55 protein-coding genes are annotated in these 53,533 nt (G+C 64.7%); 36 read left to right on the forward strand and 19 right to left on the reverse strand.

The window, feature by feature from the left end:
* The first annotated feature begins 346 nt into the window (after window positions 1-346).
* Together AAG813_RS16480 and AAG813_RS16485 are read left to right on the forward strand one after the other, a co-directional pair.
* On the forward strand, window positions 347-1,015 hold the full coding sequence (locus AAG813_RS16480; protein ID WP_341916783.1) for a cysteine hydrolase: 669 nt from the start codon (window positions 347-349) through the stop codon (window positions 1,013-1,015).
* A 9-nt stretch (window positions 1,016-1,024) separates the two neighbouring features.
* Complete coding sequence (locus tag AAG813_RS16485; protein WP_341916784.1) at window positions 1,025-1,753, forward strand: GntR family transcriptional regulator; 729 nt, start codon at window positions 1,025-1,027, stop codon at window positions 1,751-1,753.
* A gap of 64 nt (window positions 1,754-1,817) precedes the next feature.
* Here the strand turns inward: AAG813_RS16485 and AAG813_RS16490 are convergent, their stop codons facing one another.
* The 5 genes from AAG813_RS16490 to AAG813_RS16510 all read right to left on the reverse strand — a co-directional run bounded on the left by AAG813_RS16490 (window position 1,818) and on the right by AAG813_RS16510 (window position 5,699).
* Window positions 1,818-3,635, reverse strand: coding sequence for an ABC transporter ATP-binding protein (locus tag AAG813_RS16490; RefSeq protein ID WP_341916785.1), 1,818 nt, complete (start codon window positions 3,633-3,635; stop codon window positions 1,818-1,820).
* 109 nt (window positions 3,636-3,744) lie between these two features.
* Window positions 3,745-3,909, reverse strand: a complete 165-nt coding sequence (locus tag AAG813_RS16495; protein WP_341916786.1) for a rubredoxin — start codon at window positions 3,907-3,909, stop codon at window positions 3,745-3,747.
* A 42-nt stretch (window positions 3,910-3,951) separates the two neighbouring features.
* Complete coding sequence (locus AAG813_RS16500; protein WP_341916787.1) at window positions 3,952-4,707, reverse strand: cytochrome b/b6 domain-containing protein; 756 nt, start codon at window positions 4,705-4,707, stop codon at window positions 3,952-3,954.
* Window positions 4,708-4,734: 27 nt separating this feature from the next.
* Complete coding sequence (locus AAG813_RS16505) at window positions 4,735-5,253, reverse strand: diheme cytochrome c (protein WP_341916788.1); 519 nt, start codon at window positions 5,251-5,253, stop codon at window positions 4,735-4,737.
* Window positions 5,254-5,279: 26 nt separating this feature from the next.
* Window positions 5,280-5,699, reverse strand: a complete 420-nt coding sequence (locus AAG813_RS16510) for a DUF1924 domain-containing protein (RefSeq protein ID WP_341916790.1) — start codon at window positions 5,697-5,699, stop codon at window positions 5,280-5,282.
* Window positions 5,700-5,830: 131 nt separating this feature from the next.
* On the opposite strand from AAG813_RS16510, the gene AAG813_RS16515 reads away from it, so the two are divergent.
* Genes AAG813_RS16515 through AAG813_RS16525 form a run of 3 tightly spaced genes read left to right on the forward strand, consistent with a single transcriptional unit; the run spans window position 5,831 to window position 8,348 of the window.
* Entirely contained in the window at window positions 5,831-6,226 is a 396-nt protein-coding gene (locus AAG813_RS16515; RefSeq protein WP_341916792.1) for a PepSY domain-containing protein, read from the forward strand.
* 17 nt (window positions 6,227-6,243) lie between these two features.
* Window positions 6,244-6,906 carry a response regulator transcription factor gene (locus AAG813_RS16520; RefSeq protein WP_341916793.1) on the forward strand — a complete coding sequence of 221 codons (663 nt, stop codon included), beginning with the start codon at window positions 6,244-6,246 and terminating at the stop codon, window positions 6,904-6,906.
* Complete coding sequence (locus tag AAG813_RS16525; protein WP_341916794.1) at window positions 6,903-8,348, forward strand: sensor histidine kinase; 1,446 nt, start codon at window positions 6,903-6,905, stop codon at window positions 8,346-8,348. Before AAG813_RS16520 ends, AAG813_RS16525 begins: the two co-directional genes overlap by 4 nt.
* Here the strand turns inward: AAG813_RS16525 and AAG813_RS16530 are convergent.
* Window positions 8,330-9,208: an exodeoxyribonuclease III gene (locus AAG813_RS16530; protein WP_341916796.1), complete on the reverse strand. Its 879-nt coding sequence runs from the start codon at window positions 9,206-9,208 to the stop codon at window positions 8,330-8,332. The two genes, AAG813_RS16525 and AAG813_RS16530, sit on opposite strands and share 19 nt — an antisense overlap.
* 10 nt (window positions 9,209-9,218) lie before the next feature.
* On the opposite strand from AAG813_RS16530, the gene pyrE reads away from it, so the two are divergent.
* A complete protein-coding gene (gene pyrE / locus AAG813_RS16535) occupies window positions 9,219-9,983 on the forward strand; it encodes an orotate phosphoribosyltransferase (protein ID WP_341916798.1) in 765 nt (254 codons plus the stop codon).
* A gap of 14 nt (window positions 9,984-9,997) precedes the next feature.
* Window positions 9,998-10,693 (forward strand): DUF4124 domain-containing protein, encoded by a 696-nt coding sequence (locus tag AAG813_RS16540; RefSeq protein ID WP_341916800.1) that lies wholly within the window; start codon window positions 9,998-10,000, stop codon window positions 10,691-10,693.
* A gap of 83 nt (window positions 10,694-10,776) precedes the next feature.
* Here the strand turns inward: AAG813_RS16540 and gatB are convergent, their stop codons facing one another.
* Genes gatB through gatC form a run of 3 tightly spaced genes read right to left on the reverse strand, consistent with a single transcriptional unit; the run spans window position 10,777 to window position 14,112 of the window.
* Window positions 10,777-12,255, reverse strand: a complete 1,479-nt coding sequence (gene gatB / locus AAG813_RS16545) for an Asp-tRNA(Asn)/Glu-tRNA(Gln) amidotransferase subunit GatB (protein WP_341916857.1) — start codon at window positions 12,253-12,255, stop codon at window positions 10,777-10,779.
* A gap of 51 nt (window positions 12,256-12,306) precedes the next feature.
* Window positions 12,307-13,809: an Asp-tRNA(Asn)/Glu-tRNA(Gln) amidotransferase subunit GatA gene (gene gatA, locus AAG813_RS16550; protein WP_341916802.1), complete on the reverse strand. Its 1,503-nt coding sequence runs from the start codon at window positions 13,807-13,809 to the stop codon at window positions 12,307-12,309.
* Window positions 13,810-13,812: 3 nt separating this feature from the next.
* On the reverse strand, window positions 13,813-14,112 hold the full coding sequence (gatC, locus tag AAG813_RS16555) for an Asp-tRNA(Asn)/Glu-tRNA(Gln) amidotransferase subunit GatC (protein WP_341916804.1): 300 nt from the start codon (window positions 14,110-14,112) through the stop codon (window positions 13,813-13,815).
* A 260-nt stretch (window positions 14,113-14,372) separates the two neighbouring features.
* Between gatC and AAG813_RS16560 the strand changes: the two genes are divergently transcribed.
* From AAG813_RS16560 to mrdA, 4 genes are all read left to right on the forward strand, one after another.
* Window positions 14,373-15,416: a rod shape-determining protein gene (locus AAG813_RS16560; RefSeq protein WP_077592290.1), complete on the forward strand. Its 1,044-nt coding sequence runs from the start codon at window positions 14,373-14,375 to the stop codon at window positions 15,414-15,416.
* 78 nt (window positions 15,417-15,494) lie between these two features.
* Window positions 15,495-16,415 carry a rod shape-determining protein MreC gene (mreC, locus tag AAG813_RS16565; protein WP_341916808.1) on the forward strand — a complete coding sequence of 307 codons (921 nt, stop codon included), beginning with the start codon at window positions 15,495-15,497 and terminating at the stop codon, window positions 16,413-16,415.
* Window positions 16,412-16,930: a rod shape-determining protein MreD gene (mreD, locus tag AAG813_RS16570; RefSeq protein WP_341916809.1), complete on the forward strand. Its 519-nt coding sequence runs from the start codon at window positions 16,412-16,414 to the stop codon at window positions 16,928-16,930. The genes mreC and mreD overlap by 4 nt, the downstream gene beginning before the upstream one ends.
* A 57-nt stretch (window positions 16,931-16,987) precedes the next feature.
* A complete protein-coding gene (gene mrdA, locus AAG813_RS16575; protein ID WP_341916810.1) occupies window positions 16,988-19,021 on the forward strand; it encodes a penicillin-binding protein 2 in 2,034 nt (677 codons plus the stop codon).
* A gap of 13 nt (window positions 19,022-19,034) precedes the next feature.
* On the opposite strand, the gene AAG813_RS16580 is transcribed toward mrdA, so the two are convergent.
* A complete protein-coding gene (locus AAG813_RS16580; RefSeq protein ID WP_341916811.1) occupies window positions 19,035-19,793 on the reverse strand; it encodes a TSUP family transporter in 759 nt (252 codons plus the stop codon).
* Window positions 19,794-20,451: 658 nt separating this feature from the next.
* Between AAG813_RS16580 and AAG813_RS16585 the strand changes: the two genes are divergently transcribed.
* The 3 genes from AAG813_RS16585 to AAG813_RS16595 all read left to right on the forward strand — a co-directional run bounded on the left by AAG813_RS16585 (window position 20,452) and on the right by AAG813_RS16595 (window position 23,151).
* Window positions 20,452-21,651 (forward strand): ammonium transporter, encoded by a 1,200-nt coding sequence (locus AAG813_RS16585; protein ID WP_096699310.1) that lies wholly within the window; start codon window positions 20,452-20,454, stop codon window positions 21,649-21,651.
* Window positions 21,652-21,665: 14 nt separating this feature from the next.
* Window positions 21,666-22,130 (forward strand): hypothetical protein, encoded by a 465-nt coding sequence (locus AAG813_RS16590; RefSeq protein ID WP_341916862.1) that lies wholly within the window; start codon window positions 21,666-21,668, stop codon window positions 22,128-22,130.
* A 193-nt stretch (window positions 22,131-22,323) separates the two neighbouring features.
* Window positions 22,324-23,151: a PhnD/SsuA/transferrin family substrate-binding protein gene (locus AAG813_RS16595; RefSeq protein WP_341916812.1), complete on the forward strand. Its 828-nt coding sequence runs from the start codon at window positions 22,324-22,326 to the stop codon at window positions 23,149-23,151.
* Window positions 23,152-23,220: 69 nt separating this feature from the next.
* Here the strand turns inward: AAG813_RS16595 and AAG813_RS16600 are convergent, their stop codons facing one another.
* Window positions 23,221-25,521 (reverse strand): response regulator, encoded by a 2,301-nt coding sequence (locus AAG813_RS16600; protein ID WP_341916814.1) that lies wholly within the window; start codon window positions 25,519-25,521, stop codon window positions 23,221-23,223.
* A 276-nt stretch (window positions 25,522-25,797) separates the two neighbouring features.
* Between AAG813_RS16600 and AAG813_RS16605 the strand changes: the two genes are divergently transcribed.
* Together AAG813_RS16605 and AAG813_RS16610 are read left to right on the forward strand one after the other, a co-directional pair.
* Entirely contained in the window at window positions 25,798-26,253 is a 456-nt protein-coding gene (locus tag AAG813_RS16605) for a TIGR02281 family clan AA aspartic protease (protein ID WP_341916815.1), read from the forward strand.
* A 193-nt stretch (window positions 26,254-26,446) separates the two neighbouring features.
* On the forward strand, window positions 26,447-27,223 hold the full coding sequence (locus tag AAG813_RS16610) for a hypothetical protein (protein ID WP_341916816.1): 777 nt from the start codon (window positions 26,447-26,449) through the stop codon (window positions 27,221-27,223).
* 21 nt (window positions 27,224-27,244) lie between these two features.
* Here the strand turns inward: AAG813_RS16610 and AAG813_RS16615 are convergent, their stop codons facing one another.
* The 3 genes from AAG813_RS16615 to AAG813_RS16625 are packed head-to-tail and all read right to left on the reverse strand — an operon-like array spanning window position 27,245 to window position 30,839.
* Window positions 27,245-29,005: a GMC family oxidoreductase N-terminal domain-containing protein gene (locus AAG813_RS16615; protein ID WP_341916818.1), complete on the reverse strand. Its 1,761-nt coding sequence runs from the start codon at window positions 29,003-29,005 to the stop codon at window positions 27,245-27,247.
* 38 nt (window positions 29,006-29,043) lie between these two features.
* Window positions 29,044-29,319 (reverse strand): hypothetical protein, encoded by a 276-nt coding sequence (locus AAG813_RS16620; protein WP_341916819.1) that lies wholly within the window; start codon window positions 29,317-29,319, stop codon window positions 29,044-29,046.
* A gap of 2 nt (window positions 29,320-29,321) precedes the next feature.
* Window positions 29,322-30,839: a CoA-acylating methylmalonate-semialdehyde dehydrogenase gene (locus AAG813_RS16625; RefSeq protein WP_341916820.1), complete on the reverse strand. Its 1,518-nt coding sequence runs from the start codon at window positions 30,837-30,839 to the stop codon at window positions 29,322-29,324.
* A 129-nt stretch (window positions 30,840-30,968) separates the two neighbouring features.
* On the opposite strand from AAG813_RS16625, the gene AAG813_RS16630 reads away from it, so the two are divergent.
* From AAG813_RS16630 to AAG813_RS16660, 7 genes are all read left to right on the forward strand, one after another.
* Window positions 30,969-31,955 (forward strand): LysR family transcriptional regulator, encoded by a 987-nt coding sequence (locus AAG813_RS16630; RefSeq protein ID WP_341916822.1) that lies wholly within the window; start codon window positions 30,969-30,971, stop codon window positions 31,953-31,955.
* Between the two features lie 190 nt (window positions 31,956-32,145).
* Window positions 32,146-33,300, forward strand: coding sequence for an ABC transporter permease (locus AAG813_RS16635; RefSeq protein WP_341916823.1), 1,155 nt, complete (start codon window positions 32,146-32,148; stop codon window positions 33,298-33,300).
* Window positions 33,297-34,085 (forward strand): ATP-binding cassette domain-containing protein, encoded by a 789-nt coding sequence (locus AAG813_RS16640; RefSeq protein ID WP_341916824.1) that lies wholly within the window; start codon window positions 33,297-33,299, stop codon window positions 34,083-34,085. Before AAG813_RS16635 ends, AAG813_RS16640 begins: the two co-directional genes overlap by 4 nt.
* Window positions 34,086-34,119: 34 nt before the next feature.
* A complete protein-coding gene (locus AAG813_RS16645) occupies window positions 34,120-35,073 on the forward strand; it encodes an MlaD family protein (protein ID WP_341916825.1) in 954 nt (317 codons plus the stop codon).
* Window positions 35,070-35,765, forward strand: coding sequence for an ABC-type transport auxiliary lipoprotein family protein (locus AAG813_RS16650; protein WP_341916827.1), 696 nt, complete (start codon window positions 35,070-35,072; stop codon window positions 35,763-35,765). The genes AAG813_RS16645 and AAG813_RS16650 overlap by 4 nt, the downstream gene beginning before the upstream one ends.
* Window positions 35,744-36,379: a cyclic nucleotide-binding domain-containing protein gene (locus AAG813_RS16655; protein ID WP_341916828.1), complete on the forward strand. Its 636-nt coding sequence runs from the start codon at window positions 35,744-35,746 to the stop codon at window positions 36,377-36,379. The genes AAG813_RS16650 and AAG813_RS16655 overlap by 22 nt, the downstream gene beginning before the upstream one ends.
* Window positions 36,380-36,441: 62 nt before the next feature.
* Window positions 36,442-37,482, forward strand: coding sequence for a DMT family transporter (locus AAG813_RS16660; RefSeq protein WP_341916830.1), 1,041 nt, complete (start codon window positions 36,442-36,444; stop codon window positions 37,480-37,482).
* An 85-nt stretch (window positions 37,483-37,567) separates the two neighbouring features.
* Here the strand turns inward: AAG813_RS16660 and AAG813_RS16665 are convergent, their stop codons facing one another.
* Together AAG813_RS16665 and AAG813_RS16670 are read right to left on the reverse strand one after the other, a co-directional pair.
* The gene (locus tag AAG813_RS16665; RefSeq protein ID WP_341916832.1) at window positions 37,568-38,206 is read right to left on the reverse strand and encodes a MarC family protein; all 639 of its coding nucleotides are present in this window, start codon (window positions 38,204-38,206) and stop codon (window positions 37,568-37,570) included.
* Window positions 38,206-38,952 (reverse strand): SDR family oxidoreductase, encoded by a 747-nt coding sequence (locus AAG813_RS16670; RefSeq protein WP_341916834.1) that lies wholly within the window; start codon window positions 38,950-38,952, stop codon window positions 38,206-38,208. The genes AAG813_RS16665 and AAG813_RS16670 overlap by 1 nt, the downstream gene beginning before the upstream one ends.
* A 109-nt stretch (window positions 38,953-39,061) precedes the next feature.
* Between AAG813_RS16670 and AAG813_RS16675 the strand changes: the two genes are divergently transcribed.
* The 4 genes from AAG813_RS16675 (at window position 39,062) to AAG813_RS16690 (ending at window position 41,982) form a co-directional block, all read left to right on the forward strand.
* Window positions 39,062-39,664 (forward strand): 2-hydroxychromene-2-carboxylate isomerase, encoded by a 603-nt coding sequence (locus AAG813_RS16675; protein WP_341916836.1) that lies wholly within the window; start codon window positions 39,062-39,064, stop codon window positions 39,662-39,664.
* 54 nt (window positions 39,665-39,718) lie between these two features.
* Window positions 39,719-40,411 carry a dienelactone hydrolase family protein gene (locus AAG813_RS16680; protein WP_341916837.1) on the forward strand — a complete coding sequence of 231 codons (693 nt, stop codon included), beginning with the start codon at window positions 39,719-39,721 and terminating at the stop codon, window positions 40,409-40,411.
* 66 nt (window positions 40,412-40,477) lie between these two features.
* The gene (locus tag AAG813_RS16685; RefSeq protein WP_341916860.1) at window positions 40,478-41,335 is read left to right on the forward strand and encodes an amidohydrolase family protein; all 858 of its coding nucleotides are present in this window, start codon (window positions 40,478-40,480) and stop codon (window positions 41,333-41,335) included.
* Window positions 41,332-41,982, forward strand: coding sequence for a glutathione S-transferase family protein (locus tag AAG813_RS16690; protein ID WP_341916838.1), 651 nt, complete (start codon window positions 41,332-41,334; stop codon window positions 41,980-41,982). The genes AAG813_RS16685 and AAG813_RS16690 overlap by 4 nt, the downstream gene beginning before the upstream one ends.
* Here AAG813_RS16690 and AAG813_RS16695 read toward each other — a convergent pair.
* The 3 genes from AAG813_RS16695 to hemB are packed head-to-tail and all read right to left on the reverse strand — an operon-like array spanning window position 41,979 to window position 44,952.
* Window positions 41,979-42,707, reverse strand: coding sequence for a DUF72 domain-containing protein (locus AAG813_RS16695; RefSeq protein ID WP_341916839.1), 729 nt, complete (start codon window positions 42,705-42,707; stop codon window positions 41,979-41,981). The two genes, AAG813_RS16690 and AAG813_RS16695, sit on opposite strands and share 4 nt — an antisense overlap.
* 10 nt (window positions 42,708-42,717) lie before the next feature.
* The gene (locus AAG813_RS16700) at window positions 42,718-43,872 is read right to left on the reverse strand and encodes a magnesium transporter CorA family protein (protein ID WP_341916840.1); all 1,155 of its coding nucleotides are present in this window, start codon (window positions 43,870-43,872) and stop codon (window positions 42,718-42,720) included.
* A gap of 60 nt (window positions 43,873-43,932) precedes the next feature.
* Window positions 43,933-44,952: a porphobilinogen synthase gene (gene hemB / locus AAG813_RS16705; RefSeq protein ID WP_341916842.1), complete on the reverse strand. Its 1,020-nt coding sequence runs from the start codon at window positions 44,950-44,952 to the stop codon at window positions 43,933-43,935.
* Between the two features lie 426 nt (window positions 44,953-45,378).
* Here hemB and AAG813_RS16710 point away from each other — a divergent pair, with 426 nt between their 5' ends.
* The 9 genes from AAG813_RS16710 to AAG813_RS16750 form a co-directional block, all read left to right on the forward strand.
* Window positions 45,379-45,807 carry a CopD family protein gene (locus AAG813_RS16710; RefSeq protein ID WP_341916844.1) on the forward strand — a complete coding sequence of 143 codons (429 nt, stop codon included), beginning with the start codon at window positions 45,379-45,381 and terminating at the stop codon, window positions 45,805-45,807.
* 198 nt (window positions 45,808-46,005) lie between these two features.
* A complete protein-coding gene (locus tag AAG813_RS16715) occupies window positions 46,006-47,121 on the forward strand; it encodes a VanZ family protein (RefSeq protein WP_341916846.1) in 1,116 nt (371 codons plus the stop codon).
* Window positions 47,118-47,468: a (2Fe-2S) ferredoxin domain-containing protein gene (locus tag AAG813_RS16720; RefSeq protein ID WP_341916848.1), complete on the forward strand. Its 351-nt coding sequence runs from the start codon at window positions 47,118-47,120 to the stop codon at window positions 47,466-47,468. Before AAG813_RS16715 ends, AAG813_RS16720 begins: the two co-directional genes overlap by 4 nt.
* Window positions 47,469-47,586: 118 nt before the next feature.
* A complete protein-coding gene (locus AAG813_RS16725) occupies window positions 47,587-48,207 on the forward strand; it encodes a CocE/NonD family hydrolase (RefSeq protein WP_341916850.1) in 621 nt (206 codons plus the stop codon).
* 67 nt (window positions 48,208-48,274) lie between these two features.
* The gene (locus tag AAG813_RS16730) at window positions 48,275-49,474 is read left to right on the forward strand and encodes a D-alanyl-D-alanine carboxypeptidase family protein (protein ID WP_341916852.1); all 1,200 of its coding nucleotides are present in this window, start codon (window positions 48,275-48,277) and stop codon (window positions 49,472-49,474) included.
* Between the two features lie 185 nt (window positions 49,475-49,659).
* Window positions 49,660-50,037, forward strand: a complete 378-nt coding sequence (rpsL, locus tag AAG813_RS16735; protein ID WP_293595927.1) for a 30S ribosomal protein S12 — start codon at window positions 49,660-49,662, stop codon at window positions 50,035-50,037.
* A gap of 201 nt (window positions 50,038-50,238) precedes the next feature.
* Window positions 50,239-50,712, forward strand: a complete 474-nt coding sequence (rpsG, locus tag AAG813_RS16740; RefSeq protein ID WP_077592325.1) for a 30S ribosomal protein S7 — start codon at window positions 50,239-50,241, stop codon at window positions 50,710-50,712.
* Between the two features lie 209 nt (window positions 50,713-50,921).
* Entirely contained in the window at window positions 50,922-53,024 is a 2,103-nt protein-coding gene (gene fusA / locus AAG813_RS16745) for an elongation factor G (protein ID WP_341916856.1), read from the forward strand.
* Window positions 53,025-53,171: 147 nt separating this feature from the next.
* The coding region (locus AAG813_RS16750; protein ID WP_341915980.1) for a GTP-binding protein at window positions 53,172-53,533 on the forward strand (362 nt) is incomplete at its 3' end.

Below are 53,533 nucleotides of genomic sequence, written 5' to 3' on the forward strand. Positions count from 1 at the left end.
CGTCCTCGCCGGAGCCCGACCGCGTACCCGAATCCGATTCCGAACCCGCTCCTGACCTCACCCCCCTTCTGGCTGCGCCGAGGAGCGCAGGGCCAGACGGATCAGGACGGGCGATTGTCTGAGCCGAAGGCGAGTTCGAGCCCGGCCCCGGCTGGACCGAGCACCGCAGGTTGCCCCGGAGCGCAGCGCAGGGGACGCAGACAGCAGGGTCGCCTTTTCTTTGCTTACTTTCTTTTGGCGAGACAAAAGAAAGTGAGTAGCCGCCGGGCTACCCCCGGCTTGCCCGAAGCACCTCAGGCGCCTGCACTGGCGCAGGCTTTCGCATGAAACCAATAACAGCACCGTCATGCAACTAGACCAAGCCCAACCCTTCCCCTACAACTTCGAGCTGAAGTCCACCGCCCTCGTCATCATCGACATGCAGCGCGATTTCATCGAGCCCGGTGGTTTTGGCGAGACGCTGGGCAACGATGTCGCTCTGCTACAGGCCATCGTGCCGGCCTGTCAGGCGGTGCTCGAAGCCTGGCGCGGCGCCGGCGGCCTCGTGGTGCACACCCGGGAAGCGCACCGGGCCGACCTGGCCGATTGCCCGCCTGCCAAGCGCAACCGCGGCAATCCTTCGCTGCGCATCGGCGACATGGGGACGATGGGCCGCATCCTGATCGCCGGCGAGCCCGGCAACCAGATCATTGCCGCGCTGGCGCCGCTGCCGGGCGAGATCGTCATCGACAAGCCGGGCAAGGGCGCGTTCTACGCCACGCCGCTGCACGAGCTGCTGCAGCAGGAAGGCATCACGCACCTGCTGTTCATGGGGGTCACCACCGAGGTCTGCGTGCAGACCTCCATGCGCGAAGCCAACGACCGCGGCTACGACTGCCTGCTGCTGGAAGACTGCACCGAGAGTTACTTCCCGGCGTTCAAGGCGGCGGCGGTGGAGATGATGCGGGCGCAGGGCGCCATCGTCGGCTGGACCGCTGCGAGCGGCCAGCTGCTGCCCTTGCTGCAAGACTGCTAGAGTTCCGCCATGCACACCGCTACCCGCTCTTTGCCTGCCCTTGCCGAGGCGCCTGCCCACCGCTCGCGCGCCGACGAGGTGTACGAACAGCTCAAGCGCGATGTTTCCGAGTTCAAGCTGGTGCCGGGCGACCGCTTCACCGAAACCGAAATCAGCGAACGCCTGGGTGTGTCACGCACGCCAGTGCGGCAGGCGCTGTTCCGGCTGCAGCATGAAGGTTTTGTCGAGGTGTTGTTTCGCAGCGGCTGGCGTGTGTTGCCCTTTGACTTCAACCAGTTCGAGGAGCTCTATGACCTGCGCATGGTGCTGGAAACCACCGCGGCGCACCGCCTGTGTGAAGACGTGCTGAAGGTCAACCCGGCGCTGCTGGACGACCTGGCCGCGATCTGGCTGGTCAGCCCCGAGCAGCGCAGCAGCGATACGGTGCAGGTCGCGCAGTGGGATGAGGCCTTTCACTGCGCGCTGGTGGCGGCGGCCGGCAATGCCGAGATGGCCCGTGTGCACCGTGACGTGACCGAACGCATCCGCGTCATCCGCCGGCTCGACTTCACCAAGCAGCCGCGCATCGATGCGACCTATGAGGAACACGCGAAGATCCTCAAGGCGATCCAGCGCAGGCGAGGCGACCAGGCGGCCCTGCTGCTGCGCGCCCACATCCAGGCCAGCCAGGCCGAGGTGCGCAAGATCACCTTGCACCAGGTGCATCTGGCACGCCAGCTGGGCCAGGCGATGCGGTAGGCGCGCTCGCCCGAAAATTCAGATAAAAACCGGCTCCAGCCCCTATGGTTCGGGTGCCATCAGCTCACATATCCATAGCATCCGGAGGCGGCAGCACTTCTTCCTCCTCATCCGGAAACGGCTCCGTGGCGCGGCGCAGATCCGGCCGTTCGCCGATCTGCTGGCGCCACATCGCGTAATACAGGCCCTTGCGCTCCAGCAGCGCGCCATGGTCACCGCTTTCGACGATGCGTCCCTTCTCCAGCACGAAGATGGTGTTGGCATGCATGATGGTCGAGAGCCGGTGGGCGATCAGCAGCGTGATCTGGCTGCTGCGCGCCGACACGCGCCGCACGGTGTCGGTGATCTGCTCTTCGGTGATGGAGTCGAGCGCCGAGGTGGCCTCGTCGAAAATCAGCAGCCGTGGTTGCCGGATCAGTGCGCGCGCAATCGACAGGCGCTGCTTTTCGCCGCCGGACAGCTTGGTGCCCATCTCGCCGATCTGCGTGTCCAGGCCCTCGGGCGACTTGTCCAGCAGGTAGGCGCAGGAGGCCTGCTCCATCGCCGCCACAATCTCCGCATCGGTGGCGTCGGCCTTCACGAACTGCATGTTGTCGCGGATGGTGCCGGCAAACAGGTGTGTCTCCTGCGTCACAAAGCCGATCTGCCGGCGCGCCTCGTTGTAGCGCAGGTCCCGCGTCGAGATGTCGTTGTAGAAGACCTCGCCACTGGCTGGCGTGTACAGGCCCACCAGCAGCTTGACCAGCGTCGACTTGCCCGAGCCGGACGGGCCCACAAACGCAATGGTGTCGCCCAGGCCGGCGGAAAACGAGATGTCCTCCAGCGCGTTGTCGGGCGCGCCCTTGTGCCGGAAGCTGACATTGGCAAAACGCAGGTGGGTGACCGGCCCGATGTCCTGCGGCGACTCCGGCCGCCGCTCGACCGGTTTTTTCATCAGCACGTCGAAGTTCAGCAGCGAGGCCTCGACCTCGCGCCAGGCGACGATCACATTGCCAAGATCCTGCAGCGGCGCAAAAATCGCCACCGAGATGAACTGCATGGCAATCAGCTCGCCGGTGCTCAGCACGTCGCGAAAGATCAGCCACAACAACGCAAACAGGATGCCGAGCTTGAGCAGGCTCAGCGTCGTGCCCTGCAGAAAGGACAGCAGGCGGATGCGTTTGACCTTGCGCATCTCGAGCGCAAACACCTGCAGGGTCTGCGCCTGCAGGCGCCGGATCTCGGTGAAGGTCAGGCCCAGGCTCTTGATCAGCTCGATGTTGCGCAGCGATTCAGCGATGAAACCCGAGTTGCGGTTGGTCTCGCGCACGATGGAGCGTTGCTGCGTCTTGATCTCGCGGCTCAGCAGCCCGGTCAGCCCGCCCATCACCAGCACGCCGACCAGAAACACCGGCACCAGCAGCCAGTGGGTGGTGACGGCGTACCAGCAGAGAAAGCCCATGCCGACCAGCGCGGCAAACACGGTGTTGATGAAGGTGTTGATGAAACGTTCGCAGTCGGCGCGCACTTTCTGCAGCAGCGACAGCGTCTCGCCGCTGCGCAGGTCCTCGAACTCCTGGAACTTCAGGCGCAGCACCTGACGCAGCCCGTCGTTGAAGATCTGCGTGCCGAAGCGCTGCACCACCAGCCGCGTCACATACTCCTGCAGCGCCTTGGCCAGCCGCGACAACACGGCGACCACCACCGCAAGCCCCAGCAGCCAGAGCACGCCCGACACCCGCTTCTCGTCGGACATGCCAGGGTGCCCGACCGCATAACCGTCGATGATCTTGCCGAAAATGATCGGATCGACCAGGGCCAGCACCTGGCTGATGGCCGCCAGCAGCAGCGCCAGCGCCGCCAGCGCGCGGTGCGGACGCAGGTAGGTCCAGAGGATGTGCATGACTTGAGTTTAAAGAAGATCGAACGCACCCTCTTCTTGCTACTTCCCGCTTCTTCTCACCTCTTTTTTGCACAGGGGTGGCGCGACCCGGCTGATGGCTGATGGATATTCAGATCGGCACCATGGTGAAGTCGGCCTTGCCGACACTGCATTCCGGACAGACCCAGCCGGCGGGCACCGCGGCCCAGGGTGTTCCCGGGGCGATGCCGTCTTCGGGGCGGCCGGCCGCCTCGTCATAGATGAAACCGCAGACGACACACATGTAGACGTTCATGAATTCCTCACTGGGATTGACGGGGATGGGGTGCGGGCGCGTTCAGTCGTCATCGTGGGCCTGACCGGCCGTCGGGCTGTTCGAGGCCTTGTTGGAAATCAGGCCGTTCGGTGATTGCTGCCACTCCCAGGCCCCGAAGGCCAGCACGGCGAGCAGCAGCAAGGCGGCCAGCCAGGCGCGGTTTTTCTGCACCAGATCCGGCCCCTTGCCGTCGATCCGGCCGGTCAGCATGGGCAGGGCCTGGTTTTTTCGCCGCAGCAGGCTCAGGCCCGCGATGAGCGCCAGGTGGGCCAGAACGACAAACAGAAACGCCTCGCCGAAAAATTCGTGGACGTCTTCCAGCCAGTCGCCGCCGAGAAAGTCGCCCCAGTCGTTGTAGGTGGCATAACCGCTGAGCGTCAGCGGCACCACCATCAGCAGCAGGGCCACCACGGCCAGCGCCATCAGCAGGTTCTGGCCTTGCCGCCAGTTGATGCTGGCCAGCGACCGGCTTTGCGTGAGCGAGCGCAGCCACGCCGGCGCGCCGGCCAGCTTGCGCCACATCAGGCCCAGGCCCGCCTGGCGCGGGCCGAACAATCCATACAGCACGCGAAACACCAGCAGGCCGGCCATGGTGTAGCCGAGCGTGACATGTAGCAGCCGCCAGCTTTCGCCGTCAGCCGTCACATAGGCGCCCAGAAAACTCAGCGCAAACAGCCAGTGGAACATGCGCGTGGGCGCGTCGGTCACCCGGCGGCTCGGGGTGGCCGCTGCGGGCGCGGCCTGGGCAGTGGTGTGGATGGAGGGGGTGGCATGCATGGTTCTTCTCCTTGGAGTTCCTTGGGGTCAGTCGTTCCAGGCCCGGCGATAACGGGCGTCGAGCCCGGCCGGGAAGCGGATGTTGTCGTCGTTGAAGTCGCCCTTGTCGGCCGCGGTGTGGCAAGCCGCGCAGTTGGCAGCGCTCTTGACGCTGGCGTGTTTCCAGACGGCGGGATCGACCTTGCGGTGTTTGCGTTCAAACCAGGCCGAGCGGGTAATGCGGTCTTGCGGCGGCTCTTCCGCCACGCGTTTGTAGGTGCCCGCGTTGACCTTCAGCCAGCTGCTCAGCTGTTGCACCGTGGCCGCGTCCAGCGAGGCGTCGGTGCCGTAGTGCTTGTCCAGGCCGGTCATGATGCGTTCCCAGGAGCGGACAGGCAACATGCCCGGCGGATAGGCGGTGTGGCAGGCGGCGCACTCCTGGGTGTAGGCCGCAGGCACGTTGCCCGGCAGCAAACGGCTGCTGTCGGCCCGGACCAGGGCGGGCAGCGCAGCGAGGGCGAAGGTGGCTGCGATCAGCAGGGAGCGGACGGTGGGGAGGGTGTTCATGAAGAAACTCCGGTGGGGGAACGGCACTAGGGCTTGAGGCTGTTGAGGTAGGCCAGCAGGTCGGCCTTTTCGCCAGCGCTGCATTCGCGGCTCAGCACATCCTTGCAGTTGCGGCGGAACCACTTGTCCACCTTGGCGGTGTCGGTGAACGCCTTGGGGTTGAACGCCGGGGCCAGCGGGGTTATCGACTTGCCGGTGCTGGCATGTTTGCCCTGCGCCGTGGGTGGCGTGCCGTGGCAGGACGCGCAGGACCATTCGCCGCCGTGTTTGGTGGCAAAAAATACGCGGCCTTTGTCGGCATTGCCCGGGGTTCCGGCCTGGGCGCTCCAGTGGCTGAGCTGCTGCGCCGGCGTGGTGTCGCCTGCCTGGCTGGTGGCGGGCAGCAGCGCACTGGCCAGTGCGGCAAACAGGGCGGCAGGGGGAAAGAAGTTGCGGATCAAGGTCATGCTGGGCTTTCTGCTTTTCGGGTGGGATGGGCTTTTGCAGGAGATGGGAGGTAGTTTTGGCGAAGGCGCTTGAACCTTTCCTGAAGACGCTGTTCATCTGCGGTTCACAATGTGTGCAGGACAATCACGCCATGACCTCCGTCCAGCCCTTTCTCCTGACCGGCCAGCGCCGCCGTTCGTGGGTGGGCGGGCTGTGGATGTTGGCGCTGCTGGTGGGCAGCCTGGGGCTGCAGCCGGCCTGGTCCGGCAGCAAGGACGACCACAATCGTGCGCGCCAGGCGGTGCAGGCCGGCCAGGTGCTGCCGCTGCGCAGCGTGCTGGAACGGCTGGAGCGCGAGCACCCGGGCCAGGTCATGGAAGTCGAACTGGAGCAGGAAGAGGGCCACTGGATCTACGAAGTCAAGCTGCTGCAGCCGCAGGGCCAGCTGGTCAAGCTCAAGCTGGATGCCCGGACCGCCGCCCTGTTGTCCGCCAAGGGCAACAACAAAAGCGACGAGCGTCGCAGTAGCCGTGACGCGCGTCCCTGACACCCCGCTGCCAGCCCATGCGCATCCTCCTGGTTGAAGACGAACCCACGCTACGCGCCCAGCTGCGTGCCGGGCTGCAGGACGCCGGCTACGCGGTGGATGAAGCCGACAACGGCCGCGACGCCCACTTCCTGGGTGATACCGAAATCTTTGATGCCGTGGTGCTAGACCTGGGCCTGCCGGTGCTCGACGGCCTGACCGTGCTCAAGCGCTGGCGTGACGGCGGCCGAACCATGCCGGTGCTGATCCTGACGGCGCGCGACAACTGGCACGAAAAGGTCGCCGGCATCGACGCCGGGGCTGATGACTACCTCACCAAACCCTTTCACATGGAAGAACTGCTGGCACGTGTGCGCGCGCTGATCCGCCGCGCCAGCGGCCTGGCCTCGGCGGTGCTGCAATGCGGCGCGCTGGCGCTGGACACACGCAGCGGCCGCGTCACGCTGGCCGGCCAGCCCGTGAGCCTGACCAGCCATGAGTACAAGGTGCTCGATTACCTGATGCACCGCCCGGGCGCCGTGGTGTCGCGCACCGAACTCACCGAGCACATTTACGCCCAGGATTTCGAGCGTGACTCCAACACCATCGAGGTCTTCGTGGGCCGCCTGCGCCGCAAACTGCCGCCCGAACTGATTGAGACGGTGCGCGGGCTGGGTTACCGGCTGGTGCCCCCGCCATGAGCCTCTGGCGCCGGGCCACGTCACTGCGTTTTCGGCTGCTGGCCGCAACGCTGGTGGCGCTGGCGTTGGCGCTGCTGCTGGCGGGCGTGTTGCTCAGCGGCCTGTTTCGCGACCACGTGATGCGGCAGTTCGAGGCGGCCCTGACGCAGCAGCTCGACCAGCTCACCGCCCGGCTCGAATTCGATGCCGCCGGCCAACCGCTGATCGACCCCCAGGCCCTGTCCGACCCGCGCTGGCAAAAGCCTTATTCGGGGTTGTACTGGCAGCTGGACCGCACCGCTGCCGACGGCCTGGCCCGCGCGGGCGTGCTGCGCTCGCGCTCGCTGTGGGACACCAGCCTGCCGCTGCTCGCCGACGAACTGGCTGATGGCGCGGTGCATGTGCACCAGGGCAAGGGCCCGCTGGACGCCCCGCTGCTGATCCTGGAGCGCAAGGTAAGCATCGCCGAACAGCCCGATGCCCGCTGGCGCATCGTCGTCGCGGCCGACATGCAGGACGTCGCCGGGGCCGTGGCCAGCTTCAACGGCGTGATGGCGGCCTCGCTGGCGGTGCTGCTGGTGCTGCTGGCGCTGGCGGCGCTGGCGCAGGTGGCGGTGGGGCTGTCACCGCTGCGCGCCATGCAGCGCGCGCTGGCCGATGTGCATGAAGGGCGGACGCAGCGCCTGCAGGGGCGTTTTCCCACCGAAGTGCAGCCCCTGATCGACGACTTCAATGACGTGCTCGACCGCAACACCGAGGTGGTGGCGCGCGCCCGCACCCAGGCGGGCAACCTGGCCCATGCGCTCAAGACACCGCTGTCAGTGCTGGACCAGGCTGCGGCCGGGACGCTGGCGGCGGCGCACGACAGCGAATTGGCCCGGCTGGTGAAGGAGCAGGTCGGGCTGTCGCGCCGCCACATCGACTGGCACCTGGCCCGCGCCCGGGTGGCCGCCACCCAGCGCCTGCCGGGGCAGCGCACCGCGGTCGGGCCGGTGCTGGCCGGCCTGGTGCGGGTGATGGAGCGGGTCCATGCCGCAAGAGGGGTGTCCATCACCGTGCTGGCGGCCGATGCGCCGCTGTTTTTCGCCGGCGAGGAGCAGGACTTGCAGGAAATGCTGGGCAATCTGCTGGACAACGCCTGTAAATGGGCCGGCTCAAGCGTGACGGTCCATGCCGAACCCGTCAGGGGCAGTGCGCCGCCCCAAGTGCAGATCCACATCGAGGACGATGGCCCCGGGATTGAGGCCGCACACCTCGCGTCGGTGGGTGCCCGCGGCGTGCGCCTGGACGAGTCGGTGCCCGGCACCGGCCTGGGCCTGGCCATCGTGCAGGACTTGGTCGGCCTGTACGGTGGGGACCTCAGCTTGCAGCCCGCCGCCGGCGGCGGACTGCGTGGGACCTTGCGCCTGCCGGCGGCCTTGGCGGCTGACGCAGGAACAACGGGTCAGAGCGTGAGGGCGTAGTCCACCGTGATAGGCGCGTGGTCGGAAAAGCGCTGGGTTTTGTAAATCGTTTCGCTTTGGGCCAGGGCTGCCACGGCCGGCGTGGCCAGGTGGTAGTCGAGCCGCCAGCCCACGTTCTTCGCATAGGCCTGGCCGCGGTTGCTCCACCAGGTGTAGGCCGCGTCGGTCGCGGTGGGCTGCAGCTTGCGGTAGACATCGACCATGCCGCCGCCGCGTGTGGCTTTCACTGAGGGCTGGCCGGTGCCGCCGGTCATTTCTTCAAGTGCTTCTTCGGCCACCTCCGCATCGCGCAGCAATTCGCTCATCCAGGCGCGCTCCTCGGGCAGAAAGCCGCTGTTCTTTTTGTTGCCCTTGAAGTTTTTCAGGTCGATCTCCTGGTGGGCGATGTTGATGTCGCCGCACAGCACGAAGTCGCGGGTTTCCTTGAGCTTGGCCAGGTAGGGATAGAACTCGGCCAGAAAGCGGAACTTGGCCGCCTGCCGTTCCTCGCCCGAGGAGCCGCTCGGGAAGTAGCAGCTGATGATGGACAGCTTGGGCGCTTGCTTGCGGCCGGGACGGTCGAAGCGCAGCTCCACATAACGGCCTTCGGCATCGAATTCGGTGGAGCCGTAACCGGTGATCACGTCGCTGGGCTCATGGCGGGTGTAGATGGCGACGCCGGAGTAGCCCTTTTTCTCGGCGAAGTGAAAGTGGCCAGTGAGCCCGGCAATTTCCTCGAAACGGCCGGCCACGTCGGCCGCCTGGGCCTTGATCTCCTGCACGCAAATACAATCCGGTTGGGTCTGGGCCACCCATTCGGTCATGCCTTTGGTGGCGGCGGAACGGATGCCGTTGAGATTCAGGCTGGTTAATTTAAACATGGGACTTCCAATGAGCATCACAACGGTCACGCCAGGGCAAAAACAGGACAGCAGCCAAACCGCCGAAGAAGGCCGGCTGGCGCAGGAATTCGTGCAGTTTGCCATCGAGTCTGGCGTGCTGCGTTTTGGCGAGTTCAAGACCAAGGCCGGGCGCCTGAGCCCCTACTTTTTCAATGCGGGGCTGTTCGATGACGGCGCCAAACTGGGCCGGCTTGCGCAATTTTATGCGCGCGGCCTGCTGCTCGAAGAGAAAACGCGCGGCCTCGAGTTCGACATGATTTTCGGCCCGGCCTACAAGGGCATCCCGCTCGCGGCGGCGGTCGCCGTGGAGCTCGCGCGGCTGGGCCGCAACGTGCCTTTTGCCTACAACCGCAAGGAAGCCAAGGACCACGGCGAGGGCGGGACCCTGGTCGGCGCACCGGTCCGGGGGCGGGTGCTGATCATCGACGACGTGATTTCGGCCGGCACCGCCACGCGCGAGTCGATCGCCATCATCCGCGCGGCCGGAGCGACCCCCCACGCGGTGGCGATCGCGCTGGACCGCCAGGAAAAAGCCACCGAAAACGGCGAGGACGTCAACTACAGCGCCGTGCAATATGTTACGAATCAGTTGGGGCTGCACGTTTTCGCGATTGCCCGTTTGACCGACTTGCTGCAGTATCTGTCTGAGGCGAGTCGTGCGCCGCAAGACGCTGCGGAACGGACCACCGGCGATTCGCTTCAGACCCACTACCAGCATGTGCTGGCCTACCGACAGCGCTACGGCGTGGATTAAGGACCTTCCTGGTGATGCAACTGCATGTTCAGACGATGGCCACTGTGGCGTGGGTGGCGCTGGCGGCCTGCCTGTGCAGCATCGCCCAGGCCCAAACCCAGACCCAGACCCAGACCCAGGGCATTTATAGCTGCGTCGATGCTGCGGGCCGGAAAATCACCGCCGACCGGCCGATTGCCGAATGTATCGACCGCCCGCAACGGCAGATCAATCCTTCGGGCACGGTCAAACGTGTCGTCGGGCCCTCGCTGACCGCGCAGGAACGGACCGCACAGGAACAGAAAGACAAGGTGGCCGCCGAAGTGCGGGCACGCGAGGCGGAGGAAAAGCGCCGCGACCGGGCCCTGCTGCTGCGTTACCCGAGCCGGGCCGTGCACGACAAGGAGCGCGCCGAGGCGCTGGACCAGATCGACGCGGTCATCAACGCTGCCAGCAAGCGGACCACCGAGCTGGTCGGCCAGCGCAAGGCCATCGATGCCGATTTCGAGTTTTACAAATCCGATCCGTCCCGGGCACCGGCCTCACTCAAGCGCCGGCTCGAGGAAAACGACAGCAGCGTGGCGGTGCAGAAACGTTTTATCGCCGACCAGGATGCTGAGAAGAAGCGCGTCAACATGCGTTTCGACGAAGAACTGGTCAAGCTCAAGCAGCTGTGGGCGATGGGCGGTGCGGTGTCTGACGCGGCGGCAGCGTCGACTGCCCGGAAGTAGGCGTTAAAAGGGCTTTCAGCCCTTTTTGGCTGTGCGGAGAGTGCTACTGTTTTGGTAGCAACTTGCCGCTTCCCCGCCGCCCTTCAGCCCAGCTTTTTCTTCAGCAGTTCATTGACCTGGGCGGGATTGGCCTTGCCCTTGGTGGCTTTCATGGCTTGGCCGACCAGGGCATTCATGGCCTTGGTGTTGCCGGCTTTCACCTCTTCCACGTTTTTGGCATTGGCGGCCAGAACGTCGTCGATGATTTTTTCGAGCTCGCCGGTGTCGCTCATCTGTTTGAGGCCTTTGGCTTCGATGATGGCGTCCACCTGTTTTTGGGCGTCTCCGCTGAGTTGCTCCCCCAAGGCCAAACCTTCGAATACCTGTCGTCCCGCATTGTTGGAGATCGTTCCATCACCGATACGGTTAACCAGGGCCGCCAGTTGCAGGGGCGTGACGAGCGAGTCGCCAAAAGGTTCGCCTATCAGGTTAAACCTGCGCGACAACTCACCCGATATCCAGTTGCTGGCGAGTTTGTACTCTCGACTGGCTGCGACCACTGCCTCAAAATAGCTCGCTACAGCCTTGCTCTGTGTCAACTGGCCGGCATCGTATTCAGGCAGGCCATAGGTCGCCACAAAACGCGCGGCCATTACCCGTGGCAGCTCCGTCATCTCCGCGCGGGTCTTCTCGACCCAGTCGCGTCCAATCACAAGTGGCGGCAAATCCGGGTCAGGGAAATAGCGGTAGTCCGCCGCGTCTTCCTTGGTGCGCATGGCACGCGTTTCGCCGGTGTCCGGGTCGAACAGCACGGTGGCCTGCTGGATCGCATGGCCGTCCTCGAGCTGCTCGATCTGCCAGCGCACTTCATAGTCGATGGCCTGCTGCATGAACTTGAAGCTGTTCAGGTTCTTGATCTCGCGGCGGGTGCCGAGCTCGGCGCCAGGTTTGCGCACCGACACGTTGGCGTCGCAGCGGAAGCTGCCTTCCTGCATGTTGCCGTCGCAGATGCCGATCCAGGTCACGATCTTGTGCAGCTCTTTGGCGTAAGCCACAGCCTCCGCCGAGGAGCGCATGTCGGGCTCGGTGACGATCTCCAACAGCGGCGTGCCGGCACGGTTCAGGTCGATGCCGCTCATGCCGATGAAATCTTCATGCAGCGACTTGCCCGCGTCTTCCTCCAGGTGGGCGCGCACCAGGCGCACGGATTTTTTCTCTTCGCCCAGGAAAAATTCCACGCTGCCGCCCTGCACCACCGGGATCTCGAACTGACTGATCTGGTAACCCTTGGGCAGGTCGGGGTAGAAATAATTCTTGCGTGCGAACACGCTGCTCTCGGCAATGTGCGCATTGACGGCCAGGCCGAACTCGATGGCGCGTTGCACCGCGCCCTTGTTCATCACCGGCAGCGCGCCGGGCAGTGCAAAGTCCACCGCGGACGCCTGCGTGTTCGGCTCGGCGCCGAACGCGGTCGAGGCCCGGCTGAAAATTTTCGATTTCGTGGTCAGCTGCGTGTGGGTCTCGAAGCCGATGATGACTTCATAACCCTGCACCAGCGGCCCGGTGGGCCGGCCGGCCTGCATCTGGGCGAAGGAGTTCACGGGGGGTGGGGTCTGGCTCATGGTCGCAATCACTCAAATGCCTGTGGGCTGGCGCAGGTGCCAGTCGGTCGCGAGCTGGAACTGGTGCGCCGTGCCCAGCAACTGCGCTTCCTTGAAATAGTTGCCGATCAGCTGCAGGCCGACCGGCATGCCGCCTTCGCCAAAACCGGCCGGCACACTCATGCCCGGCAGGCCCGCCAGGCTGGACGACAGCGTGTAGATGTCGGCCAGGTAGTTGGCGACCGGGTCGTCGGACTTTTCGCCGATTTTCCAGGCCACCGTGGGCGACACCGGGCCGGCAATGATGTCGCACTGCGCAAAGGCCTTCTGGAAGTCTTCGGCGATCAGGCGGCGGATTTTTTGCGCCTTCAGGTAATACGCGTCGTAATAACCGTGCGACAGCACATAGGTGCCGATCATGATGCGTCGTGTCACCTCGTCACCAAAACCTTCGCTACGCGACTTCTTGTACATGTCGGTCAGGTCGGTATAAGCGGCGGCCCGGTGTCCGTATCGCACGCCGTCAAAACGGCTCAGGTTGCTGCTGGCCTCGGCCGGGGCGATCACGTAGTACACCGGAATCGACAGCTCGGTCAGCGGCAGACTCACGTCCACCAGCGTTGCGCCCAGCTTCTCGAACTCGGCCAGCGCGCCGCGCACGGTTTTCAGCACGTCGGCCGAACAGCCGGCGCCGAAAAACTGCGCGGGCAGTCCAATTCTCAAGCCTTTCAGGGGGGTGGCCCCCGTCGCTGCTGCGCCGGAAGCTATCAAATCAGTAGCATAGTCGAGCGCCGGCAGGTCCAGCGAGGTCGAGTCGCGGTCCGGGTCCGGCCCGGCCATGCTGGACAGCAGCAGGGCGCAGTCGAGCGCGCTGCGCGCCATCGGGCCGGCCTGGTCCAGGCTGGAGGCAAACGCCACCATGCCGTAACGCGAGCAGCGGCCATAGGTCGGCTTGATGCCGGTGATGCCGGTCAGCGCGGCCGGCTGGCGGATGGAGCCGCCGGTGTCGGTGCCTGTTGCCGCCGGCACCAGCCGCGCCGCCACGGCCGTGGCCGAGCCGCCCGAGGATCCGCCCGGCACACGGGTGGTGTCCCAGGGGTTTTGCACGGGTTTGTAGGCGCTGTTGTCGTTGCCCGACCCCATGGCGAACTCATCACAGTTGAGCTTGCCCAGGCTCACCATGCCGGCGCCGCAGCTCACACCGAGCCGGGCCACCACGGTGGCGTCAAACGGGCTGCGGTAGTTTTCCAGCATCTTCGAGCCGGCCGTGGTCGGGAAGTCGCGCGTGACAAAAATATCCTTGTGCGCCAGCGGCACGCCCAGCAGGGGTGTGCGCTCACCGGCGTCCAGGCGGGCGTCGGCGGCCCGGGCCTGGGCCAGCGACACCTTGCTGTCGGTCGCCAAGAAGGCGCCCAGGCCGGCATGGGTCTCAATACGGGCCAGGAAGTGTTGCGTCAATTCGACGCTGGACACTTCGCGCGCTGCGAGCTTGGCTGCGAGTTGGGCGACGCTGAGGTCGTGCAGGTCGGTGCTCATCGCTTACTCAATCACTTTGGGGACTAAAAACAGGCCACGTTCGACTGCGGGTGCGCTTTTCTGGCTTTCCTCGCGCTGGTTGGGCTCGGTCACGACGTCGTCGCGCAGCCGGAGGGCCACCTGGCCCAGGACGGCGGCAGGGTGGGCCAGCGGTTCCACGCCCTCGGTGTTGACGGCGTCCATCTGTTCGACGAGGGCAAAAAAACCGTTCAGCTGCCCGAGCGTGTGCTCGGTCTCGTCGGGGCGCAACTCCAGCCTTGCCAGGTTGGCGACGCGGGCGATGTCTTGGGATGTCAGTGCCATGGATAAAACAGGGGCCGAAACCGGGTGTAAAGATGAAATAATGGGCAGCGGGCCGCCCGGTGATTTTCAGGGGATGCGTTATTATCCCGCCTTTGATGTGAAATCAGGGTTGGATGCACGCTTTAGGCGCGGTTTGCGCTCTGGAATCAAGGTGTTGCCCCATTTTCCTGTGGATCTACTCTTTTTGACCACTCACAATAATCACAAACGGCGATAGAGCAACGAAGATTGCTCCATGCCCAAAACCGGACTCCCTCACCATGTTTGAAACATTCCGTCGGTATTTTTCCACCGACCTGGCGATTGACCTCGGTACCGCCAACACCCTGATTTTTGTACGCGACCGCGGCATTGTGCTGGACGAGCCTTCCGTCGTTGCGATCCGCCATGAAGGCGGCCCGCAAGGCAAAAAAACCATCCAGGCCGTCGGCCACGAAGCCAAGGCCATGCTGGGCAAGGTTCCCGGCAACATCGAAGCCATCCGGCCGATGAAAGACGGCGTGATTGCCGACTTCACCGTCACTGAACAGATGCTCAAGCAGTTCATCAAGATGGTGCATCCGCGCAGCTTCTTCAAGCCGAGCCCGCGCATCATCATCTGCGTGCCCTGCGGCTCGACCCAGGTCGAGCGCCGCGCCATCCGCGAAAGCGCCCTGGGTGCCGGCGCCAGCGATGTGTACCTGATTGAAGAGCCGATGGCGGCTGCGATCGGCGCCGGCTTGCCGGTGTCGGAAGCCAGCGGCTCGATGGTGGTCGACATCGGCGGTGGTACCACCGAGGTCGGTGTCATCTCGCTGGGCGGCATGGTCTACAAAGGCAGCGTGCGTGTCGGCGGCGACCGTTTCGACGAGGCGATCATCAGTTACATCCGCCGCAACTACGGCATGCTGATCGGCGAGCCGACGGCCGAAGCCATCAAGAAAAACATCGGGTCGGCCTTCCCCGGCTCCGAAGTCAAGGAGATGGAAGTCAAGGGCCGCAACCTGTCCGAAGGTGTGCCACGCAGCTTCACCATCTCCAGCAACGAGATCCTGGAAGCCCTGACCGACCCGCTCAACAACATCGTCAGCGCCGTGAAAACCGCGCTCGAACACACGCCGCCTGAACTCGGCGCCGACATCGCCGACCGCGGAATGATGCTGACCGGTGGCGGTGCCCTGCTGCGCGACCTGGACCGCCTGCTGGCCGAGGAAACCGGCCTGCCGGTGCTGGTGGCCGAAGACCCGCTGACCTGCGTGGTGCGCGGTTGCGGCATTGCACTGGAGCGCATGGACCGCCTCGGCTCCATCTTCACCTCTGAATGAGTCAGGGCGCCGGGTGCGCATGATCGCCTGCCCTGCGTCGTGCCAGTCCCGGCCCTGCGGCCCGTTTGATACCTCACCATGCCTTTAGGAACCCTGGACCGCACACCGCCCCCGTTTTTCAAACAGGGGCCGTCGGCCTTGTCCAAGCTGATGTTTTTCAGCGCGCTGGCCCTGTTTTTGATGGTGGCCGACCTGCGTTTCAAGATCACCCAGCCCATCCGCGCGGCCGTGGCGACGGTGCTTTACCCCGTGCAGTGGCTGGCCCTGCAGCCGGTTCGTGCGGCGCAGTACGGCGGAGGGTATTTCACTGCCCTGAGCCAGGCCCGCACCAGCGAGGAGGAGGCCCGCCAGAAACTCGCCACCCAGTCGCTGCGCGCCAGCCAGGTCGAGCAGCTCGCCCTCGAAAACTCGCGCTTGCGAAAGCTGCTCGACCTGCGCGAACAGGCGGCCCTCACAGGGCAGGCCGCGCAGGTGCTTTACGACGCACCCGACCTCTACACCCGCAAGGTCATCATCGACAAAGGCATGCTGCAGGGGGTGGCGCTCGGTTCGCCGGTGGTGGACGAGTCCGGTGTGCTGGGCCAGGTCACCCGCGTCCATCCCCTGGTCAGCGAGGTCACGTTGGTGATTGACCGCGACCTGGCCATTCCCGTGCTCAACACCCGGACCGGTGCGCGCAGTGTGGCCTTCGGCGAGCCGACCACCCATGGCGGCGGGCTGGAGCTGCGTTTCATGGGCAGCAATTCGGATGTGCAGCAGGGCGACCTGCTGACCACCAGCGGTGTCGACGGCCTTTATCCGCCGGGGCTGCCGGTCGCGAAAATCGACCGGATAGAGCGTCGTGCCGAATCCGCGTTTGCCCGGATTTACTGCACACCGCTGGCCCAGGTCAACGCGGCTGTCCATGTCATGGTGGTCAAGCCCTTGTCTGGCGAAAAGCTGCCTGCTGCCGCCGCAGACCCCGCGCCCGTGGCTGTCAAAAAAGGAGCCGGCAAATGATCATGCCCTCTGGCCAGCAACTGCTGCTGCCCGCCAACCCGTTGTTCATCTGGACCAGCCTGATCGTGGCCCTGTTGCTGGACATGCTTCCCCTCGGGCGGGTGCCCTGGATGCCGGATTTCCTGGCACTGGTGCTGGTGTTCTGGAACATCCACCAGCCGCAGCGTGTGGGGATCGGTCTGGCCTTCATGTTCGGGCTGGGCATGGACGTGCACCAGTCAGCCCTGCTCGGCCAGCACGCGCTGGCCTACACCGCCCTGAGCTTTTTCGCGACCATGATCCATCGCCGCCTGCTGTGGTTCACGGTGCCCTCCCAGGCGCTGCAGATCCTGCCGCTGTTCGCTGTGGCGCACGGTGTGGAAATCACCATCCGCATGATCAGCGGCGGGGTGTTCCCCGGCTGGCTGATGCTGCTGGCGCCGCTGGCCGAGTCCCTGCTGTGGCCGGTGATCAGCGTGATGCTGCTGGCGCCGCAGCGTCGGGCGCCGAATCCCGACCAGAATCGGCCACTATGACCCCCCGCGCGTTGCGAATGGGGGCACTTTTTCCGTCGGCCTTGAGTCCTACTTGCCATGACTGAACTCAGGAACGTCGAGGCGGACCTTTCGCGTTTCCGCGCCCGGGTGCTGGTGGCCGGGCTGGTCATCCTGTTCGCCTTCATGCTGCTGGCGGCCCGCCTGGTATTCCTGCAGGTGGTGCGGCACGATGACCTCAACGAACAGGCCGAGAGCAACCGAACCGCGGTGGTTCCCATCGTGCCCAACCGCGGCCTGATCCTCGACCGCAACGGCGTTGTGCTGGCTACCAATTATTCGGCGTACACGCTGGAGATCACACCCTCCAGGGTGGCCGATCTGGAGGAAACCATCGAGGCGCTGGGCCGGCTGGTGGAGATCCATCCGCGCGACAAGCGCCGCTTCAAGAAGCTGCGCGAGGAGTCCCGCAACTTCGAGTCGCTGCCGATCCGCACCCGGCTGACGGACGAGGAAGTGGCCCGTTTTGCTGCCCAGCGTTTCCGCTTTCCGGGGGTCGACATCAAGGCGCGCTTGTTCCGCAGCTACCCGTACGGCGAACTGGCCAGCCACGTGGTCGGTTACATCGGGCGCATCAACCGGTCGGAAAAGGAGCGGATCGAGGAGACCGACGAGCAAGGCAACTACCGCGGTACCGACTACATCGGCAAACTCGGCGTCGAGCAGAGCTTTGAAGCCCAGCTGCACGGCAACACCGGCGTCGAGCAGGTGGAAACATCGGCCGGTGGCCGCGCGGTACGCAAGCTGGCCAGCACGGCGGCGGTGCCTGGTGACACGGTGATGCTGTCCATCGACATCAAGCTGCAGAAGCTGGTGGAAGACATGTTTGGCGACAGGCGCGGTGCACTGGTGGCCCTGGACCCGTCCACCGGGCAAGTACTGGCCTTCGTCAGCAAACCGACCTTCGATCCCAACCTGTTTGTCGATGGCATCGACAGCGAAAGCTGGCAGGCGCTCAACGAGTCGATCGACAAACCGCTGCTCAACCGCGCACTGCGCGGAACCTACCCCCCCGGTTCCACCTACAAACCCTTCATGGCGCTGGCGGCGCTGGAGTCCGGCAAGCGGCAACCCGGCAGCATCACCAACGACACCGGGTCCTGGATGTTTGGCGGCCACCAGTTCCGCAGCCACGGGGCGGGGCTCGGCCCGGTGGACATGCACCAGAGCATCGTCAAGTCGAGCAACGTCTACTATTACTCGCTGGCCAATGACCTCGGCGTGGATGCCATGCACGATTTCATGAAGCCGCTCGGCTTCGGGCAGATCACCGGCATCGACATCAATGGTGAAGTGCGCGGCGTGCTGCCCAGCCAGGAGTGGAAGCGCAAGACCTACAAGCGGGCCGACCAGCAGAAATGGTATCCCGGGGAAACCATTTCCCTGGGCATCGGCCAGGGCTACAACGCGTTCACCATGCTGCAGCTCGCGCAGGCCACCGCCACGGTAGCGAACAACGGCGTGCGGCACAAACCGCAGCTGGTGATCGCCACGCAAAACCCGATGACGCGGGCCATCGAACCGATTGCGCCGCAGCCGGCGCAAAACCTGGGCTACAAACCGGAGAACGTGGCGGTGATCCGCAAGGCGCTGGTCGGTGTCACGCAGGAGGGCACGTCGACCCGCGTGTTTGCGGGCGCCGGCTACCTCAGCGGCGGCAAGACCGGCACGGCCCAGGCGGTGGGCGTCGGCCAGAAAGACAAGTACGACGCCCGCAAGCTCGAGGAGCACAAGCGGGACCATGCCCTGTACATGGCCTTTGCGCCGGCAGATCATCCGAAAATTGCGCTGGCGGTGGTGGTGGAAAACGCGGGTTTCGGTGCGGCCCATGCGGCGCCCATTGCCCGGCGCGTGTTTGACTACGTGCTGCTGGGGCAGTATCCCAATGAGGTCGACATGGCCGCCGTGCAGAAGGGGCTGGCGGCCGCACCCATCGGCAAGCCGCGCCTGGCGGCTGAAATGACGGGCGTGCTGGCCGGCACCACGACAGCCGCCAACCCCGCCAAGGCTGCGGCGATTGCCGAAGCCCTCAGCAAGCTGCCGCCGCCGGTGCCCTTGCCCGACGCCGATTAGCGCAGGAACGGCGCTATTTCACGAAGGCGTCGAACCCGGTTTTCAGGATCAGTGCGCTGACCACCACGATAAACACCACACGCACAAAACCGGCGCCATGCTTGAGCGCCAGCCTTGTACCCAGCAGGCTGCCCACCACGTTGGCCAGCGCCATGGTCAGCGCGAAATGCCACCAGACATGGCCCTTGTAGGCGAACAGCAGCAGGGCCGCCAGGTTGGTGGCGGTGTTGAGCAGCTTGGCTGAAGCCGAAGCGGTCAGGAAGTCGTAGCCCAGCCAGCGCACGAACAGGAAGACAAAAAAGCTGCCGGTCCCCGGGCCGAAAAAGCCGTCGTAGAAACCCAGCAGGATACCTATGGTGCAGGCCGCCCAGGTTTCGGCGCGACCGGAAAACCGGGGTGCGTGGGTGCGCCCCAGGTCCTTGCGCACCAGGGTGTAGAGCAGCACGGCCAGCAGTACAAACGGCAGTACCTTGCGCAGAAAGCCCGGGGAAATCACGGTGACCAGCCAGGCGCCGGCGAACGAGCCGGCAAAACCGGCCAGTGCGGCCGGCAACAGGGCGGCCCAACGCATGTCCACACGCCGGGCGTATTGCACGGTGGCCACCGCCGTGCCCCAGACCGACGCGCCCTTGTTCACGCCAAACAAGGTCGCCGGATGGGTGGTGGGAAACACGGCAAACAGGGCGGGCACCAGGATCAGTCCGCCGCCTCCCACGATGGAATCTACAAAACCCGCCAGCAGCGAGGCCAATGACACGATCAGTAATTCCATCGGTGAATTGTCTCATTGGCCTCGCCGGCGGCCGGTGGCCGGCGAGGCCCCGCATGGCGGGTGATATGGATCGGACGGGCAAAAAAAAAGCGCCGGGGTGACCGGCGCTTTGTAAAAAACATCTCTCTGGATGCCAATTCTGTTCTGTTCTGTTGTGCTTGTGCGAGTTTGTCTCCTCGGCCCTCTGCGAGCAGCTAGGCTCGTATGCAGATCACTGAATGTAGTGTGCGCACCCACATAGTGCATCGGGACTTTCCCTTCCCTGTCCCAGGAGTCCTTACTCCGCCGGCCAGCCGCCAGCATGTGTCGGAACAGGGCACCGGCGGCATGGCACGACTTATGCCTGTTACGAGATGTTCGGTCCATTCGGCATCTATCGGAAATCACCATGCACCACAAGCGGTTCGTCACATTGGGTTGGGTTCTCGGGCTGCTGCTGGCCGCCCCATTGGCCGGGGCGCAGACGCCGGCGCCTGCAGAGGCAGCGTCCGCCGTGCCGGCTGCCAGCGCGCCTGCCGAACCGGTGACGCCGGCGCTGACCGCGCAGCCTGCCCCCACTGCGACCCCAGCCCCTGTTCCTGCGGTCCCGGTCCCCGCCCCCCTGACCCGCCCGGGGCTGGTGGCTGCCGATACCCTCAACGGCGCCGACACCGCCTGGATGATGACCTCGACGGCGCTGGTGCTCCTGATGACCTTGCCGGGCATCGCCCTCTTTTACGGCGGCATGGTGCGCAAGAAAAACGTGCTCAACACCATGGCCTGCGTGGTGGCCATTTGCGCTGTCGTCAGCCTGCTGTGGTTTGCCGTCGGTTACTCGCTGGCCTTCACGCCGGGCAGCGGCGCGTTGGGCCATTACATTGGCGGCGGCGAGCGACTCTGGTTTGCCGGTCTGGACTATGTCAAGGACGCGCAGAAAGTGGCGGTTAGCCACATTGCGCCGAACATCCCCGAGTCGGTGTACGCGATGTTCCAGCTGACCTTTGCCATCATCACCGCGGCACTGGTGGTGGGTGCGTTTGTGGAGCGCATGCGGTTTTCCGCGATGCTGTGTTTCATCAGCCTGTGGACGCTCGTGGTCTATGCACCGATTGCGCACTGGGTCTGGGAACCCAATGGCTGGCTGGCCCAACTTGGGGCGCTCGATTTTGCCGGTGGTTCCGTGGTCCACATCAATGCCGGCGTGGCGGGGCTGGTCTGTGCCTACGTGCTCGGCCCGCGCCGCGGCTACGGCCGCGAGGCCTTCACGCCCTTCAACCTCGGGCTCACCATGGCCGGTGCCGGCATGCTCTGGGTCGGCTGGTTCGGCTTCAATGCCGGCTCCGCCGTGGCCTCCGACGGCCGGGCCGGCCTGGCGATGGCGGTGACACACATTGCCGCCGCGGCCGGCGCCCTGTCATGGATGGCCGCCGAGTGGATGGTTCGCAAGCGGCCCACCTTGCTCGGCCTGTGTTCGGGGCTGGTCGCCGGGCTGGTCGCCATCACCCCGGCCGCTGGTTTTGTCTCGCCGCGCGCCGCGCTGGCCATCGGGCTGATTGCCGGCGTCGCCTGCTACTGGGGGGCGACCGGCCTCAAGCGTCTGCTCAATGCCGACGATTCCCTCGATGTGTTCGGCGTGCACGGCGTGGGCGGCATCGTCGGTTCGCTGCTGACCGGCGTGTTTGCCAGCAAAACCATCTCGGGCGTGGAAGGCAGCGTGCTGACCCAGGCCATCGGTGTGGGCGCCGTGCTGTGTTACAGCCTGCTCATGACGGCGGTGGTGCTCTGGATCACGTCGCTGGTCTTCAGCCTGCGGGTCAGTGACAGTTCGGAGTCCGACGGCCTGGACATTGCCCAGCATGCCGAGCGGATGGGCACCTGATGGAGGACCCTGCCATGCCTTCCAGCGAAAAAATCGCGATTGCTGCACACCTGCATGTGTTGCTGCGCAGAAAGACCGGACGGGTGACCGACACCGAGTGGATGGCGACCAATGCGGACTATGCGGCCGAAATCGTCCGCTTCTCGCGCGAGAAGGCGGCCGAGGATGGCCACATCGATCTCGGCGTCTGGGCCGACCGGCTTGAGGAGATCATGGCCTCTCCGGAGGTCAAGCCGCGTGTGCCGCTGGTCAGGATGATGGCCGATGCGGTCAAGGAGCGCAGCGAGGCGCCACCAGCGGCTGCCGCGCCTGTGCCGGACCGGCAGGGTGCCCGCTCGGTCAACACCGAGGAAGAGGTTTATCCCGAGTCGGGTTTCATCGAGTCCACGTTCGGCACCTTCTTTGGCGACAGCGAGAAACGCCGCGAGCGCGAGCCGCGCGATCCGGATGCGCCCCGTTATGTGAAGGGACTGCGCTGAGCGGCTCCTGCTTGTGTTGCCTGTTTCACACGCCTTGCGTCTTGCAAGCAAGCCTATAGTTTGCTTTGGCAATCTGCACTAAGTGAAATGGCTACAGCGCACGTTGCTGAGTGACAACGGGCGCGAATTTGCGGGAGTGGCGGCAGAAAACAGTCGCTAGGATGAGCCCTTTTATTCATCCAAGAGGTTGCTTATGAAGGCTGTCTTGCTGACCTTGATCCTGGGCACTTGCATGACCTGGACCAGTGTGGTCCGGGCTCAGCCCCAGGCCCAGCAACTGGTACTGGGCATCAGTGAGGGCACCTCCGGGGGGCTTGATCATGCCCAGGTAATTACGAAGTACCAGGGCCTGGCCGAGGTGGTGGCGCGCGCCATGAAAGCCAGGGTCAGCGTGGTGTTCGCGCGCGAATTCAAGCAGCTCGAAGAGGGCATGCAGACCGGGCGTTTTGATTTTGTCATGGCCCGGCCCAGTGACTATCCGGCCCGCGGGATGCGCGACTACGGCTACAGCTACATCGCCAGCACCAAGCCCGACGGGCAATGTTTCATCATTGTTCCGAAGGGCTCGACGCTCCAGTCCATTGCCGACGTCAAGGGCAAACGCATTGCGCTGCCGGAACAGGTGGCCTACATGTCGCGGTTTTGCAGCGCAGAGCTGCGCAACCAGGGGATTCATCTGGACAAGGAAAACGTGCAGTTTGTGCGTGAACAGGCGGCCGTCGGGTTTTACCTTGACAACAAGTTTGCCGATGTCGGGGGAGTCGCGTCTTATTCAGGCATCGCCAAAAAGTGGGAAAAAGACGGCAACCGCATCCTGCACAAAAGTGTGGCGCAACCCTATTTCCCGCTGGTTGCCCACAAAAGGATACGGCCGGAGCAGATCAAGGCCATCCAGGCCGAACTGCTTGCCCTGCCCGACAGCGAGTCGGGTCAGGAAGTGCTCAAGCGCATCGGCATCCAGCAGTTCGACACGGGCTCCGAAGCCCGCATGCGCGAGTTGCTCAAGTGGCTCAATATCTGACGCATTTTCCAATGCATCGGCGCCGTGACCTGAAGGGGAGCCGCCGGGATCTGCGCGCCCGGCGCACCACTAAGGTTTGGCGCCGGCCAGGGTGAAATAAAAACAGGCGCCCTGCCCGGGTGCCGAGGTGGCCCAGATACGTCCGCCATGGCGCGTGACAATGCGGCGGGCAGTGGCCAGGCCAATGCCGGCACCGGCAAATTCGCCGGGGGCGTGCAGGCGCTGGAAGGCGGTGAACAGCTTGTCGGCATACGCCATGTCGAACCCGACGCCGTTGTCCCTCACGGAAAAAATCAGCTCGCCATGGGGGCCCGGCTCGGCGTCCACCGTGATCTCGGCGTCCACCCGCGTCGACGTGAACTTCCAGGCATTGCCCAGCAGGATGTTCAGCAGGTGCAGCACCAGCCCGGCGTCGGCCTGCACGGCCGGCAAGGCCTGGATCCGGATCGCCACCTGGCGCTCCGGGTGCTGCTGCTGGAGTGATTTCAACACCGCACCGGCCATGGCGCCCAGGTCCACCTGCTCACGGCGGGACTGCATGCGCGACAGCTGCGCCAGCGCCAACAGGCTGTCGGTCCGTTCGTTCATCTGGCTGACCCCGGCACGGATGCGCTGGAGGTAGTGCCTGCCGCGCTCGCTGATGCCGGCCGCCATTTCCTTTTCCAGCAGCCGGGTCATGCCGTTGATGGCAATGTAGGGCTGGCGCAGGTCATGGGCCAGCGCCTGCGAGAAAGCCTGCAGCTCCACCGTAGCGGCCGTGAGTTCGGCCGTGCGTTTTTCCACGCGGGTTTCGAGTTCCGCGTTGAGCTGCAGGATCTGCTGCTCCGCCAGCTTGCGCTCGGTGATGTCGCGCAGGATCACGCTGACCTGCACGTTGCCTTCGCTGTTCACATGCTGCGACGAGGAGGCCTCGGCCGGAAAACGCGTGCCATCCCCGCGCACACAGACGAGTTCGCCGCGGAACCTGGCGGAGCGGCTGACCTGCATCATCAGCCCGGCCATGCGTGGATCCGTGCCGTCCACCAGACCGGCGATGCCTGCCGCCCTGATGTGTTGTTCGCGCATCCCGAACATGGTGCATGCCGCCTGGTTGGCGGCGAGCACCGTGCCATCGGGCAGGCTTTGCAGAAAGCCGTCCAGGCTGGTTTCGACCACCAGCCGGAAACGCTCCTCGCTGATGCGCAGGGTGTCCTCGGCGGCGAGCAGGCTGCGGTGGCGGCGTGCCCGGCTCTGCGCTGCGGAGACCAGCGTTGCCGGGGAGACCGGCTTGGTGATGAAATCATCCCCGCCCTGCCGAAGCGCCTGGGCCTGCCTGTCCAGGCTGGTTTCGCCGGACAGGAAAATGATGGGCACCCGGACGAACTCGGGCTGCTGCCGGATCAGGGTGGCCAGTTCGATCCCGTTGCATTGCGGCATGTGGATGTCGCAGGTGATCAGGTCGGGCTGGAAATCAACCAGCGGCGCCATGACCTGCCAGGGTTCGGTGACGATGCAGGTCTGCATGCCTGCGGACTGCAACACACCGGCATACAAGGTTGCCAGTGCTTCGTCGTCCTCCACAATCAGTACCCGATAGGGCTGCGTCGGCTCCGCAGAGGTGAGCTGGTCCAGCAGGGCCGTGATGGCCCGCACCTCCAGGGGCTGCGGGAAATAGCCCGCCGCTCCGGCCCGCACGGCGGCCAGGCGGGTCTGGAAGTCAGAGCCGCCGCCCATGAGCAGCAGCGGCGCCCTGCCTTGGGTGGCCGGGCCGGGCGCGGCCAGCACCGCCCGTGCCAACAGGGCGTCTGCGGAAAAAGTGATGTCGGCAAGAATGGCCGCTGGCGCCTCCTGCAGGGCCGCCAGCTCTGCGTCAGCGGGCTGGCCGAACACGCGGATCTGGTAGCCACCGAGGCGCAACTGGTCGGCAAGCTGGCCGGCCGCGACCCGGTCGGGATCGATGAGGTGAAGCAGCCGTGCCGGCCCGGCGGGCTGTGGCACAGCGGCCTCACTGCTGGCGGTGAAGGCCGCCGCCGGAATGTCAGCGGCAGGCTGGTCCGCGCTTGCCGCGGCTTTCAGGGCCTGCAGGCTGGCTTCCAGCGTGAGGCGATCGCCGGCACCGGGAAAACCCGGGACACCGGTGTTGTCCGAGAGAAGTTTCTCGAGCGCTGCTGCCGCTTCGCTGACGGCAGGAAAACCAAAGGTGCCGCCAGAGCCCGCCAGCTTGTGGGCCTGTGCCAGCGCAGACAACGCAGCCTCCTGGCCGTTGATTGTGTCGGTACCGCCACCCAGCTGTCGCAGCGCTGCTTCCAGCGCACTGATCTTTTCCGGCAACCCGGCCGCATACAGCGCGCGCTGGTTCTGCATGTAAAGGGCAAGGCTGGTGGTCGGCATCAAGGCATGGGGGTTGTAAGGGGGGCTGGTCCATTATCGGGCTCGCGGCGGCGTGGGCGGTGTTTTGGCGAGGGCCTGTTAATGCTATTTCTGCATTTGCAAAAATAGCATTAACAGGCCCTGCGCCCGACGTATCATGGGCCCCGGGGCGCAAGGCGTCCCGAGCCCCTCCGTGCAGGCAACCACCAGCCAAGCCAACTTCCCATGAGACATCCGGACAGCAAAAGCACGAAACAGGCCGGCTCGGCCGGTGCGGGCCTTCGGTGGGGGCCACTGATGATCCTGCTTTTCTGGCTGGCGGTCATGGGCGCCCTGTACGCCGTGATGCGCCAGGTGTTGAAGCCGCCGCCGCTGACCGTTTCAGTGAGCGGGGAGCTGGTGATTCCGCGCGCCCGGGACGGCCACTTCTACGCGCGGGGGCAGGTCCATGGCCAGCCTGTCACTTTTCTGGTGGACACCGGCGCCTCGCTGGTGGTGGTCAGCCAGGAGTTTGCGCGGACCGCCGGTTTGGCGCCTGGCGAGGCGACCACCTTCCGGACCGCCAGCGGCGAGCTGCAGGGCCGGATTGTCAAGGGTGTCACGGTGTCGGTCGGGCCGGCCAGCGTCTCAGGCACACGCGTGGGCGTGGGGCTGGTGGGGCCCGATCCCGCGATGGCCCTGCTGGGACAGAGCTTTCTGTCCCGGTTCGAAATCGTGCTGTCCGGGGACAACATGGTGCTGCGCGGCAAATAGTGGGCCCATGGTTTTCATTTTTGCGTTGAACCCGCAGCACCGATAAGTCTCAGGTTTTCTCCCTGGCCGCCACGCTGAAGACCGGACGGTAAATAAGTTACCACCACCCCGGTAATTGATGACTGACAGCGGCGCAATATCGTCCTACGAGGACTTCTGTTCAGCTCTACCGGCTGACCGCAGGAGATCCCCCATGATGCGAGCCATCGTCACCTTTTTGATCAGCGTGTTGGCCTGTGCATGTCTGCCCGCCGCGGCTGCGGATATTCAGGCTTACCAGCGCGGTGTGTTGATCCGGGGGACCATCGAGAAAGGCGACTACGACAGGATCATCGAGTTCGTCCGGCACCCCGACAACTACGGGCGCTTTGCGCGCATGGTTTACCTGGATTCGTCGGGCGGTGATGTGGTGGAGGCCATCAAGATCGCCCATCTGCTGGACAAGAGTTACGCCGCCACCCACGTGGCCAGTGGCGCGCGCTGCTACAGCGCCTGTTTCATCCTGTGGATGAGTGGCGTGACCCGCCATGTGTCCAGCGGTGCCACGCTGGGGGTGCACCGCATCCATGTCCAGCTCAAGGAAGGCAGCATCGACCAGCAGTCGGCCTATGTCAGCCAGATCGCGCGCACGGTGGAAAACTACATGTCGGGGCTGGGCACGCCGCGCGCCATCCTGGACAAGATGAACGCCACCGCGCCGGCAGACCTGTTTGTGATCAGCCCGCGCTGGCTGGCCGAGCAACGGCTGCTGACCGCGGTGTCTTACCGGCTCGGTTTCATCGATGCGGCGCAGGCCCGCTGCGGCCCCGAACCTGTGGCGCAGGCCATGAAGGGCAGGGCGCCGCCGGCCGATGACGAGGCTGAAGGCTGGGTCGCGCAGATCAAGAGCTGGATCACCTGTGCTGACGAGTTGCGTGCCAGTAATCAGAGAGGCGAAGGCTTGACCATCGCCGCGTTGCTCGGGCAATAGCGGCAGGATGGCGGCTGCGCCTTAAAAGCCGTCCCGTATCCATTGCGCGGCTTTTTCCGCAATCATCAATGTCGGTGAATTGGTGTTGCCGCTGGTGATCAGCGGCATCACGCCGGCATCCACCACACGCAGCCCGGTCACCCCGCGCACCCGCAGATGCGAGTCCACCACCGCCATGGGGTCGTTTGCTGTGCCCATTTTGGTGGTGCCCACCGGGTGGAAGATGGTGGTGGCAATGTCGCCGGCCAGCCGCGCCAGGTCTTCATCGCTCTGGAACTGCACGCCGGGACGGAACTCTTCGGGCTGGTAGCCGGCCAGGGCGCTCTGGCTCACAATGCGGCGGGTGACGCGCAGGGAGTCGGCCGCCACCTTCCGGTCCTCGGCGGTGCTGAGGTAGTTGGGCGCGATGGCGGGCGCGTCTTCAAACTTGCCGCTCTTGATCTGAACGGAACCCCGGCTCGTGGGGTTGAGATTGCAGACGCTGGCGGTGAAGGCGTTGAAATTGTGCAACGGCTCGCCAAATGCGTCGAGCGACAGCGGCTGCACGTGGTACTCGATGTTGGGGTAAGGCTGGTCCGGCGAGCTGCGCGTGAAGGCACCGAGCTGCGATGGCGCCATGCTCATCGGGCCGGTCTGTTTAAGCGCGTATTCGAGGCCGATTTTGGCCTTGCCCCAGAACGAGCTGCCCTGGGTGTTGAGCGTGAAGTTTTTTGCCTTGCTGCCTGCGAGAGGGTTGACCTTGTAGACCGAGCGGATCTGCAGGTGGTCCTGCAGGTTGGCGCCCACGCCGGGCAGGTCCACCAGCACCGGGATGCCGTGCTGTTGCAGCAGCGCCGCCGGGCCGATGCCCGAGAGTTGCAGGATTTGCGGCGAGCCTATGCTGCCGGCACTCAGGATGACCTCGCCGAGCTTGCCCTGCGCCCTGCCGGAGTCACGCGTGGCAAAGGCCTGCACCCGTTCGTGGCCGGTCCAGACCTCGACGCCGGTGCAGCGCTTGCTGCCGTCGTCCTGGCGCTCGATGACCAGCTTGCAGACCTGCGCGCCGGTCCACATCTCGAAGTTGGGGCGTGCAAAACAGGTCGGACGCAAAAACGCCTTGGCTGTGTTCCAGCGCCAGCCGCTTTTCTGGTTGACCTCGAAATAACCGACACCTTCGTTGTTGCCGCCGTTGAAGTCGTCGGTGGCCGGGATGCCCGCCTGCTGTGCCGCTGCGGCGAACGCATCCAGGATGTCCCAGCGCAGGCGCTGCTTTTCAACGCGCCACTCACCGCCCATCTTGCGTGCCAGGCCTTCGCTGGTGGCATGCTGGCTCTTGTGGCCATGCAGTCGCCGGAAGTTTTCATTGACCACGACCTCTGCCTTGCCTTTGGGTGCATCGAGTTTGTAGTGGTCCTCGTGTTTGCGAAAACCCGGCAGGACCTGGTCCCAGGCCCAGTCGTCGTCGCCGGTGAGTTCGGCCCAGCGGTCGTAGTCGCGCGCCTGGCCGCGCATGTAAATCATGCCGTTGATGCTGGAGCAGCCGCCCAAGGTCTTGCCGCGCGGGTAACGCAGCGTGCGGCCGTTCAGGCCGGCGTCGGGTTCGGTGTTGTAGAGCCAGTCGGTGCGCGGGTTGCCGATGCAGTACAGGTAACCGACCGGGATGTGGATCCAGTGGTAGTCGTCCTTGCGGCCGGCCTCGATCAGCAACACACGTTTGGACGCGTCCGCGCTCAGGCGGTTGGCCAGCAGGCAGCCGGCGGTGCCGCCCCCGACGATGATGTAGTCAAAGATGTTTTCGTTCATTTTTTATTGTGTTGCGTTGCTTTTCGAAGAACGATTGGTCAGATGAAGTTCAAAGCACGGACGATGAAGACGATGCCGACCAAAATACCCACGAGACCCAGGAGAGGTGTTGCCGCGAACCAACCGCCATATCTAACCCGAGCCGACTCTTTGATCGCCTGGCTCACTTCTTCATTTTTCATTGGCGGCATGCCGATCAATTTGTCCTGTTGATCAGCACGCATGCGATTCCACCAGTCACCCGCGCGCACCATTTCCACACCGATCCAGACAAGGGCCATACCAAGCCCCGCCCAGAACAGGGTCTCGACCATGCTTACTTGGCCGTTGGCATGACAAACTCTGCGCCCTTGCCAATGCTCTCGGGCCAGCGCTGCATGATGGACTTCTGCTTGGTGTAAAAACGCACGCCTTCCTCACCGTAGGCATGCATGTCGCCGAACAGGCTTTTCTTCCAGCCGCCAAAGCCGTGCCAGGCCATGGGCACGGGAATCGGCACGTTGATGCCGACCATGCCGACCTGGATGCGGCGTGAAAATTCACGCGCCACATTGCCGTCGCGCGTGAAGCAGCTCACGCCGTTGCCGAACTCGTGGGCGTTGATCAGGTTCACCGCTTCGGCCAGGTCCTTGACACGCACGCAGCCCAGCACCGGGCCGAAAATTTCTTCCTTGTAGATGCGCATCTCGGGTGTCACATGGTCGAACAGCGTGCCGCCCATCCAGAAGCCCTGGTCGCAACCGGCGCCTGCGCTTTGGCCGGTGAAGCCGCGGCCATCGACCAGCAGCTTCGCACCCTCTTTCACCCCGGTGTCGATGTAGCCGGTGATGCGCTGGTGGGCCGCGGCGGTCACGATGGGGCCCATCTCGGCATCGAGCTCGACCCCGTTCTTGACGACCAGGGTTTTGGCGCGCGCGGCCAGCATGGGCACCAGTTTGTCGGCCACATTGCCGACCAGCACTGCGACCGAAATCGCCATGCAACGCTCGCCGGCCGAGCCGTAACCCGCGCCTATCAGCGCATCGACCGCCTGCTCCAGGTCCGCATCGGGCATGACCACCATGTGGTTCTTCGCGCCGCCGAGCGCCTGCACACGTTTGCCATGGTGCGCGCCGGTTTCATAGATGTAGTTGGCAATCGGCGTGGAGCCGACGAACGACACGGCCTTCACGTCCGGGTGCACCAGCAGGGCGTCGACCGCCTCCTTGTCGCCCTGCACCACGTTGAACACGCCGTCAGGCAGGCCGGCCTGCTTGAGCAACTCGGCCATGTACAGGCTGGCGCTCGGGTCGATCGGGCTGGGCTTGAGGACGAAGCAGTTGCCGGCGGCGATTGCCACCGGGAACATCCACATCGGCACCATCACCGGGAAGTTGAAAGGGGTGATGCCGGCGACCACACCGAGCGGCTGGCGCAGCGTCCAGTTGTCGATGCCGGTGCTCACCTGGTCGGTGAAGTCGCCCTTGAGCAGCTGCGGAATGCCGCAGGCGAACTCGACGATGTCGATGCCGCGCGAGACCTCGCCCTGGGCATCGGTGAAGACCTTGCCGTGTTCGGCGGTGATCATGTGGGCCAGGGTGTCCTTGTTCTGGTTCAGCAGTTCGAGGAACTTGAACATCACCCGCGCGCGGCGGATCGGCGGCGTGTCGGCCCAGGCCGGAAAGGCGGCCTGGGCCGCGCTGACAGCAGCGTCCACCTCGGTTGCATTGGCCAACGCCACGCGGCCGGTCACGGCGCCGGTGGCGGGGTTGAAGACGTCCTGCGCGCGCCCGGAGTGGCCGGGCACGGTGCGACCGTTGATGGCGTGGCCTATGGCCTGGATACTGCTGTTCATATTTGGTTGGCTCATATCATTCATGGGGCGGTCTCCTGCAATTAACCTGTGACTAATCCAACAGATTAGCGGACTGGGCAAGTTTTTGCCACTTTGAATTTCTCAGAAGTGTTATAAATATTTCTAATAATGGACATCCAGACGCTCCGGATTTTTGTGGCGGTGGCCCGCGAGGGCAGCCTGTCGCGCGCTGCGGACAAGCTGGCCCTGACCCAGCCGGCCGTCAGTCTGCAGATTAAAGGCCTGCAAGCTGCCACGGGGCTGACACTGTTCAAGCGCAGCGCGCAGGGCATGAACCTGACGCGCGACGGCGCGGCCCTGCTGCCGCTGGCCGAAAAAGTGCTGGCCGCGCAGAGTGACTTCAGGAACGCCGCGGCCCGCCTGCACAGCCAGGTGCGCGGCCGCCTGCGCATAGGCACCATCCTCGACCCCGAGTTCACCCGGCTCGGGGCTTTCCTGAAGGTGCTGGTGGAAACCGCGCCCCAGGTGGAAACCGAACTGCGCCAGGCCATGAGCGGCGAGGTGCTGGCGCAAATCGACCGGGGTGAGCTCGATGTGGGCTTTTACCTCGGCACGCCGGCCCAGCCGCTCGGCGAGACCCGCGATTTCATGAAGAATCAGGCTGCAGACCTTTCCACACAAGCGTCAGCAGCTATACATTCAGGAGCGGATCAGGCGCCGGACCGGCCGGCGCGGTTTGCCGTCCGGGAGCTGACGCACTTCACCTACCGGGTGCTGGCGCCGGCGGGTTGGGGGCCGCAGGTGCGCGGCAAGGACTGGAAAGCGCTCGCGGCCCTGCCCTGGATTGCCACGCCGCCCGCTTCGGCGCACCACCGGTTGCTGGCCAGTGTGTTCGGCCCGCTGGGCGTCGAGCCGCACCGGGTGGCGCTGGTGGATCAGGAGGCGTCCATGCTGGACCTGGTCAAGTCGGGAGTGGGCCTGAGCCTGGTGCGCGACTCGATCGCGATCCGCGAGTCACATGCCGCCGGCCTGGTGATTGCCGACCAGGTCAGCCTGCAAAGCGTGCTGAGTTTTGTCAGCCTGAGCGCGCAGCGCCAGGCGCCGGTGGTGGCCAGCGCCTGGCAGGCGATCGACGCGGTCTGGGGCACGCAATGATTCCCGCTCTGGCCGCATTCACCGCGCCCTCGCTGTAGGACAGGGCGGGGTATGGATTGGGGACAAATGCTGTAGCGCCTGCGCCGGCCGCTGCCTTAATATGCAGTAAATGGGCGGCTGTCACGCGTGTGGACCGGAGCGTCGCCCTGTTCCGCCCATCGATCCCAAGCCGCTTGCACCTATCGACAACATGCCATCTCCGGAGGACGACGCCTCGCGCGAATCTGCTCCGCACATTGACCCGCAAGACACGCCCGAAGGTGCGTGTTATCTGGTGCTGGGCATGTGGACGGCCGCCGAGCTGACGGCCCAGCCGGCCTGGCAGGCCCTGACGCTCCAGCTGAACGCGCTGGATGCTGCGGCAGCCGGTACGGCCCTGTGGGACTTGCGCCAGATCGGGTCGCTCGACCATCTGGGTGCGCAGGTGTTGTGGGACCACTGGGGCCGCAAGTGGCCTGAGAAGCTGGAGGTCATGCCGCCCCAACGCGCGGTGCTGGACCGTGTGGCCCAGTTCAGCACCGACCGGCCCGAAGCACCGGCGCCAGGTTTCCAGGAAAATTTTCTGTCGCTCGGAAAAGGCGTGCTCACCGTGGTGGACCACGGCGCCGACCTGCTCGCCCTGGTGGGGCGGCTGCTGCTGAACCTGATCAAACTCGTCAAAAATCCGCGCGAAGGTCCCTGGCGCGACCTGTCCGGCCACCTGTACCACATCGGTGCGACGGCCCTGCCGATCACTGCGCTGGTCGGCTTCCTGATCGGGGTGGTGCTGGCCTACCTGATCTCGCAGCAGTTGCGCCAGTTCGGCGCCGACGCCTTCATCGTCAACATCCTGGGCATCTCATTGATCCGCGAGCTCGGGCCGGTGCTTGCCGCCATCCTGATCGCCGGGCGTTCCGGCTCGGCCATCACCGCACAGATCGGCGTGATGCGCGTGACCGAAGAACTCGATGCCATGCGCGTGATGGGCATTGCGCACAGCTACCGGCTGGTCATGCCGCGCGCCATGGCGCTGGCCATCGTGATGCCGCTGATCAGCGTCTGGACCACCATCGCAGCCCTGCTGGGCGGCATGCTCGCCGCCGACCTCGTTATGGGCGTGACGCCGTCCTTCTTCATCGATGCCCTGCCGGAGGCGGTGGACGCCGCCAACCTGACGCTGGCTACCGCCAAGTCGGTGGTGTTCGGTGTGCTGATTGCGCTGATCGGCTGTCATTTCGGCCTGCGTGTCAAACCCAACACCGAAAGCCTGGGTCAGGGCACCACGGCGTCGGTGGTCACCTCGATCACGGTCGTGATCCTGGTGGATGCACTGTTTGCAGTGCTGTTCAAGAGTATCGGCATATGAGCGACGCCATTGTTGACATCCGCGACCTGTGGACCGTGTTCAAAAACGGCAAGAAAGAGGCCGTCATTCACCAGGACCTGAACCTGCGCATCGAGCGCGGCGAGTTCATGTCGCTGGTCGGCGGTTCGGGGTCGGGCAAAACCGTGCTGCTGCGCGAGATGCTGGGGCTGGAGGCGCCGACCCGCGGCGAGATCACCGTGCTGGGCAAGCCGGCCGCCGAGCTGGGCAAACGCGGCGCCGCGCGCCGTGTCGGCATGCTGTTCCAGCAGGGCGCGCTGTTTTCGGCCTTCACCGTGCTGGAAAACATTGCCTTCCCGCTGCGCGAGCTCAAGACCCTGCCGGATGCGCTGATCCGTGAAGCGGCCATGGTCAAGCTGCAGATGGTCGGCCTGGCGCCCGAACATGCGGACAAGATGCCGGCCGACCTGTCCGGCGGCATGGTCAAGCGGGTGTCGCTGGCGCGTGCCCTGATCATGGACCCGCCGCTGCTGCTGCTCGACGAGCCGACCGCCGGCCTGGATCCGGAAAGCTCCGACAGCTTCTGCGCGCTGCTGCGTTCGCTGCACCGCGACATGGAGCTCACGGTGGTGATGGTCACGCACGACCTCGACACGCTGTTCGAGCTCAGCACGCGCATATCCGTGCTGGCCGACAAGCAGGTCATTGTCAGCGGCCCGCCGCGGGACGTGATTGCCTTTCCGCATCCCTTCATCCGCAACTTTTTTCTTGGCGAACGGGGCCAGCGCGCGATGGAGTTGCTGCGCGAATATCCCTTCACCGTCTGATGCATCGCTACAGCTATTAAGAGAGGTTTTCAAAATGGAAAACAAAGCCCATGCCATGGCCGCCGGCGCTTTTGTGCTGGTGGTGGCCGCGCTGCTGGCACTGCTGGCCGTCTGGCTGACACGCGACAACGGCGAGCGCCACCTGTACGAGCTGTCCACGCGCGAGACGCTCTCGGGCCTGCAGCCGCAGGCGCAGGTGCGTTTTCGCGGCGTGCCGGTCGGCAAGGTCGAGTTCATCGGTTTTGACCACAAGACCAAGGGCAATGTGCTGGTGCGCATTTCGGTCGATGTCGGCACGCCGCTGACCCAGTCGACCTTTGCCACCGTGAGCTCGCAGGGCGTCACCGGTCTGGGCTTCATCCAGCTCGAGGACGACGGCCCGTCGACGGTGCTGCTGGTGCCCAACGACGACGACCCGCCGCGCATCCCGCTCAAGCCGGGGCTGCTCGACAAGCTGCTGGGCAAAAGCGAGGTGATCATGGACCAGGTCGAGGCGGCCAGCATCAAGCTCAACAAGCTGCTCGGTGACGGCAACCAGCAGGCGCTGATGAGTGCTGTCCAGCAGTTCGGCCAGGCAGCCGACAACATCAACAAGGTGGTGCTGAAGCTGGACCCGGTGGTGGCGTCGCTGCCCAAGCTGAGCCAGGAGGCCAGCGTCACCATGAAGTCCCTCAAAACCGCGGCCGACGATGTGTCCAAAACCGCGACCGAGGTGGGCACCACGGCCGGGCGCCTCAACGCCAAGGGCGGGCCCCTCGACAAGCTGGCCGAAGGCGGCGCCGCCTTGACGGCGACGGTGGAGACCTTCAGTGCCGCCACCCTGCCGCGGCTGGGTGAGGTGGCCGAGGAAACCGCCCGCGCCATGCGCCAGCTCCGGCGCACCGTCAACGCGGTGGACGACAACCCGCAATCGCTGATTTTCGGCAATGGCCCGCCCACGCCCGGTCCGGGTGAGACCGGCTTTACCGCTCCCGGAGGAAAACCATGAATTCCATGAATGCTATCAAAATTGCAGCTGCTGGCACCCGCCAGTCAAGGGTCGGAGGCCGATTTGGCTTGATGGTTCTGGTGGTGTTGGCACTCGGCGCCTGTTCGGCCCTGCCGGACAAGCCGTTGCGCGCCGCGCTTTACGACTTCGGGCCCGGCCTGTCGAGTACGCAGCCCGCGACGCGGCAGGCGCCGCTGCCGCCGCTGGCGCTCAGCGACATTTCGACACCCGGCGGCGCGCTGGACAACCAGGCGGTGTTGTACCGGCTGGCCTACGCCGATGCGCAGCAATTGCGGCCCTACTCGCAGGCGCGCTGGAGCATGCCGCCCGCGCAGCTGGTGCGCCAGCGCCTGCGCGAAACGCTGGGCCGCGACCGGGCCATCTTCAACGCCGGGGAAGGTCCGGCCCTGAACCGCAGCGCGGCGCTGGGGGCGACGCCGCGCACGTTGCAGCTGCAGCTCGAGGAGTTCAGCCACCTGTTCCAGTCGCCGGCCAGCAGCACCGGCCTGGTGCGGCTGCACGCCACCCTGGTGGAGAACACGCCGAGTGGCGAAAAACTGCTGGCCCAGCGCTACTTCACGGTCCAGCGCCCGGCCACCAGCGCCGACGCGGCCGGCGGCGTGCGCGCGCTGACCGCGGCGACCGACGCCGCCATCGAGGAGATTTCGCAATGGCTGCAACAGACCCCCTGACTCCCGCCACGCCGCCTCCGGGCGCGACCACGCCTGCTCCTGAGGGCGCGGCGGGCACGCCGGCGGCCCGTCCCCTGGAAGACCAGCTGCGGCAGGCCGGGCTGGAGGTGCTGGGCAGCTGCCAGAAGATGTCCGGCCGCGGACCGGCGTTGCTGCAGCACTCGGCCCTGCTGGAAGACTTCACGCTCAAGGAGCTCGACACGCTCGGTGAAGCGATGCTGCTGATCCGCGCGCAGCCCGGGCAGGTGCTGATCGCCGAGGGAGATGCCGGCGACTGGATGCTGTTGCTGCTCAGCGGCACGGTCGACGTGACCAAAACCACGCCGGCCGACGACGACGGCCCGGATGCCGCGGACAGCAAGTCGCGCCTCGGCGTGACCACCGAAGGCGCGGTCCTCGGCGAAATGTCGATGTTCGACCGCGACGTGCGTTACGCCACCTGCACCGCCATCGACGCGGTGGAGGCCGCGGTGCTGAGCCGCGCCGCGATCGGACAGCTGATCCGCCAGCACCCCGGTGTCGGTGCCAAGCTGATGGTCAAGATCACCCAGCTGCTGGCCCAGCGCCTGCGCAACACCAGCAACCGGCTGGTCCGGTTGCTACAAAAAAAATAGCTGTTGGCGCTCGTCGATGCTGGGCTGGAGGCTGATTTGACTGATTCCATGAGGCGACGAACATGAACAGCCCCGCTTTGCGCGGTGGCCTGCTGGCGCTGCTGGCGGCGACGCTTTTTGGTGTCAGTACACCGCTGGTGCAGTCCCTGGGCCGGGGCTTGGGGCCGCTGACCACGGCGGCCCTGCTGTACGCCGGCGCCGCGCTGGCCGGTGCGCTGCTACGGAAAGGCCGCCAGCAGGAGTCCAGTCTGCAGCGCAGCGATGGGTGGCGTTTGCTGGCGGTGGTGCTCTTCGGGGCCGTGATCGGGCCGGTGGCGCTGGCCTGGGGCCTGCAGCGCACCAGCGGTGCCAGTGCCTCCCTGATGCTGACCCTGGAGGCGCTGTTCACCGCGCTGCTGGCCTGGCGGCTTTACCGTGAAACCCTGGGTCCCCGCGTCTGGGTCGCCATGGCGCTGTTGCTCGCCGGCGGGGCCGTGCTGGTGCTGGACCAGGCCCGGCTCGGCGGGGCCCAGCTGGCCGGCCTGCTGGCCGTGCTGGTGGCCACCGCCGCCTGGGGCATGGACAACACCTTGTCACGCGCGCTGGCCGAGCGCGACCCGGGGCAGGTGGTGCTGGTCAAGGCGGCGCTGGGCGCGACGGTCACGGCGCTGCTCGCGCTGGCGTTCGCCGAACCGGCGCCCGCGCTGGCGGCTGCCGCCGGCCTGCTGGCGGTTGGCGCCACCGGCTACGGCCTGAGCCTGCGCTTTTACCTGCTGGCGCAGCGGGCATTCGGCGCGGCGCGCACCGGCTCCGTTTTCGCCTTTGCGCCTTTCATCGGTGCGGTGTTCGCGCTGGCCCTGGGCGACCGCTCTGTCAGCGCCTGGATGGGCGCCGGCGGGTTGCTGATGCTGGGCGGTGTGTTGCTGCACCTGATGGAATCCCACGGCCATGTGCACCGGCACACGGCCATGGACCACGAACATGCACACGACCATGCCGATGGCCACCACACCCACCGCCACGAACCGATGCCCGTGGGGACGCACAGCCATCCGCACCACCACGAGCCGCTGGAGCACGCCCATCCGCATGTGCCCGATGCGCACCACCTGCATCGTCACTGAGCCGGATGAGCCTGGCGGCAGTGCTGTACTGCTATTGAAAAAGTAGCCTGCTGCGCCCGCCCGGTAAGGGCTGACGGCGGATTTCCTACAGGCCGCGGCCGAGGATGGGAAACAGCTTGAGCAGCCCGCCGGTCATCACCTCGATCGCCAGTGCGGCCAGGATCAGGCCCATCAGCCGGGTCATCACGTTGATACCGGTCTTGCCGAGCACGCGCGCAATCGGGTGGGCCAGCGCGAAACACACGGCCGTGGCCAGGCCGATCACCACGCCGTAACCGACCAGCATGCCGAGCTGCAGGAAGTTCTGCGCTTTCTCGGCGTAAATCACCACCGTGGACATGGTGGCCGGGCCGGTGAGCAGGGGAATGGTCAGCGGCACCACGGCGATGCTCGCACCCATGGCGGCTTTTTCTGCGCCGTCTTCCAGCTCGTGCGTGTTCGGCTTGGCTTCGGCCGGCTGCGCGTTGAGCATGTTCATGGAACTGATCAGCAGCAGCATGCCGCCGCCGACCTGGAAGCTGGCCAGCGAGATGCTGAAGAACTCGAGGATCTGCAGGCCCAGCAGCGCGCTGGTGGCAATCACCATGAAGGCGCTGAACGAGGCGATGACGATGGTGCGCCGCCGCTGCTCGGTCGAAAATCCCCGCGTGTAGTGAATGAAAAACGGCACGATGGCCAGCGGGTTGACGATGGCCAGCAGGGTCACCAGGGGTTTGAAATCCATCAACGGCCTCCTGCGATGTCCAGCAGTGCGCCGGTGGTGTAGCTCGACGCCTCGCCGAGCAGCCAGACAATGCTTTGCGCCACTTCGTCGGCGCTGCCCGCCCGCTGCATGGGCACCTGCGGCGCCAGGTCGCGCGCGCGGTCGGGCAGGCCGCCCGAGGCGTGGATGTCGGTGTCAATGATGCCGGGCCGCACCGCGTTGACGCGTATGCCTTCGGCGGCGACCTCCTTGGCCAGCCCGAGGGTGAAAACGTCCACCGCGCCCTTGGCCGCGGCGTAATCCACATATTGGCCGGGTGCGCCCAGGCGCGCGGCCACGCTGGAGACATTGACGATGGCACCGCCCGCGCCACCATAACGCGTGCTCATGCGTTTGACCGCTTCACGCGCGCAGATCATGGTGCCGATCACGTTGATGTCGAACATGCGTTTGAGGCGCGCCACACTCATGCCGTCCACCCGCGCGGTCTGGTCCACCACGCCGGCGTTGTTGACCAGCGCCGTCAGGCGGCCGAGCTTGGCGTCGACTTTCTCAAACATGGCCAGCACCTGGCTTTCCTCGGCCACGTCGGCCTGCACCGTGATCGCCGTGCCGCCGCCCTGGCGTATTCTCCGCACCACCTCGTCGGCGGCGAGCGAGTTGCTGGTGTAGTTGACGGCCACGGCGTAGCCGGCGCGCGCGGCCAGCAATGCGGTGGCCGCGCCAATGCCGCGCGAACCCCCGGTGATCAGAACGATGTTGGACAAAGCCGGTCTCCAGCAAAAAAATGCAATCCCGGTTACAAACCGGGTTGACCCGAATCTACCTCAATCGGCCGCAGCAGCCGCAAATACAGCATCCCCACCGGAGACAACCTTGAGCACCACCATCGACTATTACTTCACGCCGCAAAGCCCGTGGACCTACCTGGGCCACCAGCGTTTTGCGCAGATCGCCAGTGCGGCCGGCGCCACGGTACGGGTGCTGCCGGTGGATTTCGGCAAGATCTTTCCGGTGTCCGGCGGCCTGCCGCTGGGCCAGCGTGCGCCGCAGCGCCAGGCCTACCGGCTGGTGGAGCTGCAGCGTTTCAGCGAGCACCTGCGGCTGCCGATCAACCGCCAGCCCAAATTTTTCCCCGTGGGCGGCGACCCCGCCGCGCGGCTGATCACAGCGGTGGACCAGTCCGACGGCAGCGCCACGGCCATGACCCTGGCCGGCGCGATTTTCAAGGCGGTCTGGGTGGAGGAGCGCAACATTGCCGACGACCAGGTACTCGCGGAGATCCTGCAGGAACGCGGCCTGGATGCCGCACGCCTGACCCAGTCCCACAGCCCGGCCATCCAGCAACTGTATGACACCCGCACCCAGCAGGCCATTGACGCCGGGGTGTTTGGCGCGCCCAGTTACGTGGTTGACGGCGAGATTTTCTGGGGCCAGGACCGGCTCGATCTGCTTGAGAAAAAACTTGCCGCCAGGTAAATTGAAATCGAAAAATTGAAGCCTTAACCAGCAACTGAACAGGAGACTTCCGCCATGGGTAAATTCATCGACCTCACATCCGCCGACGGTTTTGTTTTTCCGGCCTATGTGGCCGAGCCGGCCGGCACGCCGAAAGCCGCCGTGGTGGTGCTGCAGGAAATTTTCGGCGTCAACTCGCACATCCGCTCGGTGGCCGACGGCTACGCGGCGGCCGGGTACTTGGCGGTGGCGCCCGCCACCTTCCACCGTGTGCGGCCGGGTGTGGATATCGGCTACACCGAGGCCGACATGAAAACCGGCATGGAGCTCAAGGCCGCGGTGGAAGCCCTGCCGGCGCCGGGTGTGCTGCAGGATGTGCAGGCGGCCATCGACCACGCGGCGAAAAGCACGGGCGGCAAGAAGGTCGGCATCGTCGGTTACTGCTGGGGCGGCCTGCTGACCTGGCGCGCGGCCGCCACGCTGTCCGGCCTGGCGGCGGCCGTGCCTTATTACGGCGGCGGCATGACGGCGGGAGACGAACCAGCGCGCCGGCCGGCCTGCCCGGTGATGGTTCACTTCGGCGACCAGGACCACTGGATTCCGCTGGACACCGTGGAGGCCTTCAAGAAAGCCCAGCCTGGCGTCGAGGTGCATGTGTACGCGGCCAACCACGGTTTCAACTGCGACCAGCGCGGCTCCTATAACGAGGCCGCGGCCACCCTGGCGAAGCAGCGCACGCTGGCGTTTTTCGCGAGCCACCTGGGCTGAACCATGGGTCGCCAGCGTTTCAAGGGTTTTTGGCCTTTGGCCCCTGACTGGCGGGCGCCAGCAGCTCTGTTTTTCATAGCGTTTTCGGCGACCGTCCAGGCGGCCGACTACAGCGGCCCGCTGTTCGATGCGCACCTGCACTACAACGAGGAGGCCTGGAACGGCAGCGTCGGTCCCCATGGTCCCGCCGATGTGCTGGCGCGCATGCAGCGCAGCGGCGTCAAGGCCATCGTCGCCAACTCGCGGCCCAACGACGGCACCAAGGCGCTGGCGGCCTCGGAGCAGACGGCGCGCGCCGGTGTCACCGTGGTGCCCTTCATCCGCCTGTACCGCAACCGCGCCGACTACGACAACTGGTTTCGCGACGAGACGATTTACGAGATGGTGCAGGCCGAGTTTGCGCGCGGCGTCAGCGGCGCCCAGGCCGGACCGTACAAGGGCATCGGCGAATTCCATCTGTACGACAGCGCCAATGCCAACGGGCCGGTCGCAAAAAAGCTGATGCAGTTCGCCGAGAAGAACAAACTCGCGGTGCTCTCCCATGTGGACGACGTGGCGATCGACCTGCTGATGGCACATGCGCCCAACGCCCGGCTGATCTGGGCGCACACCGGTATCAGCGGCGCCCCGGTGGCGCGGGTGGAGGCGCTGCTGGCCCGCTACCCGACGCTGATGGGCGAGCTGTCCTACCGGCCCGGCCTGACCTGCGACGCCGGCAAGCTGTGCCCCGAGTGGCGCGCCTTGCTGCTCAAGTACCCCACGCGTTTCATGATCGGCTCGGACACCTGGGTCAACCAGCGCTGGCAGTACTACGACGAACTCATGAAGGGCTACCGAACCTGGCTGGGTGATCTGCCGCCCGATGTGGCGCGGAAAATCGGCTGGGACAACGGCGCGACCCTGTTTGGCGTCAAAGTGCCATGACCAGTCTGCACTATTACCCCAGCACCGCGGCCATGGTGCCGCACATCGTGCTTGAAGAAATCGGCGTGCCTTACCAGCGCGTGCTGGTGGACCGGATGCAAAACGCGCACAAGGCGCCGGACTACCTCCGGCTCAATCCGAACGGCCTGATTCCGGTGCTGGTCGATGGCGATGTGGTGCTGTACGAAACCGCGGCGATCTGCCTGTACCTGAGCGACATGTTTCCCGAAGCGGGGCTGGTGCCGCCGCTGGGCACGGCAGCGCGCGCCCACTTCTACAAATGGTTGATGTGGCTGACCAACACCCTGCAGGCCACGCTGATCACCTACTTCTATCCGGAACGTTCGGTAGCGCCCGGCAATGTCGCTGGCGCGGCCGAGGTCAAGGCGCAGGCCGAAGCAAAAATCGGCGGCATGCTGGACCAGCTGGACACCGAACTGGCACGCCACGGCGGCCCCTGGTTTGCCGGTGAGCCCTACAGTGCGCTGGACGCCTATGTGTTCACGCTGTGCCGCTGGACACGCAACTTCCAGTCACCCGCCGCCCGCACGCGTCCACATCTCGGACCCTACCTGCAGCGCATGCTCGCCCGGCCCGCGGTGCAGCGGGTGTTCGCTGTCGAAGAGCTGGCCGAACCTTTTGTCTAGGCCAGCAACCCGCTGAGTTCCAGCGCGTTGTCCACGGCCGCGCCTGCCGCGGTGTTGTCGAAGATGCACCAGACCTCTGCGCCGCCGCCGGCGCTTTCCCGCAGTTTCAGCGCCAGGGCCTGCAGCGTTGCCTTGCCATACGACGAGTAATACATGCGCGGCGAACCGTGCAGCCGCACATACACCAGGCCGGGCCAGCCGCCCGGTGAGGCGCCAGCGGCATGCAGCACCGGGTCGGCCAGCACGCGGCCAATCTTCTGTTCCGTCAGGACGGCATCCACCTCCGGGGTGAACCAACTTGCGTGGCGCGGCTCCAGCGCGACTGCGCCCGGGTGCTGCGCGCGCAAGTCCCTGAAAAACGGCCTGGCCGTGCTGTCCTCAAATGCCAGGCTGGGCGGCAGCTGCACCAGCAGGCAGCCCAGCCGGTCGCACAGGCCGTGCGCCTGGGCCAGGAAGTCGTGCAGCAGCGGGGCGCAGCCTTGCAGGCGCTTTTCGTGGGTGATGGTTTTGGGCAGCTTGACCGAAAAACGGAAGCCGGCAGGTACCGCCGCGGCCCAGCGTTTGTAGGTGGCCGGCTGGTGCGGCCGGTAAAACGACGAGTTGATTTCCACCGCGTTGAAGCGCTGGGCGTAACGCTGCAAATGGGTGCCGGTGTCGGGGAACTGCGGCCAGCTGTCCCGGGGAAGGCTCCAGCCCGCACAACCGACATGCACTTCGGCCGCCATGCCCGGGTGCCTAACGCCTGCTTCGGGCCAGGTAGCGCTTGCGCCAGAAGACCGACACCACCACCACCACCAGCAGCACCATGAAGCCGAAGGTCCACCAGAAGCCGCTGGTCTGGTGAATCAGGGGCATGAACTCGAAGTTCATGCCGAAAAAACCGGTGATCAGGTTCAGCGGCAGGAACACGGCGGTCAGAGCGGTCAGCGTGCGCATGATGTCGTTGGTGCGGTTGCTCTGCGCGCTGAAGTGGATCTGCACCACGGTTTCAGCCGATTGTTCCAGCCGCCGTGCATGGTGCACCACGCGCTGGATGTGTTCAATGACATCGCGCGCCCGTGCCACCATCTGGTCGCGCCGGGTCAGCGCGAGCTGGGCGTCGGCGGCAAAGGACGACATTGGCTGCTCGCGCAAGGAGTCGAGCCACTCCTGCATCGCGTCGTGCTGCTCGTCGCACAGGTCTTCGAGCACGTGCAGCTGACTGCGTGCGCCCATCAGCGAGCCCCAGTTGATGAAACGCGAATTGGGCTTGAGCAATTCGGCCTGCCAGTGTTCGAGCTGCTTGGTGAGTTCCTTGCGTACCTCGAGATAGCTGTCCACCATGGTGTTGACCATGCGCAGCACCAGGTCGGCCGGGCTGGACGGGATGCGGCTGCGCGCGGAGACACTGTCCACGCTGAACTTGGCGTCGCTCAGTGCGCGCTGGATGAAACTTTTGGCGGTGTAGCAGCCGCGCGGGTGCACGCTGATCAGCAGCCGGTCGAACACCACAAAACCCACCGCCCGGGAGCTGATGCGGTTGAAGGCGGGCAGGCCGCCGCGCGGCTTGATGCGCGGCTCGCCGCCTTGGCCGTGGTAGGCCTCGGCCGCTGCTTCGTGTTCGGCCTCGGCCCGGGTTTCGACCTGCGTGGCCAGCCGCCGGAAGATGACGAGGTCGTAGATCGAGGTGTAGTCGTAGTGCGAAGGGTGGGCCGGGTTGCGCAGGTCCTGGCTGTGCAGGTCCAGCAGGGCCGAGCCACCCAACTGCTGCGCCGCCTGCTGCAGCAGGGCCTCGTGGGTCTCGAATTCGTCGCGGTCCAGGAAGACCCAGACAAAACCGTCGGCCGGTGCCTGCGCCGGCAGGGTGTCCGAAAAGCGCAGGCTGTCGGCGGTGAATTCAACAATTTGCACGGTGTCTGTCCGGTTGATGGTCGAATTGGTGTGCAGCCCTTGCCAATCGTGCGCAAATAGCTATGTTTTTTGTAGCAAACGCGCTGCCGCGATGGCGAAGTAGGTGAGGACGCCGTCAGCCCCGGCGCGCTTGAAGGCGAGCAGGCTTTCCATCATCACCGCGTCGTGGTCCAGCCAGCCGTTTTGCGCGGCCGCCTTGAGCATCGCGTATTCGCCGCTGACCTGGTAGGCAAAGGTCGGCACGCCGAACTCATCCTTCACGCGGCGCACCACGTCCAGGTAAGGCATGCCGGGCTTGACCATCACCATGTCGGCGCCCTCGGCAATGTCCATCGCCACCTCCCGCAGCGCTTCGTCGCTGTTGCCCGGGTCCATCTGGTAAACCTTTTTGTCGGCCTTGCCGAGGTTGCCCGAGGAGCCGACCGCATCGCGGAACGGGCCGTAAAACGCGCTCGCGTATTTGGCGCTGTAGGCCATGATGCGGGTGTGGATCAGCTTGCGCGATTCGAGCGCCTGGCGGATCGCGCCAATGCGGCCGTCCATCATGTCGCTGGGCGCGACGATGTCGACGCCTGCCTCGGCCTGGGCCAGCGCCTGCCCGACCAGCAGCTCAATCGTCTCGTCGTTCAGGATGTAGCCGGTCTCCTTGTCGGGCAGGCCGTCCTGGCCGTGGCTGGTGAACGGGTCGAGCGCCACGTCGGTCATCACGCCGAGCTCGGGGAAACGCTTTTTCAGTTCACGCACCACACGCGGCACCAAGCCGTCCGGGTTCAGCGCTTCCTTGCCGTCGTACGTCTTGAGCGAGCCGTCAATCACCGGAAACAGCGCCATCACCGGGATACCGAGTTGTACACACTCTTCGGCCACCGGCAACAGCAAATCCAGGCTGAGCCGTTCCACGCCGGGCATGGAGGCCACCGGTTCGCGGCGCTGGCTGCCATCGGTGACAAACACCGGGTAAATCAGGTCGTGGACGCTCAGCGCGTTTTCGCGCACCAGGTTGCGCGTGAAGCTGTCGCGGCGCAGGCGGCGCGGCCGGCCGAGCGGGTAGGGGGCGAAGTTGGAGGCGTGGAGGGTCATGGGCAAATTGTGCCAAAGCTTTGTCAGGGGCAGAAATTCATCGCCCGAGGCAGGTGTATGTTCGCTATCGAACATAGTCAGTAAAACTATCTTTCAATTTGGTCAAACGGTGCTTGTCTTCGTGTTACAGGCGTGGTTAGAATGCGGCGTGTTGTCATCTTTCTGGTGGCAACATCCCGCTTTTCCTCCCTGAGCGGGCGCCTTCAAGTGTCACAGCAGACAAGGCTTCCAGGCCCGGTTGACTCAGCGTCAACCGGGCATTTTTTTTGCACGGCATCTCCATCAATTCGCTGTTCGGGCGCCTTGCACTTCATCCGGACAACGAAGTTGCAGGGAAGACCAACCTGTACCCGGGTTATGTCGTAACCCATATCGAATTTCTGGAAATGTCGTGAGACGTTTTTGAGCGCGAACTAAACTACCTCGATGCTCTGGATCAAATCACTCCACATCGTTTTTGTTGCCAGCTGGTTTGCGGGCCTGTTTTACCTGCCGCGCATTTTTGTCAACCTGGCGATGGTGCCGCCGGAAAGTCTGGCCGAGCATGAGCGCCTCATCCTGATGGCACGCAAGCTGCTGCGCTTCACCACGATTCTCGCCGTGCCCGCGCTGGTCTTCGGCCTGTGGCTGTGGCTGGGTTACGGCATAGGGCGCGGCCCCGGCAACGGCTGGATGCATGCCAAGCTCGTCATCGTGGTCCTGGCCCTGGGTTACCACCATGCCTGCAGCCGCATGTTGTCGACCTTTGTGGCCCGGCGCAACACCCGCAGCCACGTGTGGTGGCGCTGGTTCAACGAAGTGCCGGTACTTTTGCTGCTCGCAGCCGTGATCCTGGTTGTGGTCAAGCCGTTCTAGCATCACAAGGCTGTCAGCGTGTCCCCCCCGCCTTCACCAGCAGACGCGAGCGATCCGGCTTTGCCGGGCGCCATGCTTCGTCCCCTGCAAGGGGAGGCAGAACGACACGATGTGCCGCATCGTGAGGATGTCAGGGGTGAGCCCGTTTCGAAGCGCAGTGAGAACGATAGGGGTGAGCCAACTCTTAACGATGGGGGTGTGCGAACCGCCAGCTGGCCGCTGGCCCTGGCCACGGTCTGCCTGATTGTTTACGCCAGCCTTTATCCCTTTGCCGAGTGGCGCAACCAGGGCATCTCGCCGCTTAATTTTCTGACCTCACCGCTTCCTCGTTACTGGACCGGTTTCGATGTCGGCGTCAACCTGGTCGGTTACGCGCCGCTCGGTTTCCTGCTGGCCCTGTCGGCCCTGCGCAGCGGCCGTGTGCGCTGGGCGGTCACCGTGGCGGTGGTCAGCGCGGGCCTGCTGTCGCTGGCCATGGAAACGCTGCAGAGCTACCTGCCTTCGCGCGTGCCGTCGAATGTAGATTTCGCGCTCAACACCGCCGGTGCCTGGCTGGGCGCCTGCAGCGCCTGGCTGCTGGAAAAAGCCGGCGCCATCGCCCGCTGGAGCCGCTTTCGCGCGCGCTGGTTTGTCCGCGACGCCCGCGGTGCGCTGGTGTTGCTGGCCCTGTGGCCGGTCGCGCTGCTGTTCCCCGCTTCGGTGCCGCTGGGTCTGGGGCAGGTGCTGGAGCGGCTGGAATACGCGCTCGCCGACATGCTGGCCGACACGCCGTTTCTCGAGTGGCTGCCGGTGCGCGACATCGAGCTGCAGCCGCTGGTGCCTGGCGTCGAGGTGATCTGTGTGGCGCTGGGCGCGCTGATTCCCTGCCTGCTCGGCTACTGCGTGATCCGCACCTTGCTGCAACGCGTTGTCTTCCTGATGCTCACGCTGGCGGCCGGCATCGTGCTGACCGCGCTGTCTGCCGCGCTCAGCTACGGCCCGGACCACGCCTGGGCCTGGCTGGACCTGCCGGTGCGTGTTGGCCTGACGATGGGCGGCGTGCTGGCCGTGCTGCTGCTGCCGGTGCCGCGCCGGGCCACGGCTGCGCTGCTGCTGCTGGCGCTGAGCATTCATTTGTCCTTGCTCAACCAGGCGCCGGTTGGGCCCTATTTTGCCGAGACCCTGCAGATCTGGGAGCAGGGGCGCTTCGTCCGTTTCAACGGCCTGGCGCAGTGGCTGGGCTGGCTCTGGCCCTTTGCGACCGTGCTCTATGTGCTGGTGCGTTTGTCCAGCCGCCGGGTCGCCGACGCTGGCGAAAGTAAAATCGAGACATGACCACCCCCAGCGCACCCCCCGGCTCCTATTACGAGCGGCACATCTTTTTCTGCCTGAACCAGCGCGCCGGCGGTGAAGACAGCTGCGCCAACCACCAGGCCCAGGAAGGGTTTGACCGCTGCAAGGCGCAGGTCAAGGCGGCTGGCCTGGCCGGACCAGGCAAGGTGCGTGTCAACAAGGCTGGCTGTCTGGACCGCTGCGCGGCCGGGCCGGTGGCCGTGGTTTATCCCGAGGCGGTCTGGTACAGCTATGTGGATGCGCAGGACATCGACGAAATTGTCGAGTCGCACCTGAAAAACGGCCAGGTGGTCGAGCGCCTGCGCATACCAGCCCATCTGGGACGCTGATGGGCCGGCAGACTGCCCGCCAGCGTAAGTTATGCGTGTTTTATGGCTTTGGCCCTTATGGGTCGGGCGCTGGCAGCTATTGTTTTCGTAGCGGATGGAGTCCATCGGAATTTTGCCCATGAACGCTCAAACTCAGAAAAGCATGGTGGCCGGCCCGGCCGGCGTCATCGAAACCGCGCTGGACGCCCCCGCCGGCGCGTCGCGTGGCGTCGCCGTGATCGCGCATCCGCATCCACTGTTCGGCGGCACGCTGGACAACAAGGTGGTGCAGACCCTGGCGCGCGCCTTCACCCAGGCCGGCTGGACCGCGGTGCGTTTCAATTTCCGCGGCGTCGGCGCCAGTGAAGGGGTGTACGACGAGGGGCGTGGCGAGATCGACGACATGCTGGCGGTGGTGCAGCAGCTGGCGCCCACCGGTGCGCTGGCTCTGGCCGGTTTTTCCTTTGGCGCGTTCGTGACGTCACACGTTTTTGAGCGCCTCGAGGCCCTGCGTCCCATTGACAAGCTGGTGCTGGTCGGCACCGCCGCCAGCCGCTTTGCAGTGGCGACCATCCCGCAAGCCGCCCACGCGCATACGCTGGTGATCCACGGCGAGCAGGACGACACGGTGCCGCTGCAGGCGGTGCTGGACTGGGCGCGTCCGCAAGTACTGCCTGTTACGGTTATCCCCGGGGGCGGGCACTTCTTTCATGGACAATTGCCGCTTCTGAAAAATCTGGTGATCCGCCACCTGGGCTGACTTTTTCAGGCCGATCCCTGGCTCCCGCCTTTACTTTCTTCTCCTCCACTTCAGGTCTTATCTCCCCATGCACCGTTTCCTGACTGCCTTCCGTGGCGTGGCTTCATCGCTTGTGCTGCTTTCTTCCGTGGTTCTCTTGCCGGTGGCGCAAGCGCAGATGCCGCTGCCGCCCGAAGTGGCCGCCCGCTCCTACCTGCTGCTCGATGTCACGGCCAACCAGATCCTGGCTGCCAAGGACATCGACTCGCCGATCGAGCCGGCTTCGTTGACCAAACTGATGACCGAATACCTGGTGTTTGACGCGCTCAAGTCCAAAAAAATCACCCTCAAGCAGACCTTCAGCGTCAGCGAACGCGCCTGGAAAATGCCGGGTTCGCGCATGTTCATCGACCCCAAGATGCAGGTCCCTGTGGAAGACCTGATCAAGGGCATGATCGTGCAGTCCGGCAACGACGCCACCATGACGCTGGCCGAAGGGGTGGGCGGCAGCGCCGAAAACTTTGTGAAACTCATGAATGAGCAGGCCAAGGCGCTGGGCATGAAATCGACCGCCTACAAGAACCCGGAAGGCCTGACCGAGCCGGGCCACACCACCACGGCGCGAGACCTGAGCATCCTGTCGACCCGCCTGATGCAGGATTTCCCCGACTACATGGGTTTTTCGGCGATCAAGAAATACCGCTACCCCGGCACGCCAGCGGCCAACGATACCAACCGCAACACCCTGCTGTTTCGCGACCCCACGGTTGATGGCCTGAAAACCGGCCACACCGCCGCGGCCGGTTACTGCATGATTGCCACCGCCAAACGCGACTTTCCGAACCTGGGCGCCGCCGGCGCACCCGGCGGCCGGCGTCTGGTGGCCATCGTGCTGGGGACCGCCAGCGACAGCGCCCGTGCCAATGAGTCGCAAAAGCTGCTGAACTGGGGTTACACCGCGTTTGAGGCGGTCAAGCTGTTCGATGCTGGCCAGGCGGTGGTTTCGCCGGCGGTCTGGAAGGGCAAATCCGGCACCGTCAAGCTGGGCCGGCCCGAGGCCATCGTGATTGCCGTTCCCGCCGGAAGCTCCGCCAAGGTTCAGACCCAAGTTGCCCGGCCGGATCCGCTGGTCGCACCTTTCACCCGCGGTCAGGCCCTCGGGACGCTCAAGGTCAACGTGGGCGGCGGCGAGACCATGGTGGATGTGCCGCTGGTGGCGCTGGAGACGGTGGAAGAAGCCGGCATCCTGGGCCGCGCCTGGGACTCGGTCCGGCTCTGGATCAAGTAGGGCGCCATGCCCTGCGGGAGCCCCTGCCGGCAGCTGGGGGGCTCCCCGGCCGGGTAAATTTGCAGATGGCCCCCCGAACTGCTACACTCGAGGGCTTTTCCGGAATTTCCGGGGAGATTCACGTTTTCACGTAAATAGTCACGTATTTAGTCAAGTCAGAAATCAGACGTTTAGGGACGTTTTAAATGCCAACCATCAATCAGCTAGTTCGCCAGGGGCGCGAGGTCGAAAAGATCAAGTCCAAGAGTCCTGCGATGCAGAACTCTCCCCAGCGCCGTGGCGTGTGCACCCGTGTGTACACCACGACGCCCAAGAAGCCAAACTCCGCTCTGCGTAAAGTCGCCAAAGTGCGCCTGACCAACGGGTTTGAAATCATTTCCTACATCGGCGGCGAAGGCCACAACCTGCAGGAACACAGCGTGGTGCTGGTTCGCGGCGGTCGTGTCAAGGACTTGCCCGGTGTGCGTTACCACATCGTTCGTGGTTCGCTCGACCTGCAAGGCGTGAAAGACCGCAAGCAGTCGCGCTCCAAGTACGGTGCGAAGAAGCCAAAGGCCAAATAAGCCAAGCCGGCTCGGGTTTTATGGCCCGCGCCAGAAGAGGTTGTCATGACGTCTTCAAAAACAGGTGTTTGAATCACCCTGGCAGGTGTTTCAAGCGAAGTGACCCAAGTGCAAATTGTTGTGCCGGTCGAGTAAGTGAGGGTTTGATAACTCTCGCGGTGCTGCCCAAGGCAGTGCCAGCTGAAGCAAAGAGGTGAAAAAATGCCACGTCGTCGCGAAGTCCCTAAACGTGAAATTCTCCCTGACCCAAAATTTGGCAACGTTGACCTTGCCAAGTTCATGAACGTCATCATGCAAGGCGGCAAAAAAGCTGTCGCCGAGCGTATCGTCTATGGCGCCCTCGAGCAGATCGAGAAAAAGAACCCCGGCAAAGATCCGCTGGAGGCTTTCCACATGGCCATCGGCAACATCAAGCCCATGGTTGAGGTGAAGTCCCGCCGCGTCGGCGGTGCCAACTACCAGGTGCCGGTTGAAGTGCGTCCGGTCCGCCGCATGGCCCTGGCCATGCGCTGGCTCAAGGAAGCCGCCAAGAAACGTGGCGAAAAGTCCATGTCTCTGCGCCTGGCCAACGAACTGATGGAAGCCACCGAAGGTCGTGGCGGTGCCATGAAAAAACGTGATGAAGTCCACCGCATGGCCGAAGCCAACAAGGCGTTCAGCCACTTCCGCTTCTGATTTTTCGTTCGCAGTATTTGCTGCGCTGATTTGACGGGTTGCCGAGCGGCCTCCAGGTGCCCACCACCTGGACGTCTGGCGGTTCAACCCCAATTTCTGCCAGCTGAGCGCACAACGCACAGCTGGCAGACGCGCAGAAAACATGAGAGATGTCATTGCAGGGCGTCTTTCAGCAGTCTTTGTTCGTAACCCCGAACTGAAAGTAATTTATGTCCCGCGCTACCCCCATTCAAAACTACCGCAACATTGGCATTTCCGCGCACATCGATGCCGGAAAAACAACGACCACCGAGCGGATCCTCTTTTACACCGGCGTGAACCACAAAATCGGTGAAGTTCATGACGGCGCGGCCACCATGGACTGGATGGAGCAGGAGCAGGAGCGTGGCATCACGATTACTTCCGCTGCAACCACCTGCTTCTGGAAAGGCATGGACACGTCCCTGCCCGAGCACCGCATCAACATCATCGACACCCCCGGCCACGTGGACTTCACCATCGAGGTGGAGCGTTCCATGCGCGTGCTGGATGGCGCCTGCATGGTTTATTGCGCCGTGGGTGGCGTTCAGCCCCAGTCCGAAACCGTCTGGCGCCAGGCCAACAAGTACAAGGTGCCACGTCTGGCCTTTGTCAACAAGATGGACCGCACCGGTGCCAACTTCTTCAAGGTCGTGGAGCAGATGAAACTGCGTCTGAAGGCCAGCCCTGTGCCCATGGTGATCCCCATCGGCGCCGAGGAAAACTTCACCGGCGTGGTCGACCTGCTGAAAATGAAGGCCATCATCTGGGATGAAGCCTCGCAAGGCATGAAATTCACCTACAGCGACATCCCTGCCGAGCTCCTCGAGCTGGCCAAGGAATGGCGCGAGAAGATGGTCGAAGCCGCCGCTGAAGCGTCGGAAGAGTTCATGAACAAATACCTCGAAGAAGGTGATTTGTCCGAAGAAGAAATCAAGCTGGGCATCCGCACGCGCACCATCGCCAGCGAAATCCAGCCGATGTACTGCGGCTCCGCGTTCAAGAACAAGGGTGTGCAGCGCATGCTGGACGCCGTGATCGAGTTCATGCCGTCGCCGATCGACATTCCGCCTGTCAAGGGCATGGATGAAGACGAAGCGCCTGTGACCCGCCGTGCCGACGACGAAGAGAAATTCTCCGCGCTGGCATTCAAGCTGATGACCGACCCGTTCGTGGGTCAGCTGACTTTCGTGCGCGTCTATTCCGGCGTGCTGAAGAAGGGCGACAGCGTCTACAACCCGATCAAGGGCAAGAAAGAGCGTATCGGCCGTATCGTGCAGATGCACGCCAACAACCGCGAAGAAGTCAGCGAAATCCGCGCCGGCGACATTGCCGCCTGCGTGGGCCTGAAAGACGTGACTACGGGCGAAACCCTGTGCGATCCGGATGCCATCGTCATGCTCGAGCGCATGGTGTTCCCCGAGCCTGTGATCACGCAGGCCGTCGAACCCAAGACCAAGGCTGACCAGGAAAAAATGGGCATCGCCCTGCAGCGTCTGGCCCAGGAAGATCCGTCTTTCCGCGTCAAGACCGACGAAGAGTCCGGTCAGACCCTGATCGCCGGCATGGGCGAGCTGCATCTGGAAATCATTGTGGACCGCATGAAGCGCGAGTTCGGCGTGGAAGCCAACGTTGGCAAGCCCCAGGTGGCTTACCGCGAGACCATCCGCAAGACCATCGAAGATGCCGAAGGCAAGTTCGTGCGTCAGTCGGGCGGCAAGGGCCAGTACGGTCACGTGGTGCTCAAGATCGAGCCCAACGAAATGGGCAAGGGCATCGAGTTCATCGACGCGATCAAGGGCGGTGTGGTTCCTCGCGAATACATCCCTGCGGTTGAAAAAGGCATTCACGAAGCAGTGACTTCGGGCGTGCTGGCCGGTTACCCAGTGGTCGACGTCAAGGTCACGCTGCACTTCGGTTCGTACCACGATGTGGACTCGAACGAAATGGCCTTCAAGATGGCTGCGATCTTCGGTTTCAAGGAAGGCTGCCGCAAGGCCGGCCCGGTGATTCTGGAGCCGATGATGGCTGTCGAGGTGGAAACGCCTGAAGACTACGCCGGCAACGTGATGGGCGATCTGTCCTCACGCCGCGGCATGGTGCAGGGTATGGAAGACATGGTCGGTGGCGGCAAGGCCATCAAGGCGGAAGTGCCCCTGTCCGAGATGTTCGGTTACTCGACCACGCTGCGTTCGATGTCGCAGGGCCGTGCCACCTACACCATGGAGTTCAAGCACTACTCCGAAGCGCCGCGCAATGTGTCCGAAGCCATCATGGCTGCGCGCGCCAAGTAAGTAAAACCGGTGCCGGTCCCGCAGGGGCCGGCACCTTCTTTTTTCCTGTCTGCGATTGTGTGCCCCTCACTGCCCGTGGTGATGGAACAAGCAACACAGTGCAAACGTTAAACCATACACGGGCGTGTTCTTTATCTGGAGTTAAAAATGGCAAAAGGCAAATTTGAGCGGACCAAGCCGCACGTCAACGTAGGCACGATTGGGCACGTTGACCATGGCAAGACCACCCTGACGGCAGCGATCACGACCGTGCTCGCAGCCAAGTTCGGCGGCGAAGCCAAGGGTTACGACCAGATCGACGCGGCTCCCGAAGAAAAAGCCCGCGGCATCACCATCAACACCGCCCACGTGGAATACGAGACGGCCAACCGCCACTACGCCCACGTCGACTGCCCAGGCCACGCCGACTATGTGAAAAACATGATCACCGGCGCCGCCCAGATGGACGGCGCGATCCTGGTGTGCTCCGCCGCTGACGGCCCCATGCCCCAGACCCGCGAGCACATCCT

The sequence above is a fragment of the Polaromonas sp. YR568 genome, from assembly GCF_943371715.1.
Lineage (GTDB): Bacteria > Pseudomonadota > Gammaproteobacteria > Burkholderiales > Burkholderiaceae_C > Polaromonas.

Bases quoted from the DNA above. Each gene is read 5' to 3' on its own strand.
- AAG813_RS16480 (WP_341916783.1), top strand. From the start codon at position 347: ATGCAACTAGACCAAGCCCAACCCTTCCCCTACAACTTCGAGCTGAAG.
- AAG813_RS16485 (WP_341916784.1), top strand. From the start codon at position 1,025: ATGCACACCGCTACCCGCTCTTTGCCTGCCCTTGCCGAGGCGCCTGCC.
- AAG813_RS16490 (WP_341916785.1), bottom strand. From the start codon at position 3,635: ATGCACATCCTCTGGACCTACCTGCGTCCGCACCGCGCGCTGGCGGCG.
- AAG813_RS16495 (WP_341916786.1), bottom strand. From the start codon at position 3,909: ATGAACGTCTACATGTGTGTCGTCTGCGGTTTCATCTATGACGAGGCG.
- AAG813_RS16500 (WP_341916787.1), bottom strand. From the start codon at position 4,707: ATGCATGCCACCCCCTCCATCCACACCACTGCCCAGGCCGCGCCCGCA.
- AAG813_RS16505 (WP_341916788.1), bottom strand. From the start codon at position 5,253: ATGAACACCCTCCCCACCGTCCGCTCCCTGCTGATCGCAGCCACCTTC.
- AAG813_RS16510 (WP_341916790.1), bottom strand. From the start codon at position 5,699: ATGACCTTGATCCGCAACTTCTTTCCCCCTGCCGCCCTGTTTGCCGCA.
- AAG813_RS16515 (WP_341916792.1), top strand. From the start codon at position 5,831: ATGACCTCCGTCCAGCCCTTTCTCCTGACCGGCCAGCGCCGCCGTTCG.
- AAG813_RS16520 (WP_341916793.1), top strand. From the start codon at position 6,244: ATGCGCATCCTCCTGGTTGAAGACGAACCCACGCTACGCGCCCAGCTG.
- AAG813_RS16525 (WP_341916794.1), top strand. From the start codon at position 6,903: ATGAGCCTCTGGCGCCGGGCCACGTCACTGCGTTTTCGGCTGCTGGCC.
- AAG813_RS16530 (WP_341916796.1), bottom strand. From the start codon at position 9,208: ATGTTTAAATTAACCAGCCTGAATCTCAACGGCATCCGTTCCGCCGCC.
- pyrE (WP_341916798.1), top strand. From the start codon at position 9,219: ATGAGCATCACAACGGTCACGCCAGGGCAAAAACAGGACAGCAGCCAA.
- AAG813_RS16540 (WP_341916800.1), top strand. From the start codon at position 9,998: ATGCAACTGCATGTTCAGACGATGGCCACTGTGGCGTGGGTGGCGCTG.
- gatB (WP_341916857.1), bottom strand. From the start codon at position 12,255: ATGCAGGCCGGCCGGCCCACCGGGCCGCTGGTGCAGGGTTATGAAGTC.
- gatA (WP_341916802.1), bottom strand. From the start codon at position 13,809: ATGAGCACCGACCTGCACGACCTCAGCGTCGCCCAACTCGCAGCCAAG.
- gatC (WP_341916804.1), bottom strand. From the start codon at position 14,112: ATGGCACTGACATCCCAAGACATCGCCCGCGTCGCCAACCTGGCAAGG.
- AAG813_RS16560 (WP_077592290.1), top strand. From the start codon at position 14,373: ATGTTTGAAACATTCCGTCGGTATTTTTCCACCGACCTGGCGATTGAC.
- mreC (WP_341916808.1), top strand. From the start codon at position 15,495: ATGCCTTTAGGAACCCTGGACCGCACACCGCCCCCGTTTTTCAAACAG.
- mreD (WP_341916809.1), top strand. From the start codon at position 16,412: ATGATCATGCCCTCTGGCCAGCAACTGCTGCTGCCCGCCAACCCGTTG.
- mrdA (WP_341916810.1), top strand. From the start codon at position 16,988: ATGACTGAACTCAGGAACGTCGAGGCGGACCTTTCGCGTTTCCGCGCC.
- AAG813_RS16580 (WP_341916811.1), bottom strand. From the start codon at position 19,793: ATGGAATTACTGATCGTGTCATTGGCCTCGCTGCTGGCGGGTTTTGTA.
- AAG813_RS16585 (WP_096699310.1), top strand. From the start codon at position 20,452: ATGATGACCTCGACGGCGCTGGTGCTCCTGATGACCTTGCCGGGCATC.
- AAG813_RS16590 (WP_341916862.1), top strand. From the start codon at position 21,666: ATGCCTTCCAGCGAAAAAATCGCGATTGCTGCACACCTGCATGTGTTG.
- AAG813_RS16595 (WP_341916812.1), top strand. From the start codon at position 22,324: ATGAAGGCTGTCTTGCTGACCTTGATCCTGGGCACTTGCATGACCTGG.
- AAG813_RS16600 (WP_341916814.1), bottom strand. From the start codon at position 25,521: ATGCCGACCACCAGCCTTGCCCTTTACATGCAGAACCAGCGCGCGCTG.
- AAG813_RS16605 (WP_341916815.1), top strand. From the start codon at position 25,798: ATGATCCTGCTTTTCTGGCTGGCGGTCATGGGCGCCCTGTACGCCGTG.
- AAG813_RS16610 (WP_341916816.1), top strand. From the start codon at position 26,447: ATGATGCGAGCCATCGTCACCTTTTTGATCAGCGTGTTGGCCTGTGCA.
- AAG813_RS16615 (WP_341916818.1), bottom strand. From the start codon at position 29,005: ATGAACGAAAACATCTTTGACTACATCATCGTCGGGGGCGGCACCGCC.
- AAG813_RS16620 (WP_341916819.1), bottom strand. From the start codon at position 29,319: ATGGTCGAGACCCTGTTCTGGGCGGGGCTTGGTATGGCCCTTGTCTGG.
- AAG813_RS16625 (WP_341916820.1), bottom strand. From the start codon at position 30,839: ATGAACAGCAGTATCCAGGCCATAGGCCACGCCATCAACGGTCGCACC.
- AAG813_RS16630 (WP_341916822.1), top strand. From the start codon at position 30,969: ATGGACATCCAGACGCTCCGGATTTTTGTGGCGGTGGCCCGCGAGGGC.
- AAG813_RS16635 (WP_341916823.1), top strand. From the start codon at position 32,146: ATGCCATCTCCGGAGGACGACGCCTCGCGCGAATCTGCTCCGCACATT.
- AAG813_RS16640 (WP_341916824.1), top strand. From the start codon at position 33,297: ATGAGCGACGCCATTGTTGACATCCGCGACCTGTGGACCGTGTTCAAA.
- AAG813_RS16645 (WP_341916825.1), top strand. From the start codon at position 34,120: ATGGAAAACAAAGCCCATGCCATGGCCGCCGGCGCTTTTGTGCTGGTG.
- AAG813_RS16650 (WP_341916827.1), top strand. From the start codon at position 35,070: ATGAATTCCATGAATGCTATCAAAATTGCAGCTGCTGGCACCCGCCAG.
- AAG813_RS16655 (WP_341916828.1), top strand. From the start codon at position 35,744: ATGGCTGCAACAGACCCCCTGACTCCCGCCACGCCGCCTCCGGGCGCG.
- AAG813_RS16660 (WP_341916830.1), top strand. From the start codon at position 36,442: ATGAACAGCCCCGCTTTGCGCGGTGGCCTGCTGGCGCTGCTGGCGGCG.
- AAG813_RS16665 (WP_341916832.1), bottom strand. From the start codon at position 38,206: ATGGATTTCAAACCCCTGGTGACCCTGCTGGCCATCGTCAACCCGCTG.
- AAG813_RS16680 (WP_341916837.1), top strand. From the start codon at position 39,719: ATGGGTAAATTCATCGACCTCACATCCGCCGACGGTTTTGTTTTTCCG.
- AAG813_RS16690 (WP_341916838.1), top strand. From the start codon at position 41,332: ATGACCAGTCTGCACTATTACCCCAGCACCGCGGCCATGGTGCCGCAC.
- AAG813_RS16695 (WP_341916839.1), bottom strand. From the start codon at position 42,707: ATGGCGGCCGAAGTGCATGTCGGTTGTGCGGGCTGGAGCCTTCCCCGG.
- hemB (WP_341916842.1), bottom strand. From the start codon at position 44,952: ATGACCCTCCACGCCTCCAACTTCGCCCCCTACCCGCTCGGCCGGCCG.
- AAG813_RS16710 (WP_341916844.1), top strand. From the start codon at position 45,379: ATGCTCTGGATCAAATCACTCCACATCGTTTTTGTTGCCAGCTGGTTT.
- AAG813_RS16720 (WP_341916848.1), top strand. From the start codon at position 47,118: ATGACCACCCCCAGCGCACCCCCCGGCTCCTATTACGAGCGGCACATC.
- AAG813_RS16725 (WP_341916850.1), top strand. From the start codon at position 47,587: ATGAACGCTCAAACTCAGAAAAGCATGGTGGCCGGCCCGGCCGGCGTC.
- AAG813_RS16730 (WP_341916852.1), top strand. From the start codon at position 48,275: ATGCACCGTTTCCTGACTGCCTTCCGTGGCGTGGCTTCATCGCTTGTG.
- rpsL (WP_293595927.1), top strand. From the start codon at position 49,660: ATGCCAACCATCAATCAGCTAGTTCGCCAGGGGCGCGAGGTCGAAAAG.
- rpsG (WP_077592325.1), top strand. From the start codon at position 50,239: ATGCCACGTCGTCGCGAAGTCCCTAAACGTGAAATTCTCCCTGACCCA.
- fusA (WP_341916856.1), top strand. From the start codon at position 50,922: ATGTCCCGCGCTACCCCCATTCAAAACTACCGCAACATTGGCATTTCC.